The sequence below is a fragment of the Cyclobacterium sp. 10D3-21 genome (assembly GCF_055809755.1).
In genome coordinates this window covers 6,265,686-6,323,356 of sequence record NZ_CM147924.1, presented here as the reverse complement: position 1 = coordinate 6,323,356, position 57,671 = coordinate 6,265,686, and the positions used below count along the sequence as shown (strand labels likewise).

At 39.4% G+C, this 57,671-nt stretch carries 50 protein-coding genes and 1 other RNA gene (2 of these 51 cut by a window edge); 22 read left to right on the top strand and 29 right to left on the bottom strand.

Annotation, left to right across the window (positions count from 1 at the left end; all coding sequences use genetic code 11):
* The 4 genes from AC0L7T_RS24635 to AC0L7T_RS24620 form a co-directional block, all read right to left on the bottom strand.
* Window positions 1-2,055: the 5' portion of a calcium-translocating P-type ATPase, PMCA-type gene (locus AC0L7T_RS24635; protein WP_473339125.1), read on the bottom strand. The gene continues 540 nt to the left of window position 1, outside the view; the window shows 2,055 of its 2,595 coding nt (coding positions 1-2,055); its start codon is at window positions 2,053-2,055; its stop codon lies beyond the left edge, outside the window.
* 353 nt (window positions 2,056-2,408) lie between these two features.
* Window positions 2,409-3,098 (bottom strand): carbohydrate-binding family 9-like protein, encoded by a 690-nt coding sequence (locus AC0L7T_RS24630; protein ID WP_473339124.1) that lies wholly within the window; start codon window positions 3,096-3,098, stop codon window positions 2,409-2,411.
* A 151-nt stretch (window positions 3,099-3,249) separates the two neighbouring features.
* Window positions 3,250-3,741 (bottom strand): copper resistance protein NlpE N-terminal domain-containing protein, encoded by a 492-nt coding sequence (locus AC0L7T_RS24625; protein WP_473339122.1) that lies wholly within the window; start codon window positions 3,739-3,741, stop codon window positions 3,250-3,252.
* Window positions 3,742-3,747: 6 nt separating this feature from the next.
* Complete coding sequence (locus AC0L7T_RS24620) at window positions 3,748-4,701, bottom strand: NAD-dependent epimerase/dehydratase family protein (protein WP_473339120.1); 954 nt, start codon at window positions 4,699-4,701, stop codon at window positions 3,748-3,750.
* Window positions 4,702-4,843: 142 nt separating this feature from the next.
* Between AC0L7T_RS24620 and kbl the strand changes: the two genes are divergently transcribed.
* On the top strand, window positions 4,844-6,040 hold the full coding sequence (gene kbl, locus AC0L7T_RS24615) for a glycine C-acetyltransferase (protein WP_473339118.1): 1,197 nt from the start codon (window positions 4,844-4,846) through the stop codon (window positions 6,038-6,040).
* 3 nt (window positions 6,041-6,043) lie between these two features.
* Here kbl and cdaA read toward each other — a convergent pair whose 3' ends face one another.
* Together cdaA and folP are read right to left on the bottom strand one after the other, a co-directional pair.
* Window positions 6,044-6,910: a diadenylate cyclase CdaA gene (gene cdaA, locus AC0L7T_RS24610; protein ID WP_473339116.1), complete on the bottom strand. Its 867-nt coding sequence runs from the start codon at window positions 6,908-6,910 to the stop codon at window positions 6,044-6,046.
* Window positions 6,907-7,791, bottom strand: coding sequence for a dihydropteroate synthase (gene folP, locus AC0L7T_RS24605; protein WP_473339113.1), 885 nt, complete (start codon window positions 7,789-7,791; stop codon window positions 6,907-6,909). Before folP ends, cdaA begins: the two co-directional genes overlap by 4 nt.
* A gap of 14 nt (window positions 7,792-7,805) precedes the next feature.
* Between folP and AC0L7T_RS24600 the strand changes: the two genes are divergently transcribed.
* Genes AC0L7T_RS24600 through AC0L7T_RS24590 form a run of 3 tightly spaced genes read left to right on the top strand, consistent with a single transcriptional unit; the run spans window position 7,806 to window position 9,983 of the window.
* Window positions 7,806-8,354, top strand: a complete 549-nt coding sequence (locus AC0L7T_RS24600; RefSeq protein WP_473339112.1) for a DUF1599 domain-containing protein — start codon at window positions 7,806-7,808, stop codon at window positions 8,352-8,354.
* The gene (locus tag AC0L7T_RS24595; protein WP_473339111.1) at window positions 8,344-9,450 is read left to right on the top strand and encodes a BT_3928 family protein; all 1,107 of its coding nucleotides are present in this window, start codon (window positions 8,344-8,346) and stop codon (window positions 9,448-9,450) included. Before AC0L7T_RS24600 ends, AC0L7T_RS24595 begins: the two co-directional genes overlap by 11 nt.
* Complete coding sequence (locus AC0L7T_RS24590; RefSeq protein WP_473339110.1) at window positions 9,450-9,983, top strand: shikimate kinase; 534 nt, start codon at window positions 9,450-9,452, stop codon at window positions 9,981-9,983. The genes AC0L7T_RS24595 and AC0L7T_RS24590 overlap by 1 nt, the downstream gene beginning before the upstream one ends.
* Here AC0L7T_RS24590 and AC0L7T_RS24585 read toward each other — a convergent pair.
* Window positions 9,966-11,438, bottom strand: a complete 1,473-nt coding sequence (locus AC0L7T_RS24585) for an OmpP1/FadL family transporter (RefSeq protein WP_473339109.1) — start codon at window positions 11,436-11,438, stop codon at window positions 9,966-9,968. The genes AC0L7T_RS24590 and AC0L7T_RS24585 overlap by 18 nt on opposite strands.
* 282 nt (window positions 11,439-11,720) lie before the next feature.
* Window positions 11,721-13,064 (bottom strand): hypothetical protein, encoded by a 1,344-nt coding sequence (locus AC0L7T_RS24580; RefSeq protein ID WP_473339108.1) that lies wholly within the window; start codon window positions 13,062-13,064, stop codon window positions 11,721-11,723.
* A gap of 132 nt (window positions 13,065-13,196) precedes the next feature.
* On the opposite strand from AC0L7T_RS24580, the gene proS reads away from it, so the two are divergent.
* From proS to floA, 3 genes are all read left to right on the top strand, one after another.
* On the top strand, window positions 13,197-14,678 hold the full coding sequence (gene proS, locus AC0L7T_RS24575; RefSeq protein ID WP_473339107.1) for a proline--tRNA ligase: 1,482 nt from the start codon (window positions 13,197-13,199) through the stop codon (window positions 14,676-14,678).
* Between the two features lie 282 nt (window positions 14,679-14,960).
* Window positions 14,961-15,422 carry an NfeD family protein gene (locus AC0L7T_RS24570; RefSeq protein WP_473339106.1) on the top strand — a complete coding sequence of 154 codons (462 nt, stop codon included), beginning with the start codon at window positions 14,961-14,963 and terminating at the stop codon, window positions 15,420-15,422.
* A 3-nt stretch (window positions 15,423-15,425) separates the two neighbouring features.
* On the top strand, window positions 15,426-16,439 hold the full coding sequence (gene floA / locus AC0L7T_RS24565; protein WP_473339105.1) for a flotillin-like protein FloA: 1,014 nt from the start codon (window positions 15,426-15,428) through the stop codon (window positions 16,437-16,439).
* An 18-nt stretch (window positions 16,440-16,457) separates the two neighbouring features.
* On the opposite strand, the gene AC0L7T_RS24560 is transcribed toward floA, so the two are convergent.
* Both AC0L7T_RS24560 and hemA read right to left on the bottom strand, forming a co-directional pair.
* Window positions 16,458-18,041 (bottom strand): WG repeat-containing protein, encoded by a 1,584-nt coding sequence (locus AC0L7T_RS24560; RefSeq protein ID WP_473339103.1) that lies wholly within the window; start codon window positions 18,039-18,041, stop codon window positions 16,458-16,460.
* A gap of 116 nt (window positions 18,042-18,157) precedes the next feature.
* The gene (gene hemA / locus AC0L7T_RS24555) at window positions 18,158-19,435 is read right to left on the bottom strand and encodes a glutamyl-tRNA reductase (RefSeq protein WP_473339102.1); all 1,278 of its coding nucleotides are present in this window, start codon (window positions 19,433-19,435) and stop codon (window positions 18,158-18,160) included.
* A gap of 184 nt (window positions 19,436-19,619) precedes the next feature.
* Here hemA and AC0L7T_RS24550 point away from each other — a divergent pair, with 184 nt between their 5' ends.
* The 3 genes from AC0L7T_RS24550 (at window position 19,620) to AC0L7T_RS24540 (ending at window position 21,672) form a co-directional block, all read left to right on the top strand.
* Window positions 19,620-20,330: a ComEA family DNA-binding protein gene (locus tag AC0L7T_RS24550; RefSeq protein WP_473339101.1), complete on the top strand. Its 711-nt coding sequence runs from the start codon at window positions 19,620-19,622 to the stop codon at window positions 20,328-20,330.
* A gap of 55 nt (window positions 20,331-20,385) precedes the next feature.
* Window positions 20,386-20,859 (top strand): type I restriction enzyme HsdR N-terminal domain-containing protein, encoded by a 474-nt coding sequence (locus AC0L7T_RS24545; RefSeq protein ID WP_473339100.1) that lies wholly within the window; start codon window positions 20,386-20,388, stop codon window positions 20,857-20,859.
* A 99-nt stretch (window positions 20,860-20,958) separates the two neighbouring features.
* On the top strand, window positions 20,959-21,672 hold the full coding sequence (locus tag AC0L7T_RS24540; RefSeq protein WP_473339099.1) for a Crp/Fnr family transcriptional regulator: 714 nt from the start codon (window positions 20,959-20,961) through the stop codon (window positions 21,670-21,672).
* A gap of 52 nt (window positions 21,673-21,724) precedes the next feature.
* Here the strand turns inward: AC0L7T_RS24540 and AC0L7T_RS24535 are convergent, their stop codons facing one another.
* The 4 genes from AC0L7T_RS24535 to AC0L7T_RS24520 all read right to left on the bottom strand — a co-directional run bounded on the left by AC0L7T_RS24535 (window position 21,725) and on the right by AC0L7T_RS24520 (window position 25,766).
* Window positions 21,725-22,414 carry a 3-keto-disaccharide hydrolase gene (locus AC0L7T_RS24535; protein ID WP_473339098.1) on the bottom strand — a complete coding sequence of 230 codons (690 nt, stop codon included), beginning with the start codon at window positions 22,412-22,414 and terminating at the stop codon, window positions 21,725-21,727.
* Between the two features lie 97 nt (window positions 22,415-22,511).
* Window positions 22,512-23,228, bottom strand: a complete 717-nt coding sequence (locus AC0L7T_RS24530; protein ID WP_473339097.1) for a gluconate 2-dehydrogenase subunit 3 family protein — start codon at window positions 23,226-23,228, stop codon at window positions 22,512-22,514.
* A 4-nt stretch (window positions 23,229-23,232) separates the two neighbouring features.
* A complete protein-coding gene (locus tag AC0L7T_RS24525; protein WP_473339096.1) occupies window positions 23,233-24,972 on the bottom strand; it encodes a GMC oxidoreductase in 1,740 nt (579 codons plus the stop codon).
* Between the two features lie 104 nt (window positions 24,973-25,076).
* Window positions 25,077-25,766, bottom strand: a complete 690-nt coding sequence (locus AC0L7T_RS24520; protein WP_473339095.1) for an arylesterase — start codon at window positions 25,764-25,766, stop codon at window positions 25,077-25,079.
* A gap of 92 nt (window positions 25,767-25,858) precedes the next feature.
* Between AC0L7T_RS24520 and AC0L7T_RS24515 the strand changes: the two genes are divergently transcribed.
* The 4 genes from AC0L7T_RS24515 to AC0L7T_RS24500 all read left to right on the top strand — a co-directional run bounded on the left by AC0L7T_RS24515 (window position 25,859) and on the right by AC0L7T_RS24500 (window position 30,627).
* A complete protein-coding gene (locus AC0L7T_RS24515) occupies window positions 25,859-26,536 on the top strand; it encodes an ABC transporter ATP-binding protein (protein ID WP_473339093.1) in 678 nt (225 codons plus the stop codon).
* Window positions 26,529-29,048 (top strand): ABC transporter permease, encoded by a 2,520-nt coding sequence (locus AC0L7T_RS24510; RefSeq protein WP_473339092.1) that lies wholly within the window; start codon window positions 26,529-26,531, stop codon window positions 29,046-29,048. Before AC0L7T_RS24515 ends, AC0L7T_RS24510 begins: the two co-directional genes overlap by 8 nt.
* Before the next feature lie 84 nt (window positions 29,049-29,132).
* On the top strand, window positions 29,133-29,582 hold the full coding sequence (locus tag AC0L7T_RS24505; RefSeq protein WP_473339090.1) for a MarR family winged helix-turn-helix transcriptional regulator: 450 nt from the start codon (window positions 29,133-29,135) through the stop codon (window positions 29,580-29,582).
* Window positions 29,583-29,916: 334 nt separating this feature from the next.
* Window positions 29,917-30,627 (top strand): SIMPL domain-containing protein, encoded by a 711-nt coding sequence (locus tag AC0L7T_RS24500; protein ID WP_473339088.1) that lies wholly within the window; start codon window positions 29,917-29,919, stop codon window positions 30,625-30,627.
* Window positions 30,628-30,633: 6 nt separating this feature from the next.
* On the opposite strand, the gene AC0L7T_RS24495 is transcribed toward AC0L7T_RS24500, so the two are convergent.
* Complete coding sequence (locus AC0L7T_RS24495) at window positions 30,634-31,005, bottom strand: DUF7009 family protein (RefSeq protein ID WP_473339087.1); 372 nt, start codon at window positions 31,003-31,005, stop codon at window positions 30,634-30,636.
* 514 nt (window positions 31,006-31,519) lie between these two features.
* On the opposite strand from AC0L7T_RS24495, the gene AC0L7T_RS24490 reads away from it, so the two are divergent.
* The gene (locus tag AC0L7T_RS24490; protein ID WP_473339086.1) at window positions 31,520-32,203 is read left to right on the top strand and encodes a DUF2461 domain-containing protein; all 684 of its coding nucleotides are present in this window, start codon (window positions 31,520-31,522) and stop codon (window positions 32,201-32,203) included.
* Here AC0L7T_RS24490 and AC0L7T_RS24485 read toward each other — a convergent pair.
* The 3 genes from AC0L7T_RS24485 to ald all read right to left on the bottom strand — a co-directional run bounded on the left by AC0L7T_RS24485 (window position 32,200) and on the right by ald (window position 35,630).
* Window positions 32,200-33,015 carry a Cof-type HAD-IIB family hydrolase gene (locus tag AC0L7T_RS24485; protein ID WP_473339084.1) on the bottom strand — a complete coding sequence of 272 codons (816 nt, stop codon included), beginning with the start codon at window positions 33,013-33,015 and terminating at the stop codon, window positions 32,200-32,202. The two genes, AC0L7T_RS24490 and AC0L7T_RS24485, sit on opposite strands and share 4 nt — an antisense overlap.
* A gap of 30 nt (window positions 33,016-33,045) precedes the next feature.
* Window positions 33,046-34,383: an oxygen-independent coproporphyrinogen III oxidase gene (gene hemN, locus AC0L7T_RS24480; protein WP_473339083.1), complete on the bottom strand. Its 1,338-nt coding sequence runs from the start codon at window positions 34,381-34,383 to the stop codon at window positions 33,046-33,048.
* 125 nt (window positions 34,384-34,508) lie between these two features.
* Window positions 34,509-35,630, bottom strand: coding sequence for an alanine dehydrogenase (ald, locus tag AC0L7T_RS24475; protein ID WP_473339081.1), 1,122 nt, complete (start codon window positions 35,628-35,630; stop codon window positions 34,509-34,511).
* Between the two features lie 354 nt (window positions 35,631-35,984).
* On the opposite strand from ald, the gene AC0L7T_RS24470 reads away from it, so the two are divergent.
* Entirely contained in the window at window positions 35,985-38,405 is a 2,421-nt protein-coding gene (locus AC0L7T_RS24470; protein ID WP_473339080.1) for an alpha-ketoacid dehydrogenase subunit alpha/beta, read from the top strand.
* 18 nt (window positions 38,406-38,423) lie between these two features.
* Here the strand turns inward: AC0L7T_RS24470 and AC0L7T_RS24465 are convergent, their stop codons facing one another.
* Window positions 38,424-39,095, bottom strand: a complete 672-nt coding sequence (locus AC0L7T_RS24465) for a hypothetical protein (protein WP_473339079.1) — start codon at window positions 39,093-39,095, stop codon at window positions 38,424-38,426.
* Window positions 39,096-39,172: 77 nt separating this feature from the next.
* Between AC0L7T_RS24465 and AC0L7T_RS24460 the strand changes: the two genes are divergently transcribed.
* Window positions 39,173-40,168, top strand: coding sequence for a LuxE/PaaK family acyltransferase (locus AC0L7T_RS24460; protein WP_473339077.1), 996 nt, complete (start codon window positions 39,173-39,175; stop codon window positions 40,166-40,168).
* Window positions 40,169-40,351: 183 nt separating this feature from the next.
* Here the strand turns inward: AC0L7T_RS24460 and AC0L7T_RS24455 are convergent, their stop codons facing one another.
* Window positions 40,352-41,509: a sigma-54-dependent transcriptional regulator gene (locus tag AC0L7T_RS24455; protein ID WP_473339076.1), complete on the bottom strand. Its 1,158-nt coding sequence runs from the start codon at window positions 41,507-41,509 to the stop codon at window positions 40,352-40,354.
* Window positions 41,510-41,538: 29 nt separating this feature from the next.
* Window positions 41,539-41,940: RNase P RNA component class A (gene rnpB, locus AC0L7T_RS24450), an RNA gene on the bottom strand.
* 369 nt (window positions 41,941-42,309) lie between these two features.
* Here rnpB and AC0L7T_RS24445 point away from each other — a divergent pair.
* A complete protein-coding gene (locus tag AC0L7T_RS24445; RefSeq protein WP_473339075.1) occupies window positions 42,310-42,879 on the top strand; it encodes a DUF3109 family protein in 570 nt (189 codons plus the stop codon).
* 217 nt (window positions 42,880-43,096) lie between these two features.
* On the opposite strand, the gene murA is transcribed toward AC0L7T_RS24445, so the two are convergent.
* The 4 genes from murA to AC0L7T_RS24425 form a co-directional block, all read right to left on the bottom strand.
* Window positions 43,097-44,404: a UDP-N-acetylglucosamine 1-carboxyvinyltransferase gene (gene murA, locus AC0L7T_RS24440; protein ID WP_473339073.1), complete on the bottom strand. Its 1,308-nt coding sequence runs from the start codon at window positions 44,402-44,404 to the stop codon at window positions 43,097-43,099.
* Window positions 44,404-45,081, bottom strand: coding sequence for a DUF4290 domain-containing protein (locus AC0L7T_RS24435; RefSeq protein ID WP_473339072.1), 678 nt, complete (start codon window positions 45,079-45,081; stop codon window positions 44,404-44,406). Before AC0L7T_RS24435 ends, murA begins: the two co-directional genes overlap by 1 nt.
* 107 nt (window positions 45,082-45,188) lie before the next feature.
* Window positions 45,189-47,435: an ATP-dependent helicase gene (locus AC0L7T_RS24430; protein WP_473339070.1), complete on the bottom strand. Its 2,247-nt coding sequence runs from the start codon at window positions 47,433-47,435 to the stop codon at window positions 45,189-45,191.
* A 295-nt stretch (window positions 47,436-47,730) separates the two neighbouring features.
* Complete coding sequence (locus tag AC0L7T_RS24425) at window positions 47,731-48,630, bottom strand: lysophospholipid acyltransferase family protein (RefSeq protein ID WP_473339068.1); 900 nt, start codon at window positions 48,628-48,630, stop codon at window positions 47,731-47,733.
* 72 nt (window positions 48,631-48,702) lie between these two features.
* On the opposite strand from AC0L7T_RS24425, the gene AC0L7T_RS24420 reads away from it, so the two are divergent.
* From AC0L7T_RS24420 to nadD, 4 genes are read left to right on the top strand one after another with little or no spacing between them, the layout of a single operon-like run.
* On the top strand, window positions 48,703-49,293 hold the full coding sequence (locus AC0L7T_RS24420) for a sigma-70 family RNA polymerase sigma factor (RefSeq protein WP_020888676.1): 591 nt from the start codon (window positions 48,703-48,705) through the stop codon (window positions 49,291-49,293).
* 23 nt (window positions 49,294-49,316) lie between these two features.
* Window positions 49,317-49,589, top strand: coding sequence for an anti-sigma factor (locus AC0L7T_RS24415; protein ID WP_473339066.1), 273 nt, complete (start codon window positions 49,317-49,319; stop codon window positions 49,587-49,589).
* Between the two features lie 5 nt (window positions 49,590-49,594).
* Window positions 49,595-50,167, top strand: a complete 573-nt coding sequence (gene gmk / locus AC0L7T_RS24410; RefSeq protein WP_473339065.1) for a guanylate kinase — start codon at window positions 49,595-49,597, stop codon at window positions 50,165-50,167.
* Between the two features lie 5 nt (window positions 50,168-50,172).
* On the top strand, window positions 50,173-50,739 hold the full coding sequence (gene nadD / locus AC0L7T_RS24405) for a nicotinate (nicotinamide) nucleotide adenylyltransferase (protein WP_473339064.1): 567 nt from the start codon (window positions 50,173-50,175) through the stop codon (window positions 50,737-50,739).
* A gap of 72 nt (window positions 50,740-50,811) precedes the next feature.
* On the opposite strand, the gene AC0L7T_RS24400 is transcribed toward nadD, so the two are convergent.
* From AC0L7T_RS24400 to AC0L7T_RS24385, 4 genes are all read right to left on the bottom strand, one after another.
* Window positions 50,812-52,062 (bottom strand): vanadium-dependent haloperoxidase, encoded by a 1,251-nt coding sequence (locus AC0L7T_RS24400; protein ID WP_473339063.1) that lies wholly within the window; start codon window positions 52,060-52,062, stop codon window positions 50,812-50,814.
* A 145-nt stretch (window positions 52,063-52,207) separates the two neighbouring features.
* A complete protein-coding gene (locus AC0L7T_RS24395) occupies window positions 52,208-53,569 on the bottom strand; it encodes a vanadium-dependent haloperoxidase (protein WP_473339061.1) in 1,362 nt (453 codons plus the stop codon).
* An 11-nt stretch (window positions 53,570-53,580) separates the two neighbouring features.
* Complete coding sequence (locus AC0L7T_RS24390) at window positions 53,581-56,904, bottom strand: VCBS repeat-containing protein (RefSeq protein WP_473339059.1); 3,324 nt, start codon at window positions 56,902-56,904, stop codon at window positions 53,581-53,583.
* A gap of 303 nt (window positions 56,905-57,207) precedes the next feature.
* Window positions 57,208-57,671: the end of a RagB/SusD family nutrient uptake outer membrane protein gene (locus AC0L7T_RS24385; protein WP_473343400.1), read on the bottom strand. The gene runs 1,396 nt beyond the window's last position; only the last 464 of its 1,860 coding nucleotides appear in the window; the start codon falls outside the window, past its right edge; the stop codon is at window positions 57,208-57,210.

Genomic DNA, 57,671 nt, shown 5'->3' with positions numbered 1-57,671 from the left:
AATGGGCAATCCCAATAAAGGGGCTAAAAAGATGGTCCAAATCTCCCCACTATTGCCTGTCAGAATATACTTTACAAATTTTCGAATATTGTCAAATATTCTTCGTCCCTCACGAACGGCCAGAATAATGGTTGAAAAATTATCGTCTAATAAAATCATATCGGCCGCTTCCTTCGAAACATCTGTACCCGTAATGCCCATGGCAATGCCGATATCCGCACGTTTTAATGCAGGGGCATCGTTCACACCATCTCCGGTTGCTGCTACAAAATGGCCCTTATTTTGAAGGCCTTTTACAATCTTCAGTTTTTGTTCCGGAGATACACGTGCAAATACTTTGATGGATTCAAGTTTGTCTTCAAACTCCTCATCAGTAAACTTTGCAAGTTCTATACCTGTGATTACCTGGTCTGTTGGGTCCTGTAAAATCCCGGTTTCTGTAGCAATGGCTTTTGCCGTTATCGGATGATCTCCTGTAAGCATAACCACCGAAATCCCTGCTGCATGGCAATCGGCAATGGCTTTTATAGATTCGACTCGAGGAGGGTCAATCATAGCAGCAAGTCCGATAAATTGCAACTCGTTTTCAAAATTCTTTGCTGTGATTTGTTCAGGAAGTTGGTCTATTTTTTTTATGGCATAGGCCAACACGCGTTTGCCTTGTTGGGCGAAATTTTCTGTTGTAGCGTTTATTTCTCCAGTATTTGTAGGGGTGCATATACCTAGAAGGTTTTCTACTGCACCTTTCGTAACCACCAACCAGCTTTCATTCAGTGGATAAACGGTGGTCATTTTTTTTCGTTCTGAATCGAAGGGGAATTCGTATGCACGTTTAAAATCAGCTCGCCATTGTTTGTTATAATCTTTGCTATTTCGGGCATAGTCAACCAAGGCTGTTTCGGTTGGGTCACCTTTAAGCTCGTTGTTTTCATCTGTTGTAACATCATGATTAAGCTCCATCGTCAGTAGCATTAACTGTTCGGGTGTATACTCATTGATGGATTTGGCTTCCGGTGAAATCCAACAATCTTTCACCGTCATTTTATTTTGGGTGATTGTGCCAGTTTTATCCGTACAAATATAACTTACGGCACCCAATGTTTCCGCAGCGGGCAACTTTCTAATAAGCGCATTTTTGCCTACCATGCGTTTTGCTCCCAGTGCTAAGGCAATAGTAATAACAGCAGGTAGTGCTTCGGGAATGGCAGCAACAGCTACTGAAATGGCTGTCAGCAACATTTGTATAGGTTCTTCACCACGCAACCACCCAGTAACAAATAGCGCGATGCAAATGCCTATAACAGCAAAAGACAATTTCTTGGCAAAATCGGCCAATCGTTTTTGTAAGGGTGTTTTTATTTTGTCTTCTTGTAAAAGCTCCGCTATGCGACCAATTTCTGTATTCATGCCTGTGCCTACAACAATTCCTTCCCCTCGTCCTTTGGTAATTACCGTGCTTTTGTAAGCCATATTCAGGTGGTCGCCAAGCGGTAAATCTTCAGCAGCTATTTTATCGGCAGATTTTGTAACGGCATGGGACTCTCCAGTAAGTGAGGCCTCTTCAATTTTTAAGGCGTGTGTTGTTATTAACCGAAGATCAGCAGGAACAAGCATTCCGGCCTCAAGAATCACAATGTCACCTGGAACCAATTCAGTAGCGGAAACTTTGACAATTTTCCCATCTCGGCGTAATGTAGCATGCAGGGAGGACATTTTTTTTAAAGCCTCCATTGCTTTTTCAGCCCGGTATTCTTGAACAAAACCGATAATCGCATTCAGTAAAACAATGATTAAAATGACAACGGTATCTTTACTATCGCCCACAATGAAAGATATTACAGCTGCTACCAGCAAAATAAAAATCATTACATCTTTAAACTGACGAAGGAATAAGCTAAAAACGGATTTTTTCTTTTTTTGGACGAGTTCGTTTTTTCCGTATTCTTTTTGCCTTTTTACCGTTTCTGCACTATTCAAACCCTGTTTGCTTGTGTTAAGCTGTTGATAGATTTCTGAGGCGGATTGACCGTGATAATTCATCTTTAATTTATTCATTTAAGGAATTAGATTACGATACAGTTATTGGAAGGGCTTATTGGCAACGGCTTTCATCTGATTGCTAGTGGTTCCGGGTGAATTAAAATTCCCGCTGAATCAGGTTTACCTAAGTGCTCAAAATTTTAAGTTTAACGTTTCCCATGGTACATCGTATTTGTAGGTTTTACGTTTTGAAGGATCAATTTAATTTAAAAAACCGACCATTGCAACGAGTGAAAAGGCTGGTTTTAATTTCTTGGTCATCCTGTATTCTCTATCATTTGAAAAGGATTGAAATCTACTCAAATGGGATGTTATCTATCGCTTGGAATACCTTATTTTTAAAGGATAACAACTTTGGAGGAGTGATGCTACTTGTTTTGATTTGTGAATTCAGCTTTTCCAAAAGCAGATGGAATATGAAAGTCTGGTGTTGGATTTTGGGGTTTTATCCAAGAATACCAGCTAACCTCTTTGGTCTGTGGCTTTTTAAAATCTGCCCTGAAAGCCCCTAGATAAAAGGGGTTTGAAATTCCCAATTCTCTAAGTTCCGCTAAAGAAATTCTTCCTTCCACAATGTATCCGGTGGCAGTTATTTCTGTTGCTACTTTTATATTTTTAAAATCCCAGGATTCATTAAAATCTCGGTAATGGTGAGCTGAATAATCGAGAACATTGCCATTTGGGTCCATTTCTACGCAGAAATACTTTGCCAAGCTTGGGTCATTGGCAAAAAACAGTTCAACACGGTCTCCTTCTGCCACAGACAATTCTTTTTCGAAGGGTATCGTAACTAGCGTTTGGTCCCAAACCTGGAAGCTGAAATTGAAATAATTGCTAGAAATAAAAACCTTCAACTGTGTTTTATCAGTGGAATCATTTTCCCAGGGAGCGATCAATTTACCAATAATGGCAGCTTGACTCCACTCTTCGGCATCAATCACACCATCTACCAGTAGTTCTTTTTCGGAATAAGGAATGGTAAGCTTTAACGGGGTTGATTTCCCACAAGATGCTAGCAGTAATATTATTGTGAATGAAAGAATATACTGATTAAACATGTTAGTCATTTTTAAGAGTTTCTCCATATTCCCTAATGATTTTTCTCCTGTAGTCAGCACCTTATTGGGGTGTATGGGCAGGTCATTTTTATTTTCAATGACAATAGAGACGAAAACAGTTAGCTATAGCGTAATCAGAATAAATGGGGTTTTATTTATTTTGATTAGGGTTAAACATTTCTAGAGAATAATTGAGCTCGGATGAAATGGGCCTTTCTTCCTGGTCTAGCAGGGTTAATTTTCCGGTTTTGTCTTGCAAAAAGCTTTTGACAGTCGAAGAGGTATCGTCCAGAAGCCTGATGGCCATTGCCCCAGGATTGTCTTCAAGACCATAAATTACCTCATAAATCCCTGTAGTCATGTATTTGCGGTCCCCATCTTTGGTTTCAAGATAGGTTTCTGTCAATTCATAGGTGCGCTCTAATTTTTCCGGGCTATTCTCTAGTTTCAATTCGGTTTTAATTCCTACACAATCAGCACATGGAAGTACTCCTGAATAATACATCCAGGTAGTTCCCGAATTTTCAAGAACAATTTCTTTTTCAGCAGATGGTTCAGATTCCCCTTCGTATTTTTTTTCTTCGGTTGGGCTGTCACAGGCAAAAGTAATGAGTACCAATATAAGTATAAGATAGTTCTTCATAAGGGTTTAGTTTTTATCCAGCCAATTTGGGAGGTTTTTTAAGATGTCTTCAGTCATTTGTGATAAGTCGAATTTTGACTGCCAACCCCAGTCTTTTGTAGCTTGTTCATCATCAATGGAGTGAGGCCAATTTGCCGCAATCTCTTGTCGGTAATCGGGAACATAATTTATACCAAAATCTGGATAATACTTTTTCAATTCCAAATAAATTTCTTCAGGAGTAAAGCTCATTGCTGCTAGATTGTAACTGGATCTTACCGTGATGCTTTCCTTAGGAGCGTGCATTAAATCCAATGTTGCTTGGATAGCATCCGGCATGTACATCATTGGTAGTCGGGTGTCTTTTTTCAGAAAGGACTGAAAAGGCTCCCCACTTATTGCTTTATGAAAGATGTCTACCGCATAATCGGTGGTGCCTCCTCCAGGTTTGGCTTTATAGCCAATGAGCCCCGGGAATCGAATACTTCTTACGTCCACTTGATGGTGTTGGTGGTAGTAATCACACCATCTTTCACCAGCCATTTTGGAAATCCCATAGACGGTATTAGGAGTTTGCACAGCATCTTGTGCCGTATCCATTTTAGGGCTTTCTTTACCGAACACAGCTATGGATGAGGGCCAAAATATTTTATCCAGCTTTAGTTCTTTGCTTAAATCGAGTAAAATCAATAAACTATCCATGTTTAATTTCCAGGCCATAAGTGGGTTTTGTTCGGCTGTAGCTGACAAAACTGCGGCAAGGTGATAAACCTGCGTAATGTTTTCATTGAGAATGGCGTTTTTAAAACTCACCTGATCCATTACATCCAGTGGTATAAATTTGCAATTAGGAAATTTTGTAGCGGCATTCTGATTAATGTCAGAAGCAATGATAGCATCAGGTCCGTAGACCTCACAAAGCATTTGTATAAGTTCAGTTCCTAACTGTCCTGCAGATCCGGTTACGAGTATTTTATCCATTGGCTTTATTTTGATTCAAGGTGTCTTAAATGCTAATTTCAGAATTATATTACAATTATGTGTCATTAATCTTTAAAAATCGTAAGTTTAGGGTTTATTGAAACCTGTTAACTGTTTCCATTAATTAATTGATTTTAGGCTTATGTTTGGCACATTAAAAGAAAAACTTCAGAAAGAATTACATAGCCTTAAAACTGAAGGGCTTTACAAAAGTGAAAGAATTATTGAATCTCCGCAGGGGGCAAAAATTACCCTTGAGGGTGGTCGTGAAGTTTTAAACTTTTGCGCCAATAATTACCTCGGGCTTTCAAGTCATCCTAGCGTAATTGAAGCGGCTAAAGCTGCCATTGATAGCCATGGTTTTGGGATGTCGTCCGTAAGGTTCATTTGTGGTACACAGGACATACATAAAAAACTCGAAGACAAAATTACGGAATTTTTAGGTACTGAAGACACCATTCTATATGCTGCCGCTTTTGATGCAAACGGGGGAGTTTTTGAACCAATTCTTGGCGCTGAAGATGCCATTATTTCTGATGCTTTAAATCATGCTTCAATAATAGATGGGGTAAGGTTATGTAAAGCCATGCGTTTTAGGTACAAGCACAACGATATGGACGATTTGGAGGAGCAACTAAAAGCTGCCGATGAAAAAGGCGCTGTGCAAAAGTTAATTGTAACGGATGGTGCTTTTTCAATGGACGGTACAATCGCTCAATTGGATAAAATTGTCGCTCTCGCAGAAAAATACAAGGCTTTGGTGATGACAGACGAATGTCATTCTACAGGGTTTATTGGAAAATCAGGAAGGGGAGTGCATGAACTGAAAGGAGTAATGGGAAAGGTAGACATCATTACAGGAACTTTGGGTAAAGCACTTGGAGGGGCTTCGGGTGGATTTACTTCCGGACGGAAAGAAATCGTAGCAATGCTTCGTCAAAAATCGAGACCATACTTGTTCTCCAATACACTGGCACCGGCTATCACTGGAGCATCCATTGCCATATTTGACTTGCTTTCCCAAACTACTGCCCTTAGGGATAAGCTAGAAGAAAATACGATGTATTTTAGAGCTGGAATTCAAAAAGCTGGTTTTGCAATAAAAGAAGGAACGCACCCAATTGTACCGATTATGCTTTATGATGCACCTCTGGCACAAAAAATGGCAGATCAACTATTAGAGAAAGGCATTTATGTCATTGGATTTTATTATCCAGTAGTGCCTAAAGGACAAGCAAGAATTAGGGTGCAACTTTCTGCTGCACATGAAAAAGCAGATCTTGATAAAGCAATCAAAGCTTTTCAGGAAGTAGGGAAATCTCTAGGTGTAATTGATTGATCCTTAAAGTTCTGAAATTCTTTTTAATTCAGCCCTTCTTTCTGATTGATTGAGCGGTTCAAATTTATCATCTATTTCTTCGCCTGTCAGGTAATTGTTTATCAATTCTCGTACCTCCTGGAAAGAGAGGTTGTGAAGAATTTTTCCATTTTTGGCCAAAGAAACCTGGCCGGTTTCTTCTGAAACGATAAGAATTAATGAATCTGTAGCCTCTGACATACCTATGGCTGCTCTGTGACGAAGGCCAAATTGCGCTGGAACTTCACGTTCTGTTACAGGGAGGATACATCTTGCAGCTTTAACCCGACCGTTAAATATGATTACGCCACCATCATGCAGGGGGCTGTATTTATTGAAAATGGATACCAAAAGGCGCTTTGAAACCAACGCATCTATTAAATCTCCACTCTCTCCATAAAATTTGAGTTCAGAATTCCTTGAGAGTACAATCAAAGCTCCGGTACTACTACCTGAAAGGGTTTTAGAGGCTTCAATTATTGGGGTAACATTGAAGGCTTGACTTTCTCTTTTTCTCCAAAACAATAATTCCTGCCATAGATTTTCATTTGAAAAAATGGAAGACTTACCCACAATGAGGAGGAACTTCCTGATTTCTTGTTGAAATAAAATAATAGCTGCCAACACACCTACTCCCATAAACTGTCCTAAGATTATTGTTAGGAGCTCCATTTGAGCAGCACTTACAACCAAATAAATTAAATATATGGAGAGAAAACCTAAAAATATCTTAATGGCCACACTACCTCGCATCAACTTATATACCTGATAAATGAGCACACTAACCAGTGTAATATCTATAAGGTTTACCAGAGAGATGTCCAGAAAGCCTATTTTAAAGAGTAAATTCAAGTGTAGATTTGTTTATATAATTTTAAAGTTTCATTTGCTTCTTTAACATCATGTACCCTTAAAAGGTTTGCTCCGTTAATGAGGGCAGCCATATGTAAGGCTGTGGTTCCATTTAACGCTTCTTCAGGGCTGGTTCTCAATAATTTATAAATCATGGATTTACGAGAAACCCCTATTAGCACTGGCAATTTTGATGATTTAAAATAGGATAAATTTTTAATAAGTTCGTAATTCTGTTCCAATGTCTTGGAAAATCCCAATCCAATATCAAGTATTACATCTTTTATGCCAGCTTTATAACATTTATTAACTTTTTCGGAAAAAAAATATTGAATTTCTTTTTCGATATCGATATAATCAGAAAAATTTTGCATCGTTTGAGGGCTTCCTTTCATGTGCATACATATATAAGGAACACCCAAACTACCTACTGTATCAAACATTTCGGAATCCAGACTACCACCCGAAATGTCATTAACTACGTCAGCACCTGCTAATACAGCTTCTTTGGCAACTTTAGATCTAAAAGTGTCAATAGAAACCAAGTTGTCAGGAAACCTATCTTTTATACTCTTAATAACGTGAATTACTCTTTTAAGTTCCTCTTTTTCTGATACAGGTGCCGCACCAGGTCTGGAACTATAGCCTCCAATGTCCAAAATATGAGCACCATCTTCAATCATGGTAGTTGCCTTGGCTAAAACGTCCTGCTTTTGGCCCGTGGTTCTGCTCTTATTGTAAAAGGAATCTGGGGTGCTATTTATGATACCCATTATCCATGGCTCACCCAAAGCAAATAGCTTTCCTTTGATTTGAAGTGTTATTTTTGAGGGAAATAAAGTATCTTCGAACTTATTAATTGAATGTGAATTTTCTAACATAAAACACCCTTGCTTTGGAAACGCAAACCGCAAGCGAATATAACGAAGTTATTGGCCTTTGTAAAGAACTTTTTAAGAAGAAGACCCAAGATTATGGTACTGCATGGAGGATTTTGAGGCTGCCTTCACTGACCGATCAGATTTTTATCAAGGCCCAAAGAATAAGGTCCATCCAGGAAAAGGGAGTACAGAAGGTGGATGACCCTATAAAGGATGAATTTATTGGTATAATTAATTATTGCCTTATCGCATTAATGCAAAATGATTTGATGGAAGATTCCAGAATGGAATTGACTTTTGAAGAATTAGAACCCATATATGATAAATGGGTAATGGATACCAAAGATTTGCTGGCCAATAAAAATCATGATTATGGTGAAGCCTGGAGAGGGATGCGTATTTCTTCGATTACAGACATTATTCTGATGAAATTATATAGGGTAAAGCAGATCGAGGACAATCAAGGGCAAACGCTAGTGTCCGAAGGAGTAGTCGCCAACTATCAGGATATGCTTAATTATGCTGTCTTTTGTATGATAAAATTGAATCAAAATGATCATTAAAACATTAGTTATTATTTCGCGTATTCTCGTTGGAGGGCTCTTTATTTTTTCAGGGTTAATCAAGGTGAACGATCCCGTTGGCACCTCCATAAAAATGCAAGAATATTTTGATGTCTTTGCCACAGACATTACCCCAATATTCGAACCATTGAAAGCGATATCCTTACCAATAGCCGTATTCCTGGTGGTGATGGAAGTTGCTTTAGGTGTCATGCTTCTGGTTGGCTGGCGATTAAAGCGTGCAATTTTTCTTTTACTGGCAATGATATTGTTTTTTACTTTCCTTACTTTTTATTCTGCTTATTTCAATAAGGTAACGGATTGTGGGTGTTTTGGTGACGCTATAAAGCTAACTCCTTGGGAGTCATTTTATAAAGACATTGTCTTATTGGTGCTAATCGTATTTATGCTGGTATTCAAGGAATACCTACCAAGTAACTATTCCCGTTTTGGCAAATGGGTGACGATGGGTACTTTCGTTATCTCACTGACAATGGCCATTTATGCCATTAGAAATCTCCCATTTATTGATTTTAGGGCCTTTAAAGAAGGTGTTAATATCAATCAAGCCATGCAGCCAACGGCAGAGTTAAAATATTCTTACCTTATGGAAAAAGAGGGTGAAAAGGTTTCTTTTGATCAATACCCTTCAGATGAGAGTTACACCTTTTTGGAGATGACATTAAAGAATCCTGAAGTACTCCCAAAAATTTCAGATTTTGCTGTTTGGAGTGATGCGGGGGATCACACTGATGAAATTCTTCAAGGTAAAAAATTATTGATTTTATCCAGTAATATTGATAAAATAGCATTGTCCGTGGGGGAACTTGATAGGATTAGTGCTTTAATCAATTCCTTCCAAGGGACTGGGGTGAAAGTGTTTTTAGTAGCAGCTTCATCTGAGGAAGAAATGAAAAACTACCTTCAGGAAAAAGGCCTACATATTGGTTATTATATGGCAGATGCCACTGTAGTAAAGACCATAATCAGGTCCAATCCAGGTCTGGTATTTTTGGAAGAAGGGACCATACTCAAAAAGTTTCATTTTCGAAATACACCATCTGCTGAAATAGCTATAAACATATTTTCTAAATAATGGAATCAAAGAAAATTGTACTTGTAGGCATGCCAGGTAGTGGTAAATCTACTTTGGGAAAGGCACTGGCCTTGAAGTTAAATTGGCCTTTTTATGATCTAGATGATTTAATAGAAGCTGCAGCGGGTAAAGTCATAGCTGAAATTTTCTCAACACATGGTGAGGGGTATTTTAGAAATTTGGAGTCAACAGTTTTAAAGGACGTGCTTAATAGAGGAGAGGCATTTGTATTAGCAACCGGGGGAGGAGCTCCTTGCTACAATGACAATATGGATCTGATCAATAAAAAAGGTGTCTCAGTGTACCTGGATGTCCCTTTGAATTGCATCCTTCAGCGGTTAACCCATACGGAAGTGTCCATAAGGCCTTTGTTCTCAAGTTTGGATACGCCTCAAATAATTCTAAAGCTTAAAAACATGCATTCTCAAAGGAGTGTGTTTTATGAAATGGCCAAAATAAAACTCAGGGGAGAAGACAGTTCCCCTGAGTTATTAATAGCCAAATGGTTGCCTTTACTAAAAACTAAACCCTAAAGTTAGCAATCCTGTAGTTCTATTGTTTTCTATAGTGGCCAATTCAGCACCGGGAAATGAAGAATAGAAACTGTTAAACTTACTATTTACAATACCTAAGTCTACACTAAAGGTCGATAATTTTACACCGATACCTCCTGAAAGTTGATTGGTACTTCGGTCAAGGTTTCCAGGGTTTGCAATTGGGTCGCCAAAATAGGCATAGCCAGCCCTTGCCCTAAACATTTTTACCCTCAATTCTCCACCTACACTATAATTTATGGTTTGCCCATATAGACTGCTGATTTCAGCATTGTCTTCTCCTGTATTGAATACATTGGACCTAAGGTTGGCAGAGCTGTAATCCAGAAAATTGGCATCAGCAGTAATAAATCCATTTTTTCCGAAGAAATAAGTTATTCCTGTTCCAATACGCATTGGGGTTCGCAAACTATAACTGCTTACGAAAAGATCGGTTTGCGCATCGGATTCAGAAATATTACCTTCTGAAGGGTCCTGGTATGGGGGGAAGAAATTGGCAAATATATCGGCATCATAGTCCTCATTAAACTGCGTCCAGGTGGGGGATTTAAAATTTAACCCTACATTTAATTGGTCCACAGGTTTGTAAATTATTCCAAGCCCAACATTGATACCAGATCCATCCAAAGTTAGATTTTCTTGTAATGAGCTAAAAAGAGAAGTCTGGTTATTGTCATCTAGAAATTCCTCGTTATAAGTTTTTGTAGACCTATAGGTAATGGAATTGATTCCAAGGGATGCACCGATAAATAATTTATTTTTATAATTGCCGCCATAGGAAAATCCAATTTGAGACATGCTGCCTTCATTTTGTACTTTTTCGGTTTTTTCTAAAGCTAGCGTGGCATTGGGAGAATAATCATATCCTCCTCCATTTACAGGGTTGATAAGAAAAGCATCGTAAAACAATCCATCAGTTCCACCAGGAACACCTTGATTGTTATAAACATCAACATAATAATCTAAAATAGACCCTTGGTCAAGTTGGTTTGAGAAATAGCCAAAATCGTTGTTATAGGTAGCTTGTCGATTGATACTGATACCAAAGGAGCCTCCCCGCCAATCACCAACTTCCAGTGGTGCTTTGGCTCTGCTAATAACTACACCAAGGTTTGGTATAGAGAAGTTTGTGGTATTAAAATTTTCTGTTTGTCCTAATAAGGTTGTGGATGCATTCCAATCACTGTACCCTGCAGTAAAGCTAAATTCTGAATTTTGATAAAACCCCAAACCTGCGGGATTGTTGTGTATATTACTTAAATCGCCTCCAAGTGAATTGCCAGTTCCTCCAAGTGAACTAATTCTAGCGGTACCAGTAGAACCAAATTGGCTAAACCTGAGTGCATCTTCCACGTACCCGCTTTGCGCTTTGACATCGCTTAAATTAAATGCAAGCAAAGCAGATAAAGATAAAAACAATTTAAATCCTTTCATGTCAATTCTATTAAATCCTTTTTTTTGTTTTAATCCTAAGGTGATTTGATATAAGGTTTTCTATTCCCTTTATCATTTCTTAGGCTTTGAAATAATGAAGCAATACTATCCGAAACGGATATCTCGTAATTAGGTTAAGGTAAAACGTTACTTCAAGGGTAGGTATTTAAGTAAATAAAGTCAATAAGGGGATACCACTTGCATCCGAAGTTGAGGATTAAAGCGTAAAAAATCATTGTTTGACAATGGGGTGATCAATATAGGATAGAAAAAAAGAGGGAATTAATTCCCTCTTCTACTTCCGCTACTGCTACTTCCTGTACTTCTTGAAGAAGATCCACTGCTACTCCTACTTGGAGCGCTATAGGTGGATGAAGACCTGGAAGGAGCTGAATAGGAACTGCTTCTACTTGGTGAAGTAGAGCGTTGATAAGTTGGTGTAGTTGTTCTTGTACTCCTACTTCTATTGTAAGAGGGAGAAGAACTTCTACTATTTGAACTAGGTGCTGAATATTGAGACCTGCTATTCGTAGAATTGATGCTTCTAGACCTGCTATTTGAAGGTGCAGAAGATCTGTATGTGCTGCTATTGCTTGAGTTTCCGTAACTACTCCTTGTTGAGGTGTTTCCAGACCTGTTCATCGCAGGAGAATTAATATTCCTTCTGGATGGCGTAGCAGATGCTGAGTTGTAATAATCATTTTGTGATCTGCTGAAGGAGTTGCTAGTCGCAGAAGATCTATTTCTAGAAACTGCACTTGAATTATTAGACAAAGCATCTCTTCTCGCAGTAGCCCTGGAGGAGGTAGGGTTCGCAATACTTCTGCTTCTGCTAGATGTATTTGAATTTGCTAAAGAGGAAGACCTATAAGACCTTGCTCCTTGAACAATTTGACGTCGGTTCCCTTCTGATCCACTTGGAAGAACAATTACAGTTGGGTAAAAACCTCTTCCATAACCATACATTGCACCAAATCCTGATCTGTAACCGTAACCCATGTAAGGGTCATAGAAACCCATTCTGCTTCCATAATAATAAGGATTTCCAAATCCAAAGCCCATTCCAAGCCCAAGAGATAAATTAAATCCTGGTCTGAAACCAAAGGGGCTATAAAATGGATCATAAAAACCCATTCCACCAAAATAAGGGTTGTACATGCTACCCATCATAGATGACATGCCAAATCCCATCATTGGACTCATGAAGAAATTGTTATTTGTTACTGATCCATTTCCATTAGAACCTGTGTAATTGTCGTAGGCGTTAATGTTTGGCTCACCAGTCGCTAAGTTTGTACCGCTTTGAGAGTCATCGAAATATACCGTAGACTCTTCTCCAGCTGGAACAGCTGATTGTTGGTATTTAGCAATGTATTCCGGATTTACATTTTTAGCAGAAAAATTTTCTACTTCTCCGTCTATATTGCGGATCTGTTCAATTTCCTTAAAATTTTCCGGATTGTTATTTTTCACAGCAAATTCAGTCGCTATTCTTGAATCTGAAGCCATAAAGTACAAGTTGTCGACTTCTCCACCCATATTGCTGGCTTGGTAGCTGGTGCTACAGGCAGCAAGGCCTAAAATCGCAAATGCGCTTAATGTCCGAATTGAATTGAAATTAATCATATAGATATTTAGTTTATTCCTCACCTACTATATACGACAATATAGCAACAAGGTTATCATTTTTTAATTTATATTTGTCACAAATCAAGAATCTAAGATAAAGAGTTTTTTTATTACAACAAAGAAATAATAATGAGTAAAGGATTACCCAAGCGTAGTGAGGATTATTCCCTGTGGTACAATGAATTGGTTAAACGAGCTGACCTAGCTGAAAATAGTGCCGTCAGAGGGTGTATGGTGATTAAACCATACGGATTTAGTATATGGGAAAAAATGCAGGCTGAGCTAGATCGGAAGTTTAAAAAAACTGGCCATAGCAATGCTTATTTTCCATTATTCATCCCAAAATCGTTTTTATCCAAAGAAGCAAGCCACGTGGAAGGCTTTGCCAAGGAATGTGCAGTCGTAACGCATTATCGACTGAAAACAGATCCTTCAGGCAAAGGAGTGATTGTAGATCCAGAGGCAAAATTGGAGGAAGAGTTGATCGTTAGACCTACCTCAGAGACGGTTATATGGAGTACTTACAAAAACTGGATTCAATCTTACCGTGATTTGCCTTTACTTATTAACCAATGGGCCAATGTGGTGCGTTGGGAAATGCGAACAAGGCTTTTTCTTAGGACAGCAGAATTTTTATGGCAAGAAGGCCATACTGCTCATGCCACCAAAAAAGAAGCTGAGGCAGAAACGATACAAATGTTAAACGTTTATGCGGATTTTGCTGAAAAATTCATGGCGATGCCTGTGATTAAAGGAGTGAAAACCGAAAGCGAGAAATTTGCAGGTGCAGCGTCTACTTATTGTATAGAAGCCATGATGCAGGATGGAAAAGCCTTGCAAGCAGGTACTTCTCATTTCCTGGGACAGAATTTCGCCAAGGCTTTTGATGTTAAGTTTGCCACAAAAGAAGGAGGTTTAGAGCATGTATGGGGTACAAGCTGGGGTGTAAGTACCCGATTGATGGGGGCCTTGATAATGGCACATTCTGACGATAAAGGCTTAGTTTTGCCTCCAAAATTAGCACCAATCCAGGTGGTGATAGTACCAATCTTTAAAAGTGAAGAAGAACTCGAAGAAATTAGAGTTAAGGCGCTGGAAATAGTTGATCAATTGGATGATATAGGTATTTCTGTGAAATTTGATGACAGAGACACCTATAAGCCAGGATGGAAATTTGCTGAATATGAATTGAAAGGGGTACCGTTGAGACTTGGTATTGGGCCCAGAGACCTTAAAAATAAAACAGTAGAATTAGCCCGTAGAGATGATTTCTCCAAAACCGTTATCAATTTTGAAACAGAAGATTTAATTACAATAATTAAAAATACGCTGGACAATATTCAGGATAGCATTTATCAAAAGGCCAAATCCTTTACTGATGAAAAAACAACTACCGTTGAAACGTGGGAAGAATTTGTGGATGTTTTGGATAACAAAGGTGGATTTGTAGCCGCCCATTGGGACGGTACTGCTGAAACTGAGGAAAAAATAAAGGAAAAGACTAAGGCTACTATTCGATGTATTCCCCTTGATCAGGTAGCAGAGGACGGTCAGTGCATTGTTACAGGAAAACCTTCTACAGGAAGAGTGCTATTCGCTAGAGCTTATTGATTTCTAAACCTCTGGATTAGATATACCTACAGGTTTCCAATTGAGAAAAAGCATGAATTGTTATTATAGTATTTCAATTCCAACACAATAATAGTGTACATTACGAGTCTAAAATTGAGTAGGTTTTAGTTGAGTGTTGGGTGAACCTGCGAAATTTCTCAGATTTTAAACAATAGAAAGCCAAATGATTCATTTCATTTGGCTTTCTATTGTTATGAATTCTTGTAATTTTACAGAAAGCTTGCCCATTGTATACAGGGTGACTTTCACAATGCAAATTTTATGGACTGGTTAATATTAATAAGTTTAATCGTTTTTGGTGCACTTTTGGTAATGCTGGAAGTTATTTTTGTCCCAGGGACGACGGTTGTTGGGATTTTGGGGCTAATTTTTACAGCATTGGGTATTTATCATGCTTTTCAAAATTTCACCCCATTAGTAGCTTATGGCGCATTGGCAGCTACTGCAATAATTAATTTTGGGATGATCGTTTATGGCTTTAAATCGGGGGTGTGGGATCGTTTTGCGCTCAAGGATACCTCCGCTGGAAGTGCCTATGAAGACCGTTTGCTTGGGCTTGAAGTGGGTCAGGTTGGGGAAACGATCTCTGATTTTAAGCCCTATGGAAAAATAATTATAGCAGATAAAATTTATGAGGCAAAGTCTCAGGGAGGGTTTATACCCTCAAAAACAAGCATCACCATTTCAAAAATTGAAAACAATAAAATCATCATTAAACCCTAAATTATGGATATTTCTAATTCGGCATTAGTACTGGTCGCTGCTTTTGGCGGTCTAATTTTATTATTTGTATTTCTCTATTTCGTTCCGGTAAATCTCTGGATTACTGCCATATTTTCAAATGTGAAAGTTGGACTATTGGAACTGGTGGGTATGCGTATTCGAAAAGTGCCACCAGGGGTGATTGTCAATTCACTCATCACAGCTACCAAAGCAGGACTCAATTTGACTACAAATGATCTAGAGACGCACTTTCTGGCAGGAGGTAATGTGCCCAATGTGATCAGGGCATTGATATCAGCAGACAAGGCGAATATATCACTATCCTTCAAGCAAGCAACGGCCATAGACCTTGCGGGAAGAGATGTATTTGAGGCGGTACAAATTTCTGTTAACCCAAAAGTGATTAACACACCAAACGTGGCTGCTGTTGCCGCAGACGGCATCCAGCTTATTGCTAAAGCAAGAGTAACTGTCCGAGCAAACATCGCTCAACTGGTAGGTGGAGCAGGAGAAGAAACAATATTGGCAAGGGTTGGTGAAGGAATTGTAACTTCTATAGGTTCTGCGAAGAATCATAAAAGTGTGCTTGAAAACCCTGATAAAATTTCAAAACTTGTTTTGGAAAGAGGCCTCGATTCTGGTACTGCATTTGAAATATTATCGATTGATATTGCAGACATCGATGTTGGATCAAATATTGGTGCAAAACTCCAAATAGATCAGGCTACTGCAGATTTAAAAGTAGCTGAAGCAAGAGCTGAGGAAAGAAGAGCCATGGCCGTAGCACTGGAACAAGAAATGAAAGCTAAAAATGTAGAGATGAAAGCCAAAGTAACCGAAGCTGAGTCCGAGGTACCAAAAGCTATCGCTGAAGCCTTTAGATCCGGTAATCTTGGGATAATGGATTATTACAAAATGGAAAATGTAAAATCTGATACCAGTATGCGGGATTCAATAGCCAAATCTGATGAAAATAAATCGTCAGACAGGTCAAGAGGAAACGATAAAAATAAATAACAAAATAAGAAAGGGGCGTTAAGCCCCTTTCTTATTTCTCATTCTTTTTTTCATTTCTTTTTTACTCAATACTTCAGGGACAACTTCTGTTTTACTTTTTGCCAAAATCTTATCGTTTTTATTGTCAAACAGAATGGCGTTGTAGTAAATGGGCAATTCGAAATCTCCATTTTCTTTTATAACCCCGTATTTATCGTCTTTCCTTATTAATATTTTATCTTTTGCTTCTCTTCTGATTTCCTCGTAAACAGGGTTGCTTATAATGGTGCCATCTGGTTTTGCAAGTCCAAAGAGCCCCTCATCCTCCAACAAGTAATATCCATCCATCATTCTGCTGACTCTTTTACAAGGTGTTTCCAGCAATGATTCGCCAGTTTTATTGATCAAGTTGTAAGTGCCGTCAACTTCAACGATAGCTACGCCCTTAATGAATGGGCCTACCGAGTTATAGGTATAGGGAACAACCAACTGCTGCTGATGGTTAATATAACCCCATTTGGTGCCTGTTTTCACACTTGCCATTCCTTCAGAAAAAACTTTTACCTGATCAAATTTGGGAGCTATAAGCGTGTCCCCACTGGAATTGATAAACCCAAAGCCATCTCCGATTTTCGCTCCATAAGCGCCTTCATTCCCCGGTAAAATTCCGGTAGCAGTTTTAGTTGGCCTTACTTCCCAGTCGCCTTCTTTGTTAAGCAATCCGGTAGTACCATCTCTGAAGTGAACATTGAAATAATCTCCTGATTTTCTAACAGAATCCATTCCCACAATATCCAACAGGATACCGTCATTTTTCATAATCCGCCTTAACTTTCCATGGATGTATTCTAGCATCACATCATGTTCGATGCTGATTCGGTGAAAGCTATTGTACCTGATGTCAGCAGTTGTAGACAAGGCATTGATCAAAAGGTATTCGTCGCTGTTTTTGGCGTAAAAATAACTGTCTTCTAAATGGCTTAATTCATCAATTACTGGTTTGAGAATGTATTTGCCTTCCATATTTATTAGCCCAATGCCGGAGGCCTCTTTGGCAACAATCACATTGTCTGTGGGGTCTGTCAATGAGGCATACTTGTGCTCAGGCGTTTCTGATAGTGGCAAAGTAAAGCTCCCATCGCTATCTTGTGCAATTACCTGTCCATTTCTGGCGATTCTGGCGGAAACAAAATTCCCAATAGAAGAAGTAGTTCTTTTTCCCCGATCGTAAACGAAGTATTCCTCCCCTTTTCTGGCAAGTAATAGGGTATAGTAAGATGCTATTTCATCGTAAATGGCTGGCAAAACCTGCTCCCCATACTCATGTAATGCGCCAAATTTATCATTGTTCTTAATTATGATCCAGGGCTCAAGAAATTGGTAGAGGGAAGCGTCCTCTATAATTGTAAAGGGCTCATATTTGGAATCCAAAAAAGAAAGGTCATTGTTCCAAACATTGATTCTAAGGCTGTTTCCAAGCAAGAAAATTTCACCTTTTGAAAGCTTTTTTTCCAAGTGAAAATTGCTGTCAAATACTTCCCAGGTTTGAGTAGATCCTGTCCTTGCAATCATAACAATCAATAGCAAGGTTATAAAAAATTTGAATAAGGGTATTTTGTGCATTTTAGCGTGTTTTGGGGGTGAAAGTAAAAAAGAAATTACAGCTTTCCGAATAAATCAATAAGGCTATTCTAATTGGCCCATTAAAAAATTGTAATCTGTCAGGAGATGGAATTTAGCTAATGATCTGTTTTCTTGACTTCTTCCTTTTCTAAATCAAAAAGGTCATTGATAATACCGATCATTTCTTCAGCTTGATCACGTTTACAGGCAGCCCTTAATTGTACCACTGGCACTTTAAGGATTTTTTGCATCATGCTTTTAGTCATCTTGTCGATGATGTCGTATTGCTGACTATCGGCATTTTTAAGGTACCTTTCAAGCTCTTCCTTGCGGATTTGCTCAAGGCTGTTTTTTAGCTTATTGATGGTAGGGGACACCATCATTTCTTTTTTCCAGTCGTAAAATTCTTTAATGTTTTCTACGATAATGTTTTCAACATGAGGAATAGCTGCTTTCCTTTTACTTAAGGTTTCACTAGCCTTACTTCGGATATTGTCCACATTATAGAGCAATACTCCTGGAAGGTCCTCCACTGCAGTATCTATGCTTCTAGGGACAGAAAGATCTACCAGTAATTTATAACTTTTAATATTGAAACTGCTGATCAATTGTTTGCTGATCAATGGCTCAACCATTGCTACGGAGGAAATGATTACATCTGCCTCTTTCATCGCTTCAAAACAATTTTCGAAGGGAATTGCTTCGAAATTGTATTCAGTTGCCAATTCCAAAGCCTTAGAATAGGTTCTGTTGGCAATCTTAACTTTGGCGTCTTTCAGGTAAACCAGGTTTTTGGCTACATCCTCACCAATTTCTCCAAGACCTACTAGTAGTACCCTTGGCTGGTGGGTGTTTGAGGTAAGTTCTTCAATTAACTCTACTGCAGCATAAGATACTGATGCTGCCCCGTCCCTAAAGGCCGTTTCCTGAACCACTTTCTTATTGGTGAAGAATATGGTATGCATTAGACGGTGTAGGAAAGGTCCAGCCATGTCCATGTCCACAGCAGTCTGATAAGCTCTTTTTACCTGATTGGAAATTTGCATGTCACCAATTACCTGAGCTTCCAGTCCCATCGCCACTCTGAAAAGATGGGATATGGCGGTTTTGTCATCATGGAAAATGTCAAAATATTCCAGATAAGAGATGGTGTCCACCAAACCCTTTTCTAGTCCAACAAGTTTGATGATTTCTGTGGAAAGGTCCAGCTCATGGCTGTAATAAATCTCTGTTCGGTTGCAGGTAGAAAGAATTAGGGTGTCCGTAAGACTGAAAAACTCTCTCAATTTACCCAAAAGTGAGCGTACCGCACCATCGTCCAAAGATACCAACTCCCGGATTGCTACAGGGGCATTCTTAAATGATAGACTTAAAGCTTTAAACTTTGACTGCATGATAACCAACTTTCAGCTACAAATTTATTATAGAATTGGGACGAAATGAATTAATTCAGCAAAGGGAGTTTAATTTATAATGCTTCTAAATAAATTCGGCCTCAGCTTCATCCTAATACAATAAGGCGAATTTTTGGAATAACATTCCATTATTCTTAATTTAACTATGCAATAGGGAAAAACTATGTTAGATAAATGGTTTTATGTATTGAAATCTTATTTGGGTTTTACCCGACGGGAAATGCGTGGCTTCGTCTTTGTGATCCCTGTTTTAACGTTGCTTTATGCCGCTCCCTATTTCATTGAAAGGTATAACCGTTCTGCTGCCCAAGCTTCTTACCTTGCCTATATTGCCGAGAACAAAGCTTTTTTTTCTCAGGAAGCTTCGTCCACAAAATCTTCTCAGGAAAAAAAATCAAAATCATCACAGGGAAGTACGGGAAATGAAAAGACAAGTACTTCTACCCCGAAGCTTAAAAGACCGACTAAACCCAGCTTAAATAAAATTTCTTTTGCTGAAACCACTGCCGTGGAATTACAAATGGTACAAGGTGTAGGGCCTGTTTTGTCTGCTCGCATTGATGAATACAGAAACAATTTGGGTGGGTTTTATACCCCTGAACAACTCTTGGAGGTATATGGGGTAGATGCTGAACTGGCAGAGAAAATATATGCTGTATTCTCCTTCGAACCCAAAATAGACCATCAACTAAATATCAATCTGGCAGATTTTAAAGCGTTAATCAATCATCCTTATATTGACTATGGAGCGGCTAAAGTTATTTTGGCTTATCGAAAACAACATGGCGCTTACAATTCAGCGGAAGAATTGTTAAATATTAAAATTTTCAATCAGGATTGGGTCGATAGAATTACGCCTTATTTGACCTTTTGATTTTTATTCTTGGCATAAGTTTTTGCCGTCTGATTTTTTGTTGGAAATTTACCCAATGAAGGATCTGGTACAATATTTGGCCGAGATAGAGCTGAATTTACCTGCATTTCCCATGGATATTGAAAAGGGAGATCAAGGTAAATATTATGTTTTTGATCCAATCAGGAAAAAAAAGCTGCTTTTAACGCCTGAAGAATGGGTGAGGCAACATATTACCCACTACCTCGTCAAACATCTGAATTACCCCGGAAGTTTAATCTCCTTGGAAAAAGGACTGAAGTACAATGCCTTGCAAAAGCGCTTTGATATATTGGTGTTGGACAGGTCTGGGGAAGCTTTTTTTTTGATTGAGTGCAAAGCACCGGATGTTAACCTAAACCAAAAAACGGTAGAGCAGGTCTGTTTATACAATAACAAATTCAATGCACCCTTTATATGCATAAGCAATGGTCGTATGCATTTCTGTCTCCAAAGAGACCCGAAAACAGGTAAATATTCACAAATTAGTTATTTCCCCAGGTTTGAATAACTATCAGTATATTACGATCTTGAATTTTTGAAATAAAAGTGACGATAGTCATGTAATTTGCTAAATTTGCTTAGTCATGTACTTAAATGGGGGCGTAAAATGATGAATAAAGATAAAAGTACACCTTGCGAAATGTGCTTGAGTAGGAAACTTTCCTTATTCTCAGGACTTGGAGACGAGCATTTATGCAATGTTTCTGCGGGGAAAAATTTCATTTCACATAAAAAAGGTCAAATCCTTTATTATGAAAACACCAAGCCATTAGGTGTTTTCTGCGTCAACAGTGGTGTGGTTAAGATTTTTAAAACTGCCTCTAATGGTAAGGATCAGATCATTCGACTTGCCCAAAAAGGTCATTTGGTTGGCTACTCATCATTGATAGGGGAGGAATCCTATACGACCACTGCTACCATAGTGGAAGATGCAGGGGTTTGCTTTGTGCCTAAAGAAGTGTTTTTGAAAGTGATGACTGAGGACAGTACTTTTCATCAGCGGCTTACTCAGGCACTTTGTCATGACATGGGGATAATGGAAAGCCAATTGACAGATGCCACTCAGAAATCAATTAGAGAACGACTGGCTTTGACCTTGCTACAATTGGGGGATAGTTACGGTGTTGACGGTGGAGACAGGCAGCGGCTTGATATAGCACTGACACGTGAGGAAATTGCTGGACTAGTTGGTACTGCCACAGAAACAGTCATTAGGTTATTGTCCGAATTTAAAAAGGACAAGCTTATAGACCTGCAGGGAAAGAAAATTATTTTATTGAATCGAAAAGGGCTTGCCAGGCTTTCTGATTTCTACGGGTAGCCTATAAAAGGGTTATTAAAAGCCCATTGCTGGGCTTTTTGAGGGCTTGAAACTATTCAGAAAGTTCTGTTATTGGTTCGAGGATTAGTTTTCTAAATTCCACTTTTGCTCCTTCAGCCTGAACGGCTATTTGTCCCTTCGATGCTGTACAATTGTATCCTTCGTTTACAAAGTCTCCATTTACCCACACCTTGACCCTGTCATTCAAACATTCTATCACCATTGTATTCCATAATCCGGGGGTGTTTTCCGAACCGTCAGTAAGGTTTAGTATCCTTCTTTTTTTACCTTCTGTTACGCCCCATTCTTCTTTTGGACCTCTTCTTTCGACCATATTGTCCACTTCAATATTTTCAACAATGCACCAAAAATCCCCAGCATTTTCATGATACATTTGCACCTCAATAGATTTGGGGAACATTTTATAAAGTGACCTTGGAGTGGAAGCATGTACTAAGATGCCGCAATTGCCAGTGGCTTCGGGGAATCGGTATTCAGTAGTAATCCTGTAATTTTCATATTCATCATCAGAAATAAGGTGGCCTTGCGGGTTTCCCATACTTATAAGTAATCCATCTTTGACAATAAAGGATGGACTTGCATTAGGATTGGTGTCGTGTTCAGGGACATCCACATGCCAACCGGACAAATCCTTACCATTAAAAATAGGCAATTGTTGTGCCATAGAAGGACTTACTATAAGTGCAAAGACCAATGAAGTCAGAAAAAAAAGCGTTTTCATATTGTAGTGGTATTATTGGTTATTCTGAATTGAAAAGCAAACAGGGGAACACCTTATAAGACGCTCCCCTGTTAATATTGATAAAATTCGGACAAGCTTATCCGATCAGGTTGCCATTGTCATCCCATTGGGCAATGGTCCCCCTTGTACTTACATCAAGATATACGTCTTTGTATTTTGGGTCGTTTTCCAAACCATGTTTGGCCAATACTTCTTCAGGTACACCGTCCCAGGCATTTGGTTTGTTACCTACATATCCCAGGTCTTTAAATCCTTCTTCGCTAGTAAAAAAGCCAGTTGCAGTTAGGTTTCTTAGGTTGTTGAAAAACTTCACACCACTCTGGTTTTCAGGCTTGGCAGTATCAGGATAAGCGATAAGGTCTATGATTTGTATGCGTTGATCTTCAGATAATTCTACAAATTTGTTTCCAAACATCTCATCTGATTTATGATCCAGCCATAAAAGGCCTCCTCTCAGCGGTGTTTGATAGCTAGGAATGTCTTTCACCATGAACTCGATAAAGTCAGGTACACCAGCGCCAGTAGCGCTTCCTGAAGTATCATCTGCAGGTATGATCATGTCTACAAGAATGTCTAATTTCTTCCGCTCATCTTCTGTGAAAAAAGTGGAGGATTTTAAACTTTCATTATGAATGATTTCTTCAGGTGTACGGCCATAGCTTCCAAACTCACCAATTTTCGGATTGTGTGGAATTTCTACAGTTTCAGCGGTTTCCGGCCCGCATCCTGTAAACAGTATACCTGAGGCCAGGGAACCGGTAAATAAAAGTTTTAGGTTTTCTCTTCTGTTCATCGCTTTAGATATTTTTCTTGTTCAGTTGATCAATAATATATTCGGAAGTTCTCCAGGAGTTGGCCAAAATTGTCCAGGTAGGGTTTTTATCAGCCTGTGAGACAAAAGCACCACCATCTACAACAAATAAATTTTTGCAATCGTGTGCTTGAGAATATTTGTTTAATACGGATGTTTTAGGATCATTGCCCATACGGGTGGTTCCCACCTCGTGAATAATTCTTCCAGGTTTGTGAAGTCCAAATTGTTTGTCAGCACCAGGTTTACTGCCGAGCATTACTGCTCCCATGCTGGTTAAAATTTCTTCAAAGGTTTCATGCATGTGTTTGGCCTGGTTCAGTTCCTGGTCACTCCATGTATAATGAAATTTCAAAACTGGAATACCGTATTTGTCTACTACCTGATCATCAATTTCACAATAATTTTCATATCGTGGAATGCTTTCACCACGGCCTGACATGCCTACAGTACTTCCATAAAATCTTCGGATATCTTTTTTGAGTCCTTCACCATAGCCACCATTTACACCAGGATTTCCAAACTCGTCTTTCACATGTTGTCTCATGGTGTCCATGCCTCCTCCAAAACCATAGGAAGGCATTCCCATTCCACCCCAATACTCAATATGATAGCCTCTGGCAAAATCCAGGTTTTTTTCATTTAGCCACCAAGGGGTATATACATGCATTCCGCCAACGCCATCCTCGTTGTATCTTTCCCTGTCCATCATGTCTGGTAAGATACCCATTCTGTCTGCACCAGTAGAGTCATGTAAATAATGTCCTACATGTCCAGAACTATTGCCCAATCCATCAGGATGGTTCTTGGATTTGGAATTCAACATGATTCGTGCTGATTCGCACGCAGATGCGCCCAATACTACTACCCTTGCAGATAGTTTGTATTCCTGCATGTCTAGCTTACTGATATAGGTGACACCAGTAGCTTCACCTTTTTCGTTGGTCATAACCGTTCTTACCATGGCCATGGTAAAAAGATCTACCTGACCTTTCTTCATGGCAGGTTTTACCAAGCAAGTACCAGCAGAGAAGTCAGCATAAACCTGACAGCCTCTGTTACATTGACTACAAAAGAAGCAAGTTCCCCGGTCATTGTTTACAGGTCTTGTAAGAATTGAAAGTCTAGATGGAATAACAGGAATATTGACTTTATCCGCACCTTTTTTTATGAATAATTCATGCAATCGTGGCTTTGGTGGAGGGAGAAAATTACCATCAGGTTCATTGTTGATCCCTTCCTTGGAGCCAAATACTCCAATTAATTTATCCACTTTGTCGTAATAAGGCGCCATGTCCTCATAGCTAATAGGCCAGTTTTCACCAAGGCCATCAAAATCTTTACGCTTGAAATCCAAGGGGCCAAATCTTAAAGAGATTCTACCCCAGTGATTGGTTCTTCCACCAAGCATTCTGGACCTAAACCAGTCAAATTCACTGCCTTCAGCACGTGTGTAGGGTTCTCCTTCTATGTCCCATCCGCCGATGGCTGCATCAAAATCACCAAATGGACGTACTGTACCAGCACCTCTTCTTGGGGATTCCCAAGGTGGTCTCAATTGGGTTCTGTGGTCCTCTAATGCCGGGTCAAAATCAGCGCCAGCCTCTACTACTGCAACCTTTAATCCAGCTTCTGCCAAAATTTTGGATGCCATTCCACCACCTGCTCCAGATCCTACAATGATTACATCGTAAACATCTCCAGCAGTCTGTATTTGAATACTCATTCTTTGTTTTTATTAATTACTCGGAAAAATTAAGATAATTTTCTGATAATAAAAAGAAACATTTTTAAAGAACAATACCTCCATTGCCAAAAAGAGGCTATTAATTATAGTAACGGTCTTAAATGTTTCCAAACTGTTCGGGCAACAATTTGTTGCCCATCACTTGTTGGATGGATGCCATCCGGCAAGTTTAATTCAGGATTGCCGGCAACTCCTTCCAAAAGAAAAGGGATAATAGCCACACCTTGTTTTTCAGCTACCTCGGCATACATCTCTCTGAATTCTTCGGAATATTCCAGTCCCATATTGGGCGGAATCTGCATTCCTGCCAACAAAATCTTAGTGCTCGGGAATTTTTTTGATACGGCAGCAATAATGGCATTGAGGTTCTTTTTGGTCTCTTCAAGAGGAATACCCCTTAATCCATCGTTTCCGCCTAATTCAAGAACAAAGACTTCGGGCTGTTCTTCAAGAAACCAATCCAGCCTACTGAGTCCACTTGCAGTGGTTTCACCACTTAAACCACCATTAATTACTCGATAGTTTAATTCAAGGCTGTCTATTTTATACTGAATTAAGGAAGGAAAAGAAGCCTCTTCATCCAATCCATAACCAGCGGTAAGGCTGTTTCCATAAAACAGGATGTACTTTTTTTTGGTCTTTTCTTTAGTTTTAGTTGTTTCTTGTGTAACCTTTTTCGCTGTTTCCTGTTTTTGATTACAGGAAACAGTTAAAGATGAAATTACTGCAAGTAGAAGAATGGCAGTGAATGCTGTTTTTATTAATCTTAACATTTGAAATATTTTTACAGTCAATTATCAAAAATACTAAACTTAATCCACTATTGTTTTTGTTCAATAGGGATAAGTTTTTTTCTTTGAAAGATATGAACATACTAAGCGTTGAAAATCTGACCAAAACCTACCGAAGCGGAAACAGGGAACTAACTGTTTTAGATCAGGTTAGTTTTGAGGTCGAACAGGGTAAAACCCTTTCTATTGTAGGTCCCTCAGGTAGTGGGAAAACCACTCTTTTAGGCCTGTGCGCCGGATTGGATGTAGCCAGTTCAGGAAGTGTACTAATCGATGGGAAGCCCTTAGAAAACATGAATGAAGACCAAAGGGCTGGCATGAGAAATCAGTTTGTAGGTTTTATTTTTCAAAATTTTCAACTATTACAGACATTAACAGCGCTGGAAAATGTTATGGTTCCATTGGAGCTAAAGAAGCGAAAAGATGCCAAAGAAAAGGCCAAAGAGCTTTTAGAAAATGTAGGCTTGGGCGACAGGCTCACCCATTATCCCAATCAACTTTCTGGTGGAGAGCAACAACGTGTTTCCATTGCCCGGGCTTTTGCGAATGAACCAAAAATTCTATTTGCAGATGAGCCAACAGGGAACCTGGATACTGAAACGGGTGAATTGATAGAGAATCTTATTTTTAATCTGAATGAGCAGCATGGGACTACTCTGATTTTAGTTACACATGATCTGGAACTGGCAGCCAGAACCCACCATTCATTGCATATCAAAGGCGGAAAAATACAGGAGGCTATCAATGGTTGATTGGGGTTGGTCTTTTGTAATGGCTAAAAGAGAGTTTAGAAAAACAGGAGTAAAATTGATCTTGTTTGTTTCTGCTATTGTTACCGGTATTGCAGCTTTGGTTGCCGTCACCTCTTTTGGGGATAATTTAAGTAAGGATATTGACAACCAAGCAAAGGAATTACTAGGAGCAGACCTGCTGTTGAAAAAAAACCAGGACATCTCGTTTCCTGAAATAGAAAAAATCGCCAGTGAACACTCTTTGGAAATCAACTTTGCTTCCATGGTGTACTTCCCTAAAGTAGGAGATAGCAGGTTGACTCAGGTAAGGGCTTTGGAAGGGGAATATCCCTATTACGGAACCCTTGAGACCTTGCCCCAAGAAGCCGAAAGGGGATTTAGATCAGGGGGAAAGAAGGCTTTAGTAGAAAAGACCTTGATGGCACAGTTTGGTGCTGTTGTGGGAGACAGTATAAAAGTGGGGAAGGTAATGCTTGAGATTGTTGGGGCCTTGCAAAAAGTCCCGGGACAAACGGGTATTACGGCCACTGTTGCCCCTGCGGTTTATATCCCTATGGATCAACTTGAAGCTTCAGGATTGGTGCAGTATGGCAGCCGGGTCAATTACAATCATTATTTTTTATTTCCTGAGGCCTTTGATTTACAAGCCCTAATTGATGAAAAGAAAGATGTTTGGGATGAAGATAGAGTGAATTTTGATACGGTTCAATCCCAAAAGGAGTCCACAGGAAGATCTTTTGAAAACCTCTCGAATTTCTTGACCCTTGTAGCTTTTATTGCTGTTTTATTAGGATGTGTAGGGGTGGGAAGTGCCGTGAATGTATTTGTGAAGGAGAAGCTTCCATCAGTTGCCGTTTTAAGGTGTCTGGGAGTGAAAGCCCTGGATATAATCGTGGTTTATCTGGTGCAAATTTTCTTCATGGGATTGGTTGGTTCTGTCATTGGTGCCATAGCTGGTGCTTTGCTTCAGTTTTTATTGCCTTTGGTCTTTAGTGACTTTCTACCGGTAGAGGTCACCGTTCAATTGGCTTGGGGAGCCATTGCTGTGGGGATAGTTACTGGTGTAATGATCTCCATTCTGTTTGCTTTGATTCCGCTTCTGAAGATTCGAAAGGTTTCTCCAATGATGACCTTACGGCCGGATGATCAGTCTGGCGGATTTGGCAATGACCCTGCAAGGATATTTGTCCTATTCGCAATTATTGTTTTTATTCTGCTCTTTAGCTTTTTCCTGTTGGGGAAATGGGACCAAACGCTTTGGTTCACGGGCTTTGTGGTTTTATCATTTGGTGCTTTGTGGCTCTTGGCAATGGGAGTGATGAAAGCCATTCGAACCTTTCTCCCAATATCCTTAAACTATCCGGTAAGGCAGGCGCTGTCAAATTTATATCGCCCCAATAACCAAACGGTTTCCCTTTTAGCAACAATAGGATTGGGGACAGCCATGATTGGCACCTTGTTTTTTATTCAAGATCAATTGCTGGATGAGGTTCGATTTGCAGACAAGGAAGACCAGCCAAATATGTTGTTTTTTGACATTCAGACCAATCAGGTGGACAGCATGATAACAGTGCTTGAATCCGAAGGGCTTCCAATCTTACAACATGTGCCTATCATTACTATGGGCGTTTCTGAGGTCAATGGACTTTCGAAAATGGACAATGAAGAACTTGAGGACGAGGAGAGGAGATCAGGGTCTTTTTACAACAGAGAATTCAGAGTTACCTATAGGGATAGCTTGATAAATACGGAAGAATTGGTGGATGGAGCACTTAAACCTTATAATGGGGAATCAGACAGTATTTTTGTTTCCATGGAGGAAGGTTATGCGGAGCGAAACCATATTAAAATTGGAGACGAAATAGTTTTTAATGTTCAAGGAAGACCTTTGACCACCTATGTTGGAAGTATAAGAAAGGTTAACTTCAGAAGGGTTTCCACAAATTTTCTTGTGGTTTTTCCTGACAAAGTTTTGGACAATGCACCGAAATTCCATGTGCTAATCACCAAAACAAAAGATGACCTTGCCTCTGCAAACATCCAAAATATGATTGTCCGACAGTTTCCAAATGTATCTGTCGTGAATTTAAGTATGATTGTAGAAACCCTTGAGGATCTTTTGGGTAAGATTGGATTTGTTATTCAATTTATGGCATTCTTCAGTATTTTAACTGGCATATTGGTGCTGATCAGTTCCTTACTCATTAGTAAATTTCAGAGAGTTAGAGAAAACATCCTTTTAAGGACAATAGGTGCTGAAAGAAAAGTATTAATAAAGATCAATATTTTGGAATACCTCTTTCTTGGTAGTTTGGCTGCTGGTGGAGGGTTAGTTTTATCTGTTCTGGCCTCTTTCCTACTCAGTTATTTTGTTTTTGAAATTGCTTTCAGTTTGGCTTGGCAGCCTTTATTTCTTGTATTTGGTCTGATTACAGGGCTTACCGTGTTTTTAGGTTGGATAAATAGCTTGAACATACTCAAAGCAAATACAATGGATATTTTGAGGTCATAGCAATTCCATACATGGGAATCAAAAATTGATGAAGGAACCTTTTGGATATAATCAATGTATCTACATTAGATACAAGTTGAACAAATGAAAATTGAAGAGGAAATAAAACAAACTCCATTCAAAGATGGTTATACAAAAGCATTTGTAAATTTACTATTTACTCAAAGTTATTTGGTTACCCGCCAGAGTAAGATTTTTAAGCCCCATGATTTATCGCCTGAGCAATACAATGTGCTCAGGATTTTACGTGGACAATTCCCCAATCCCACCACGGTTTCATCCATTCAGGAAAGAATGCTTAACAAAATGAGCAATGCATCCAGGTTGGTGGAAAAGTTAAAGCAAAAGGGGATGGTGAAACGCTCGGCATGTCCAAAAGACAGGCGACAGGTAGACATAGTGATCACGAAAAAAGGGCTGTCACTTTTAGAATTGCTGGATGCTGAGGTTAAAAATTTCAATGTTGATACCATTCACCTGGATGAAAAAGAAGTAGATCAGCTCAATGCTCTATTGGATAAATTGAGAGGTTAAAACCTCAATTGTCTGTAACCACTCTATTTTCTATTTGGATGTTTAATCTTTTCAAAATCGGTTGTTTTTTTGCTTTCCCGAGTTACCCTTGCCTAAGTTTCTTAAATGCTTTATTTGTACGTGATAACCACTTGTTCCCCTGAAGATAGATCAGGAAGGGCTTAAAAGGCTTGTGGTTGGATGACAGAATCTTTCAAGTTAGCTTCATTGCGTTACATTTTTCCATGTCTTCGAATCTGGGTTTAAAACCAAGATTTAATAATTGGCCTGTGATTTGTTAAAGGTTTGTCTGAATTGATACGATTAAATTATTATTATAAAAGAAGAAAGGGATATGAAAAAGTTGCTCGCAATAGTATGCTTGTTTATTGGGATTCAGATGATCTCCATGGCACAGGATACCTCAAAAATTTCGGTAGATGGTAAAAGTGAAATTAAGGTTTTACCTGATGAAGCATTGATTCGGGTTTCACTTACCATGAAAGCAATGAAAACAGCTGATGCAACAGAAGGGCTTAATAAAAAAGCAGCAGAAGTAACCAAGGCGCTCAAGAAGAGCGGCGTAAAAAATTATGAACTAAAGGCGGACAATTATTTTGTCAATGTAAACAGGATATATACAAAAGGCACTTCCAAAGACAGTGGTTATGTGGCCAGCCAAACCTTAAGAGTATTGGTGAAAGGTAATACTGGAGAAGACTTGGTGAAAGTCATTGAAGCCTTGCACAATAATGTCGACATGGGCTTCCAGTTTGAGTTTCAATTGTCTGACCATAAAAAGAAAGAATACGAAGCGGAATTGTTGCAGCTGGCGATAAAGGATGCCAAAAACAAAGCAGAATTAATAGCAAATTCGCTTGATTTGGGGAAAATAACTGTCTATCAGGTGATTTATGGCGATGTTACTGGTTCTTATCAACCAAAAATGTATAGGTCTGAATCGATGAGAATAAGCGCAGACAATCAGCGAACACCACCTACCATCGAACCGGATGAGCAAACTTTAAGTGATCAGGTAAAAGTGATTTTTACCTTCGATAAATAATTTAAACTAGGCCTGGGGATTGGGGAAATTGTCTTTTTCATCTTCCTCTTGCCTCTTGTGAAGACATTGGAAATCTTTTTCAATTAACAGCTGAAGAGTAGCTCCACCTTCTATAGGGATGGTTTCGGATATCCCTACTTGATCAGTGTTGGCCCAATTGTTTATTTTTGATACAGGTAGGTTAATGCGCAATTTCTCCCCTACAAAACTTACGGTCAGGACATCCCCTTTATCCAGGATTTCCAAGGCATAAACGAAAGATGGATAAGGAGCTGGGAATTTCAGTTCTTCTCGTATCCCTATTCCATTGGCCAGTTGATTGACTTCTGTCTGTGAAAGCCTAAGCCGGAGAGCGTTATTATGGATGCGTATTTTCATGATTTGGATAAAATTTTAGCCCGAAATATGCAATTGAAATAGTGTAGTAAAGTTAGGTGAATTTAACCCGAATAAGGCAATTTTTTGGTGAAGGATATGAAAATCGTCAGTTTAAGCTTCCTTTTATTCTTTAGGAACCTGAACTCGATTATAGAAAATTAGGATTTGTTGGTGGTTATGCCTTCCAAAGCAAATGGGTAATTACCTGCTAAAGCAAACCATCTTACAATTAACCCAAATCTCATTTTTAGCCACTCCCCTTTAAAAAGGGGGATTTAGCTGATCTGCTTTTTCTACACCTTTTTCAAGGAGTGAACTGCATGACCAAATAGACCTAATTTTTCAGGCAAGAATATAGATCGAACTCAGGTTGGGAGGTATGCTTTATCCTTTTTTAATAACCGATAGAAAAGGACTTTTGATGATAAGTTTGGCCTTTAAATTTTTTGATTTTGTCGAAAGTATACCCAATTTACCAAAAGTAAATCTTCCTTCAATTTAGCACCTATCTTCCATGCCAAAAAAAGACCTTTTAAATTTTCTTACTGAACTGTCTCTCAATAATTCCAAAGAGTGGATGGATGAAAACCGCAGCTGGTATGAACAAGAGAAAGCCTTGTTTCTTGAAAGTGTCACTATGATATTGGCGCAATTAAGTAAATGGGAACCGGGATTTTCAGAATTGCGCCCTAAGGATTGTGTCTTCAGGCAAAATAGGGACATCCGATTTAGTGCCAATAAAGCGCCCTACAAAAGCAATATGGCGGCTTACTTTTCAGTCGGTGGTAAAAAATCAGAAGGGCCTGGGTATTATGTACATGTTCAACCTGGAGGATCCTTTGTAGGAGGAGGGATATGGATGCCACAAGCGCCTATATTAAAGAAAATCAGGCAGGAAATAGACTATTCTGGTGAGGAATTGAAAAAATTGCTTTTGTCTCCTGAAATAAAAGGGAATTTCGGCGAGATGCAAGGCGCAAAACTTAAAACCTCTCCAAAAGGTTTTGAGAAAGACCATCCATACATTCAGTATTTAAGGTACAAAAGCTTTATCCTTTCTCATCCGCTCTCGGATGAGGAAATACGATCCGGAGCTTATGTTGCCAATTCTTTGGAAGCTTTTTCACAAATGATACCCTTTCAAGCCTTTCTCCATAGGGCAATTTCTACTACTGATGAAGACGATATTAGGCTCTAAAGCAGCAGCTTTTCAATGGTTTTAGCGACGCCGTCTTCGATATTTGTAGCAGTAATTTCCTTTGCTACAGCTTTTACTTCTTCCCTGGCATTGGCTACAGCCACCCCGTAACCCACTTCCTGTATTAGGGAGATGTCGTTGTAATTGTCGCCAAAGGCGAGCGCTTCACTCATTGGGATGTGGGATTCAGCCAAAACCTGTCTGAGGGCAGAGGCTTTCGAGATTGACTTAGGGGCAATTTCAATATAGGTGTCTTTGGACCGGTAAAGGTGCAAGGAAGCGCCTTGCGTTTCGATCAGTTTGTCATAGAGCCATTGGATTTCTTCAGCATTTCCCATACACATCACTTTATGTGCGCCGCTACTATTTTCTTCCCAGTTCCCAATTACTGCATGATGATTGTCTAAAGTTGCCTGTACTTTTGTAACCATTTCTTCTTTTATGGTCCATTTGTCTCTGGTAGGGGCATACCATTTGTCTCCTGAATACAAGCTCACATGTACCTTGGTCTGTCCGGTTAGGTTGAATATTTCACGGCAGGTTGCTGTAGATATATAAGTTGAATCGACTTGCTGGTAATCCTTGTTTTTAGAACGAATCACAAATCCCCCATTGTAACAAATCAGCGGATTGTCAATTCGCTTAAACTCTTCCAATAAATGAGCCATGGCACTGGGCATCCTGGAAGAGGCTAAAATGATGGGGAAATCTGCCGGTAAAGCAGCAAATACATCCAGGGTTTTAGCTGATATTTGTCTATTTTTATCTAAAAGAGTACCGTCGATATCGGTGCAAATGGCGCTAATTTTCATTTTTAAAAAGGTTTGCCCGAAGATAATCAATCAAATGGCTTTACTAAAGACAGCGCTTGATTTTTCTGAATTTTGAATGTTTGGGTCGAAGGCCATACAAATATTTCTTACAAATGGTTTGCCCTCTTCAGTAATGTTTATTTCATCCTTTTCAAAAGAGATTAAACCTTCAATAAAAAACTCGATAAGAGCATCGGGGATTTTATCAGAGGCTTTCCAGGGAGCTTTGTGGTTACAAATCAAATTCATTATAAAAGATTTGGTACTCAAATCTGTTTCGCTTTGAGCATGCCCTTTAATTATGGGGAATTCACCGCTTTCTATTTTCTCCAAATAAGCAGCGATAGTTTTTTCGTTTTGGCTATAGGCATAGTAGGCATCACTTATGGCACTGCATCCCAAGCCAAGTAGGATTTTGGAAGGTGATGTGGTGTACCCCATAAAGTTTCGGTGTAAGGTATGGTTTGATTTGGCTTTCAATAATGGATCTCCTTCTAGCGCAAAGTGATCCATTCCAATTTCTTCATAGCCCATTTCTTTGAGCCAGATTTTCCCTTGTTCATAGAGCATTCTTTTTTCACTTTCATTGGGCAGGTGCTTTTCAAAGGATTTTTGAGAAGGAAATACTGAAGGAAGGTGTGCATAACTATAAAATGCTATTCGGTCAGGAAGTAATTCTTTGGTTTTTTCAAAAGTGTCCTTTAAAGTTTCTAGGGTTTGGTAGGGGAGTCCATAGATCAGGTCAAAGTTTATAGAGCTGTACCCGGATTTTCTACTTTCTTCGGTCACATATTTTACTCTCTCAAAGGGTTGAATTCGGTGAATGGCCAGTTGAACTTTACTGTCAAAGTCTTGAATGCCATAACTGACCCGGTCAAAACCAAATCTTGCCAATGTTCGCAAGTGCTCCTTTGTCGTATTGTTTGGATGCCCTTCAAAACTGAACTCAAAATCATCCATTTTGGTGGAGGTTTGGGTAATATGCTTTATCAACGCATAAAGGGCGGAGGGAGAAAAGAAGGTAGGCGTTCCCCCACCCAGATGTATCCCCGCTAATTTTGGTTTTTCACCCAGTAACTTTGCATACATGTCCCATTCTTTCATTAATGCGGAAATATAGGGCAGTTCAACCTTGTGATTTTTAGTAATCCGTTTATTGCATCCACAATAAGTACACAAGCTTTCACAGTAAGGAAGGTGAATGTACAAACTTATGCCCTCTTCAGGGCCAAATTTTTGGTAGGCGCTAGTAAAGGATTTTGTCCAGTTTGCAGGGTTGACTGTATTGTTCCAATGGGGCACCGTTGGGTAAGAAGTATATCTTGGAGCAGGAACATTGTATTTTTGTATCAGGGAAGGTTTTGTCATGACCACAATAAATTGATTTGTGGTACAAATTTCCCGATACTTAACGCAATAAAGGATGATGACAATGAGCAATTAAACTGATATGGATCATGTTTTTTACCTGAAGCGAATTAAAAAGCCATATGCTAATGGTGGGTCAAATAATAACTGACAGGTACATGCGGGAGGTTGAAGGTTTCTGCTACGGCCTGATACACGATGTCTCCCTTAATGATATTGAAACCAAAACATAGTTCAGGGAATCTGTCACAAGCATTTTTCCAGCCTTTTTGGGCCAGCTCCAAAGCATAGGGTAGCGTTGCGTTGGTAAGGGCTAGAGTGGAGGTGTATGGAACTGCGCCTGGCATATTGGCTACACAATAGTGTAAAACACCATCAATGGTGTAAGTAGGGTTTTCGTGGGTCGTAGGTTTGCAGGTTTCAATGCAGCCTCCCTGGTCTACCGCCACATCCACTAGAACAGTCCCCGGAAGCATATCCTTAAGCATGTCTCTGGTGATCAAGTGTGGCGCTTTAGCACCTGTTACCAATACAGCGCCAATGATCAGGTCGGCAGTCTGGATGAGGTTTCTAATGTTGAATTCATTTGACATCATTGTTTTGACATTCTTGGGCATTACAGTGGATAAATAGCGCATTCTGGATAGAGAGACGTCCAAAATAATCACATCCGCTCCAAGTCCTGCTGCCATCCATGCTGCTTGAGTCCCTACAATGCCCCCACCTAATATTATCACCTTGGCTGGAAGTGTTCCCGGTACTCCTCCCAATAAAATACCTCTGCCTCCAAGTGGTTTTTCCAGGTAATTGGCACCTTTTTGTACAGACATTCTACCAGCCACTTCTGACATAGGAATTAATAATGGAAGGGTTTTGTCTTCTTTTTCTACCGTTTCGTAAGCCAGGCAGATTGCCTTACTTTTGATCATGGCCTGAGTTAGGGGCTTATTGGATGCAAAATGAAAATAGGTAAAGAGCAAGTGGTTTTCCTGAATAAGTGGGTATTCTGATTCGATAGGTTCTTTTACTTTCATTATCATTTCGCCCTTACTGTAAGTTTCCTCCAGCGAGGTCAATAGGGTGGCGCCAGCCTTTCGATAGGTATCATCAGAGAACCCGCTACCCAGACCTGCTGACTCCTGTATATACACCTGATGACCATTCTTGGTGAATTCTTGGGCGCCTGCTGGCGTTAGGGCCACCCTGTTTTCATTGTTTTTAATTTCCTTTGGAACAGCAATGCGCATGTTAGTAGCTTTAGGGTTAACGAATTAATCAAATATAATCAGTACATGCTCGCAAGGAAAACGATTCGTTAAAAAAAAAATAATTTTTATCATTTACTTTTTTATTATATCCATTAATCGCTAATTTCCTTGAAATGAGGATTATGTAAATAATATTTAGTCGGTTTGCTGATGATTCAGAAAGTTTTCATACTTAATTCGAAATATTATTCTTTGTTTACCGTTTAATTTATACAGTAACGGAATAATATTGTTTTATATTCATTTTAGCTCCTGTAATAAATTGGGATAACTCCAAAAAATGTGTATTTTTGAAATCCTTGGATTTTCAAATGATGAAAAATGGTATAATTAATGAATACTGAATATTTACCTACACTTACGAAAGAAAGCGTAAACCCTTTTGCTGTACAAAGTGTCTTGAATGACTACAAATTGGTCATGATAAGCAGGCATGCGTCCTTGACAGTACGAAAAGAGGTGTTTATGGGTAAAGCAAAATTTGGGATTTATGGGGATGGCAAGGAGCTGGCACAAGTTGCCTTGGCCAGGTTTTTTCAGCTGGGTGATTTCAGGTCTGGATACTATCGGGACCAAACATTGCTTTTTGCAATGGAGGAACTTAGCCTTCAGGAATATTTTGCCCAACTGTATGCACATACAGACATTCAGGTAGAGCCTGCGAGCGGAGGACGATTGATGAACGGGCATTTTTCCACAAGGTCTTTAAATGAGGATGGTACTTGGAAAAACCTCATGAAAATTAAGAATTCAACGGCTGATGTTTCTCCAACAGCAGCTCAAATGCCCAAATTGCTGGGCATTGCTTATGCCTCTAAGCTTTATAAAGCAAATCCTGCGCTGCACCACATGACCGATTTCTCCAATAAAGGAAGGGAAGTGGCATGGGGTACGATAGGAAATGCATCAACGGCAGAAGGAATGTTTTTTGAAACCTTTAATGCTGGAGGTGTTTTACAAGTGCCCATGGTGATTTCTGTTTGGGACGATGATTATGGCATTTCTGTAACCAATGATTTACAAGTAACAAAAGCAAGTATTTCAGCAGCTTTAGAGGGATTCAAAAGAGATAATCAACATAAAGGATATGAGATTTTAGTCGTAAAAGGCTGGGATTATGAAGGCTTGGTTAATACCTACAGTAGGGCTAATAAAGTGGCTAGGGAACAGCATGTGCCTGTATTGGTGCATGTTATAGAGATGACCCAACCTCAAGGGCATTCCACATCAGGCTCTCATGAAAGGTACAAAAGTAAAGATAGACTTGCTTGGGAAGCTGAATATGACTGTGTCGTTAAGTTCAAAGAATATATTTTAGACAATAAAATTGCCTCTGAGGAGGAATTGGAACAAATAGATGCCGAAGCAAAGCAACTTGTCAAAGAAAGCAAAGACAAAGCGTGGAAAGCTTTTACAGCTACGATCAAAAAGGAATTAGAAGAGGCCGTAGTCTTGTTGAATGAATTGGCAGAAAATAGCAAAGGGAATGAGGAGCTTGTTCATATGGCTTATGAGCTTAAGCAAACGCTAAACCCTGTCCGGATGGATGTTATCAGTACAGTCCGAAAAGCCTTGTTATTGGTTAGAGAAGAGCCAGTGGAGGTTAAAGTAAGGCTTCAGAACTGGTATAAAAGTCAGTTGAATTTAAATGAGGAAAGGTATTCAAGTCATCAATACAGTGAATCCGAATTTAGGGTTGAAGCAATTCCCCCTGTGGAAGTCACGTATGGGGATGAGCCCGCTTCGTTGGATGGACGTGAAATTCTGAAGGCTTGTTTCGATGCTATTCTCACAAGAGACCCGAGGGTTTTTGTGATTGGTGAAGATGTTGGCTTGATTGGAGATGTAAACCAGGCCTTTGCTGGTTTGCAAGCCAAGCATGGCGAATTGCGCGTGACAGATACGGGCATACGTGAAGTGACCATCATAGGACAAGGAATAGGTGCTGCATTGAGAGGGTTGAGACCAATTACCGAAATTCAGTACCTTGATTATCTTATCTATGCGTTAATGACGCTATCGGATGATTTGGCTTGCCTTCATTATAGAACCAAAGGTGGTCAAAAAGCCCCATTGATTATTCGTACGAGAGGACATCGACTTGAAGGCGTCTGGCATTCAGGTTCACCCATTGGTATGATTTTAAGTAGTCTTAGAGGTATTTTATTGTGTGTACCAAGAGACATGACCCAAGCAGCGGGAATGTACAACACGCTATTGGAATCAGATCAACCCGCCATCGTAATTGAAACACTGAATGGGTACAGGCTTAAAGAAAAAATGCCTTCCAATATTGGTGAGTTTAAAGTAGCGCTAGGCAAGGCTGAAATATTACAAGAAGGAAACGATATTACTGTTGTGACCTATGGTTCCATGTGTAGGATTGTAATGGAGGCTGCAAAACAACTATATAAAATAGGGATTTATGTTGAGGTAATAGATGTGCAGACTTTGATGCCTTTTGATCTTGAACAGGTAATTTTGAATTCCATAAAGAAAACCAACCGCGTAATTTTTGCAGATGAAGACGTTCCTGGAGGGGCATCCGCATTTATGATGCAGCAAGTTCTGGAAATGCAAAATGCATATTATTATCTCGATTCTCAACCAATGACACTTTCTGCCAAGGAACATCGACCTGCCTATTCATCTGATGGAGATTATTTCTCCAAACCGAGTGCGGATGATGTAGTTGAGAAAGTATATGGTGTCATGCATGAAGCCGACCCTCAAAAGTATCCTTCAATATATTAATTACCAATAATTTCTAAATCAGCGTTCGATCTGTGATAAGGTGAAATCAGGAGTGGTTACAACATTGCTTTCATTTAATGCCCTGTCCTTGATCTTCAACTCTAATTTTATGGTGTCGTTTCGGAAAATGCTATTCCAGCCCAAAGACAACATAGAGTACCTGATCTTTCCTTCAATCGCTCGCAATTGTTCGTTTTCAAGCATTCGCGGAAAACGCCCATTAAAAGTGGTGAAATAAGGAGGGTCTGACCAATTGAACTCAGTATAATTCCCGCCCCTTTTGATGAAGAATTTTATCAAAATATTGTAATAATCCTCATTTTCAGACACCCATAAGGTATCTTTGATTTCCTGATTGTTGATTAATGGAAAAATAACCCAATCCCTGTTATTGAAATCCGGAGCATTTTCAGGTCGTTCACTATAAGTGATAAATTGACCAGCTTCATCGGTGAAATAATTAAGCTCGTTAAAAGGAGGGAATATATCTGTGGCATTTAATCCCAAATCTCCTTCGGCATCACGAAAGTCTAAAGTGACAATTAATGAATCTGAACCTGGAGTTTGGATAAATTCCAGATTATTAAAATCAATTTGAGGTACCGTTGGGAAATTATCCGGTGGGGAAATGCATCCAACCCAAACTGAAAGTATGAGCAGGGTAATGATCGTGTGATTTTTTAACTTCATAGGTAATCCGTAATTTTACACTTCCGCCTCTGTGAATGTAAAAATGATCAAATTTTGGGTTTTACCATAAAATAACGATGAATTCTTTTAAAAGTTTTTGTGAAAAAATAAAATCAGGAAAAATCCAGGATTTTGATGCCATGGCTTTAGATTCATTTATCTATCAGTCTTCCCACAATAAGATTTACCAGAGGTATCTTGAAATAAGGGGGATACAACCAAAATACATTACGGAGGTACAGGAAATCCCTTTTCTCCCTATAGCAATGTTCAAAACGTCTAAGGTTATCTCCGGGCCTGAAAAATTATATGATTTCTGGTATTCCAGTAGTGGCACTACAGGGCAGGAAAACAGCAGGCACTATGTCTGGTCCAAAGCCTTTTATTTGGAGCATTGTGTTAACAATTTTGAAGCGGTCTATGGCCCCTTGGAAGATTTTCATGTGTTGGCATTGCTGCCTTCTTATTTGGAACGGGAAGGGAGCTCTCTTGTAGACATGGCTGCACATTTTATTGAAAAGAGTAAATCCGATCAATCAGGGTTTTATTTGTATGAACATGCGGCTTTGTTGGATAAAATGAAAAGCCTTAAAAATGATGGGAGAAAAACTTTATTACTTGGTGTGACTTTTGCATTGTTAGATTTGGCAGAAATCACCAATGGACACACCGATTTTGGAGAAGTGATCGTTATGGAGACCGGTGGTATGAAAGGAAGGAGAAAGGAAATGATTAGGGAGGAAGTTCACGAGGTGCTCCAGGCTGCATTTAGAGTGGAGCACATTCATTCAGAATATGGAATGACTGAACTTATGTCACAGGCATATTCCTCCGGGGATGGTAAATTTTGGTGCTCTCCGTTTATGAAAGTGCTTATACGCGATATTTATGATCCTTTTGCCTATACCTCTGGCAGCACAGGTGCTATAAATGTTATAGATTTGGCCAATTTTCACTCTTGTTCCTTTATTGAAACTGAAGATCTGGGCTTACAAAATCAGGATGGAAGCTTTACCGTTTTGGGAAGAATGGATAACAGTGAAACCAGAGGTTGCAATTTAATGATCAATTAATTTTGTATTTATTTAGTATTTACACATATTTGACTTAAATAATTTGATTTTATGAAAACTTTAATGACAATTTTGGTGGCTTGTGCGATTTTGGTATTGTCTTCATGTGCTTCTAGCAAACCCTGTCCTGCCTATGCAAAAACAGGTAGCGTAGAAGCAAACGGGTAAGCACAAAGCAGTTATTCAATAATCTGCATACTTTTTAATGTCTTCGGTAGAGATGCTTTTACCACCGAGTATAACCAATCTTTCGATCACATTTCTGAGTTCTCGGATATTTCCTGTCCAGGGAAATTCCTGTAACTTTTGAATGGCTGCTTTTTCTATTTCTTTTTTTGCAGTGCCATATTCTCCGGCAATGTCCCCTAAGAATTTGTCTACTAGCAATGGTATGTCTTCTCTTCTATCTTTTAGAGGTGGCACCTGGATAAGTATGACACTTATTCTATGGTAAAGATCTTCCCTGAAATTACCATCTGCAATTTCTTTCTTAAGGTTTTTATTGGTGGCTGCCAATACCCGTACATCTACTTTAATGTCTTTGTCTCCTCCTACACGTGTGATTTTATGTTCTTGCAATGCTCTAAGCACTTTGGCCTGAGCTGAAAGACTCATGTCACCTATCTCATCCAGAAAAAGTGTTCCGCCATTTGCCTGCTCAAACTTCCCTTGTCTTTGTTTTACTGCTGATGTAAAAGAGCCTTTTTCATGACCAAACAATTCGCTTTCTATTAACTCAGCTGGTATGGCGGCACAATTGACAGCGATAAAGGGGGATTTTTCGCGATTGCTTTTTTGATGAATCCAATGCGAAACCAATTCTTTCCCAGTCCCATTAGGGCCTGTTATGAGCACCCTGGCATCTGTTGGGGCTACTTTTTCTATTGTTTCTTTTACTATAGAGAGGGCTTTGGACTCACCGACCATGTCTAGCTTTTTAGAAAGCTTTTTCTTTAGCACTTTAGTTTCCTGAACAAGATCCTTTTTGTCCAAGGCATTCCTCACTGTCAGCAACAAGCGATTCAGGTCAGGAGGTTTAGGAATAAAATCAAAGGCACCTTTTTTGGTAGCTTCAACAGCTGTTTCAATGGAACCATGAGCCGAAATCATAATGAACTGAGGTTGCTTGCTTAGCTCACTGGCTTTGGAAAGAACTTCCATTCCATCCATTTTTGGCATTTTGATATCGCAAAGAACCAGGTCAAAATCCTCATTTTTTATCATTTCGAGACCTTTTTCACCATCCTGGGCTTCAAAGATTTCATATTTTTCATACTCAAGAATTTCTTTAAGCGTAGACCTGATGACTTTTTCATCATCTATTATCAAAATTTTCGGCATTTCTAAAGCGATCCGTTATTTAGTAAAATTAAAAGTGCAGGCCTATAAGCCGGGTTCTGTATCTTTTTTCAAAGTGTCTGTCATTTATCTAGCCTTTTCTTCACAGAAAAGGTCCAACGACCTACCCACTCCGGTTATCTTAATAGATTTGGACGAGCAGCCCAGTGACCGGAGCCTATTTGGTCTTTCAACCCATAAGGTTTGCCTTGCAATACCGGTCACCCGATACCCGGTGGGCTCTTACCCCACCATTTCACCCTTACCCCAGCTGGACGAACCGGCTGTGGCGGTTTATTTTCTGTTGTACTGTCTGTTATTCTGGTATTTCTACCAAAACACCTTCCCGTTAGGAAGTATGGTGCTCTATGTTGCCCGGACTTTCCTCTTTCCTTAGTGAAATCACCAAGAACAGCGACAAACCAGCCTGCACTTCACAAAAATAAATTAAATAAAGCCATTATTCACAATGATATCGGTTTTTATTAATGGTTTGCGCTTTTGATATCCGTAAAATCTATTTTCCTCTTCAGATTTATTGTTTATATTTCTAGATAAAATATAAACAATAACCTACCCAAAGCTATGAAAGATTTATTTAAAGGATTAATCGCCGGATATGGTGCCTACAAATTAGGTGGCGGATGCTTTAGTACTGTCCTGATTTTTATCTTGATTTGGTTTCTTTTAGGCCAATGTAGTTAAAGGGTTATTCTGATCAAATATTCCACCTAATTGTTCCATAGGTTAGTATTTACTTTTAACCTATTCAGGAAAAGGATACCTTTGTAAAAAATGAGTATATGATTTTAGTTGGAAATGCAGTAATCAGCGATGATATAAAGGAGCAATTTTTTGTTTGCGACTTAGGAAAATGCAAAGGTGCTTGCTGCGTAGAAGGGGATGCCGGTGCACCGCTTACAGAAGATGAAATAGAAATCCTGGATAAAGATTATCCTTCCATTGCCCCTTTTCTTACAGAAGAAGGTAGAGAAGCAATTGCTGATAAGGGGACTTGGGTAATCGACCAGGAAAATGAGAAGGGCACAAGCACCATCGGAGAAAATGGGGCTTGTGCCTTCGCTACTAAAGACGATAGAGGGATTTTGAAGTGTGGGATAGAGGATGCTTACAACAATGGCAAAACAGCCTTTAAAAAGCCTATCAGCTGCCATCTGTACCCCATTAGGATTACCAAGTATGATGAGTATGAGGCCTTGAATTATGACAGATGGGAGATCTGTGACGCGGCCTGCACCTTGGGGAACACTCTTGGTGTGCCCTTGTACCGGTTTTTGAAAGATGCACTGGTGAGGAAATTTGGTGAGGAATGGTATGCAGAATTACTGGAAGAAATAGGAGTGGAGGAGTAAATGCCTCCTGTTTTTCATTATAAGAGCAAGATTTTTTAGAAACCTACCATTGAAGTATTGCCAACTTATTGGCTGGCGAATGATACTTTGGTATTGCTTTGCCTTTCTAAAAATGTGATTTTATCACTTACTAGAAAGGGTTATTGTTCAGCAAAATTGGAAATTACAACCATGAACCAGTGTCAATTGCACCAGTCATGATTGTAAGTTCAATATTTTAATTAAACCTTACGATATCTGCTCCAAGGGCATTTAGGCGTTGGTCTATATATTGGTAGCCCCTGTCAATTTGTTCTACATTGTCTATAATCGATACTCCTTCAGCAGACATGGCAGCAATCAGGAGCGATACTCCTGCCCGTATATCGGGAGAAGTCATCCGGATACCCTTTAGCGGGTACTTCCTGTCCAGGCCGATTACCGTGGCTCTGTGAGGGTCGCATAAGATGATTTGGGCACCCATGTCTATCAATTTATCTACAAAAAACAATCGACTTTCGAACATTTTCTGATGAACCAATACAGTCCCCTTGGCTTGAGTAGCCACAACCAATACTATACTTAGCAAATCAGGTGTAAAACCTGGCCAGATTGCATCTGAGACAGTCAATATAGATCCGTCAATAAAGGTTTCAATCTCGAAATGTTTTCTTGCAGGTATGAAAATATCATCTCCTTTAATTTCAAGCGCAATGCCTAACCTTCTAAAAGTATCGGGAATAATCCCAAGTTTGTCTACTTGAGCATTTTTGATGGTGATTTCGGATTGGGTCATGGCTGCTAAGCCAATAAAGGAGCCAATTTCTATCATGTCAGGAAGAAGCCTATGCGTAGTGCCTTTGAGGCTTTTTACACCTTCAATTTCTAAAAGGTTCGAACCAATGCCAGAAATTTTGCCGCCCATGCTATTGATCATTAGGCAAAGTTGCTGTATATAGGGTTCGCAAGCTGCATTGTAGATGGTAGTCTTTCCTTCAGCCATTGCAGCAGCCATGATGATATTTGCAGTACCTGTTACAGACGCTTCATCAAGTAACATGTAGGCTCCTTGCAATTTGCTGGCATCAATTTTATACAACCCTTTTTTAGCGTCATAATGAAACTTAGCACCAAGATTTTGGAACCCCGTAAAATGAGTGTCCATTCTTCTCCTACCAATTTTATCTCCTCCTGGTTTGGATATTCTGCCTTTCCCAAATCTTGAAAGCAAGGGTCCCAAAAGCATTACAGATCCCCTCAAGCTGGAGGCTTTTTCGAGATACTCTTCTGTTTCCAGGTAAGAAAGTTTGATGTTTTTGGCTGTAAAGGAATAACTTTCCGGACCAAGTTTCTTCACGATTACCCCCATGTCAGAGAGCAATTCTATTAATTTATTGACATCCCTTATATTGGGGAGGTTATTAATGATGACTTCCTCAGGTGTGAGTAATACGGCACAGAGGATTTGTAAGGCTTCATTTTTTGCGCCTTGAGGAGTGATTTCACCTTTCAGTTTTGTCCCTCCGTTTACCCGGAATGATGCCATTAATTTCTTCTTTTTTTGCTATTAGAATTGCTATTTCTTCTTTTTCCTCCAGTATAATTCCTTCTTCCACCGTTGTTATTATTGCTTGCAGGGGTAGTAGGAACATTGCTTTTGAAATCTCTACGCATGCTGGTCTCAAAAAGACCATTTTCCCTGACCTTTTCAAGGTCGATGTGGAGTTTTCCCTTGGAGAGGGTCTTGATGTCATCTAATATAATGGCATCATCAAAGTTTTCCCTGTTCCATGTAGAGTGAAAGCTTCTCATTAGCTGCCCAATATAGATCAGGGCAACTTCTTGCTCTTCATCATCTTCAATCTCTATGGCTTTTTCAATGAGTTTTTCAATGTTTCTGCCATAATGCTTGAATCGAACTTCTCCCTTTGGATAGCCTATCGGCAGGGGCTTTTTACCTAAAAGCTCCTTTTCAGGCATAGGGAAAGGTGCATCGACTTCTAATGAGAAATCAGACATAATGTACATGTCATCCCAAAGCTTTTGATCACTTTCGGTTTTTAATAATGGATTGAGTTGTTTCATCAATTCCACTAGGGCATATGCATACTCTGTTCTTTTATCTTGCTCTGGAACAGTCTTTACATAATCCACTAATTTTTGGATGTTTTTTCCGTATTCTTTCAAAATAACTTTGTTTTTAGGCTTTTCATTATTTACCATGACACCTGCATTTAAGTTTCCTGAACTCTTCTCAAAATACTAATGTCAATATAATAAAAAATATGCATTAGTAAGTTCCTGGCACTTCTGGTGTCTATGGATATTCTCTATTCCACTATGCGAAGCTTTGCAAAGCTAAGTAATAATGTTTTATCTCCAAAATGCTCGAAATGAATATGTGCTTTTCTGTTGGTTCCTTCAGTTTCAATGGCATGTACTTTTCCAAAACCAAACTTAGGATGTTCCACCTTCATGCCTTCTTTCAAGGCGTTCGTATTGGAAGGTTTAAAGTTAGGCCCCGGATCATGTAATTTTGTGGTGGTGCTTCTCATGGCAGGTTTTTTCTTTAAACCTACAAAGCCCTGTTTGCCCTCGCTCTCTCTGAATGAACTAGAAAGTTTTGTGCTTATTTTTTTGTTAACCTTTATAAATGTCGGGTCAATTTCTTCCAAAAACCTGCTGGGCTCACAATTTAACAATCTTCCATAACGGTACCTGGTGAGCGCATAGCTGAAGTACAACTTCTCCATGGCCCTGGTAGCAGCGACATAAAACAAACGCCTTTCTTCTTCCAGGTCTTCCCTACTTTGCATCATCATCTGCGAGGGAAAAAGATCTTCCTCCATCCCTACCACAAAAACATACCTGAACTCCAACCCTTTGGAGGAGTGAATGGTCATCATGGTAACGGTATCCTGGTTGTTTTTGTTCTGGTCTTCATCTGTAAGTAAGGCGATTTCCTGAAGAAATGCCCCTAAGGACTTGTCTTCATTCTCATCATTATCCACATACTCTTTTATGGCATTGAGCAACTCCTGAACGTTTTCGTACCTATTGAGCCCCTCGATTGTTTTGTCTTCATACAAATCCCGCAACAATCCTGATTGTTTGGCGATAGAGGTAGCCGCTTCAAAAGCATCCTTTCTTTCTATCTCCATTTTAAAACTGTTGATTGTGGTGCAAAAATCGGAAACAGCATTAGCACCTCTTCCAGACAAGAAGCTTTTGCTATTAGTGAGCACTTTCCACAACGAAATGTCATGCTCATAGGCCCCGACCAGAAGCTTCTCAACACTTGTATTCCCGATCCCCCTTTTAGGGTAATTGATGATCCTTTTGAAAGCTTCCTCATCTTCCTGATTGACGGTGTACCTGAAATAAGCCATGAGATCCTTGATCTCTTTCCTTTGGTAAAAGGAAAGCCCACCAATGATCCTATAGGCAATCCCTGATTTTCTTAGGGCTTCCTCCATGGATCTGGATTGGGAATTGGTTCGGTACAATATAGCAAAGTCACTGTTGCTTAATTGCTTGTTGTTCTTTTCTTCAAAAATTGTCGCCGCAACCATTCTGCCTTCTTCATTGTCTGAAGTAGCCTTCATCAATTCGATCAGGTCTCCGGAGTCATTTTGAGTCCAAACATTTTTTTGAAGTTGAGACTTATTCTTGGCAATGATGGAATTGGCTGTTTCTACGATGTTTTTTGTGGAACGGTAGTTCTGTTCCAATTTCACCACAAAAAGATCAGGGTAGTCCTTTTCAAAATTGAGGATATTTTGGATGTCAGCCCCTCTAAAAGCATAAATACTCTGGGCATCGTCTCCCACTACGCAGATATTCTGGTGAACAGCTGCTAGTTTTTTAGTGATAAGGTATTGTGAAAGATTGGTGTCCTGAAACTCATCCACCATTACATATTTGAATCGTTGCTGGTATTTGTACAAAACATCAGGGTGGTCACGGAACAAAACATTGGTATTGAAAAGCAAGTCGTCAAAATCCATTGCAGAAGACCTGAATAACCTGTTCTGATAGGTTTTATAGATTTCTCCCATTTTTGGTTTCATCGCGGCTTCATCGTCAGCTGCGATGTAGGGATCCTTAAGGTAAGCTTCCCATCCGATCAGTCTGTTTTTAGCGCCAGAGATTCTTGAAAGTACCGTATTGGCTTTATAGACTTTATCGTCCAGCTTCATTTCTCTTACGATGGATCGGATAAGCGATTTGCTGTCGTCACTGTCATAAATGGTGAAATTACTAGGGTAACCTAATTTTGATGCTTCCACTCTTAGAATTTTGGCAAATACAGAGTGAAAGGTCCCCATCCATGTATTTCTCGCTTCCAGCCCAATAAGTTTTTCAATTCGCTGCTTCATTTCACTGGCAGCCTTATTGGTAAAAGTAAGGGAGAGAATCTGAAATGCGTCTACCTTTTTTTGGCGAATTAAATGCGCAATCCTAAAGGTAAGTACTCTGGTTTTTCCTGACCCTGCTCCTGCAATAATCATAACTGGACCATCTGTTTTTTCTACAGCTTCCAATTGAGGAGGGTTGAGGGTGGCTAAATAATCCATATAATATTCAATTTACTGTATTCAGGGAGGCAATTCTAGCAGGCTCAAAGTTATCAATTCTTTTCCAGCTTATCCGCTGATACATCTATAATGTCTGTATTTTTAAAAACCGTGAATATAAGTTAATAAATTTTGGTCTTTATCTCGAGTTATTTCTCTTATATCAAGAGATAGATTGTTATTCTGTGAAAGTATTATAACATTCTAATTCAAAGGACACAAAAACAAAGCTAGATTGGATGAATTAAGCATAAAAGTTGTCAGGAATAAAATTAAAGCAATTGCTGAAAGGAGGTTAATCTTTATTGTTAGGCTTTTTCAGCTTCCATCTGTTGTGAGACCAAAGGTAGAGAGAGGGGCAATCTCTAATGTTTTTTTCTAACATTGTTATAAATTTGTCAGTAATGGAATGAGCTAAATCGTCTGAATAAGGAGGCTGAGCGATTATTTGGTACTCAAAGACATAATGGCCTCTCTTTGGTTTGCTTGTATGCGCATAGATAACCTTGGTATTGAATTTCTTGGCCAATTTTTCACCTCCTTCAAAAAAAGCGGTCTCCCGATTCATAAATGATGCCCAATACCTGATGTCTGAAAGGTTTGGTCTTTGGTCTGCAGCTAAGACGATGAGTCGTGGCTGGTTTCTGTTTCTTAAGAAGGTTCGCTGAAAGGATTTTCTTTCCGTAAGTATGGCTCCAAACCTGCAACGGATGGACTTCATTAGCTTTTCAAAAAACGGCTGACTTAATTTTGTGTAGATGGTTTCGCATTTACTAGAAACTTGTGATGAAGCAGCAACCAAATGACCTTCCCAGTTAAAGAAATGGCCACACATTCCAATTACTATTTCTCCTTTATCCACATTATCAAAAACCAAATTTGAATTTTTAGTAATGAATCTGCGATGTAATTCCATTTCACTCATCGTCAATAGCTTTATGGTTTCTGCCATTGAATCAGTGAAATTCCGGTAGAATTTTCGAGCAATGGCCCGAACCTCATCATCATTTTTCTCTGGGAAAGCATACTTGATATTATTAAGGACTATTTTTTTTCTATAGCCCAAGACATAGTAGGCCAATAGATAAAAAAGGTCCGAAAAAATAAACAATACTTCCAGTGGTAGTTTGGAAAACAGCCGAAATAAGAGCATATTACTTTCTTCGAGATTTAATAAGAATTTATCTTGGGTCAAAAGAATGAAATTATAGCGACTTTCTTGAGGAAAATTAGTTATAAATAAACCCAATTAGTAATTTTATGGTCTATGTCCGAAGTACAAAGAAAAAAATATTCTGATAAAGATAAAAATAACATTTTTGATCATGAATTCATGCCTCATATAGACTCTATGTACAATTTTGCGTACAGATTGACTTTTGATGAGGATGATGCCAAGGATTTGGTACAGGATACCTACCTTAAGGCATACAGGTTTATTAATTCTTTTGAGAAAGGAACGAATGCCAAAGCCTGGTTATTCAGGATATTGAAAAATAGTTTTATCAATGAATATCGGAAGAAAAGTAAGCAACCCGCCAAGGTAGATTATCAGGAAGTGGAAACTTATTATAACTCTGATAATGTTGACTATAGTATGACCTCCGATCTGAGAGTAGATGCGGTCAAGGATATGTTGGGAGATGAGATCTCAAATGCACTTAATAGTCTTGCTGTTGATTTTAGAACAGTGATTATTCTCTGTGATTTGGAAGGGTTTACCTATGAAGAGATGGCAAAGATTTTAGACATCCCTATTGGAACTGTTAGGTCAAGACTTCATCGAGCAAGGAACCTTTTGAAGGATAAACTTCGTTCCTATGCTGAAAATATGGGTTATGATACTGAGGAAGAATAAAAATAGCATCGAAAACACTTAAAATGGACAAGAATCTAAACACATCCAGCGAAAGAAAGCAAAACTGTAGCGATGAGAACAAATGCTTTGAACTTTTAGAAAGCATTTTGGATGGGGAGGGAACGGTTGATTCAAAGGAGATGCTTAACGAAAAGTTAGCAAAATGTCAGCCATGTTTTGAGCATTACCACTTGGAAAAAGTCATAAAAGAGATTTTGCAAAATAAATGTACCAAGCATATGGTACCCTCTGAATTGGCAGCCTCTATCAGGCAAAAAATTCAGGAATTAAAATAAGGTTTATGTCTCAGGGAAAAGTGATAATTTTTTCAGCCCCTTCCGGATCTGGTAAAACGACTATAGTCAAACATCTTTTAAAACATGAACCACTTCTTGGTTTCTCCATTTCTGCGTGTACCAGAGACAAGAGAGGCAGAGAAGAGGAGAATGGCAAAGATTATTATTTTTTGTCACCTGAAGAATTTCGTGAAAAGATCAATCAGGATGCCTTTATCGAATGGGAAGAAGTATATGCAGGCAACTTTTATGGCACCTTAAAAGAAGAAATTGAAAGGATTTGGGCTCAGGGAAGGCATGTGATTTTTGACGTAGATGTAAAAGGAGGAATCAATCTCAAAAATTATTTCGGAGACAAAGCGCTCTCTATTTTTGTGAAAGTCCCTTCCATGGAGGATTTGGCTCAAAGGTTGCGTGACAGAGGCACAGAGTCTGAAGAAAGTCTTTCCAGGAGGATTTATAAAGCCAAATTTGAAATGGGTTTTGAAAAACAATTCGATGTTGTCCTTGTCAATGAAGACCTGGATCGCTCTTTCAAAGAAGCTGAAAAATTGGTAGAGGATTTTATAAATAAATAGCTGTTTTGAAAGTAGGGTTGTACTTTGGGTCGTTTAACCCAATCCACATTGGTCATTTGATTATTGCTGATACGATGCAGGATCAAACAGATCTGGATGAGGTCTGGTTTATCGTCTCTCCTCAAAATCCGTTAAAATCAAGCAAATCGTTGTTACATGAGTTTGATAGGCTGAAAATGGTTGAACTTGCCACAGCTGATCATTACAAATTCAAGGTTAAGGATGTGGAATTTCACATGCCCAGGCCGAGCTATACTATCGACACGCTCACCTATCTTTCAGAACAATACCCTTCACATGATTTTTCGCTTATACTAGGTGGGGATAACCTGAATCATTTTCACAAGTGGAAAAACAGTGAGGCTTTATTGAATCAATACGAAATTTACGTCTATCCCAGACCAGGAAAAAACAAAGACTTAAAGCATAAAAACATCCATTTTGTGGAGGCACCTTTACTGGATATCTCTGCAACTTTTATCCGTAAAACAATAAGCAAGGGTGGCTCGGTTAAATATTTGTTACCTCCTGATGTATTGGACTATATACGTGATAAAAAATTCTTTATCTAGCAAAATAAATCAAGACCATAGTGCTCCAATTTCATAATGAAAGAGGGGAACTATGGTCTTTTTCAATTGTAATTATTCTTTTCGAGTCTTTATTTTTTGATTGATCAATTTGGCTATTTCCTTTCCTTGTTCAACGCCGTTATCAATTGCCGGAAGGTAATGGATACCTCCAAAAAAGCGGCTAATGGCGGCTTCAGTTGAAGCGATACGGAAAGAATCAAATTCCCTGACACCCAATCCATATTTAACTTCTGTAGAATCGACGAAATGAAAGGGTTCACCGAGTAATTTTGTCAAAGCCTCAGCAGCTGCAGTAGATACTACGCTGTGGCCACTCGTATACTCAGGAAAAGGTGGCGTTTGTAATATGGGCAACCAGTTTTCATCCATGTAGATGTTGATATAGGTTTCTGGCCTTATCAATGCACTGCGGTATTTTTCATCCCAGCAGGAAATGAAGCCGTCAAATAGGTAGATAGAGGTAGTGGCTAAGGTTTCGGCGGTAGCTTTCCAATCCAGCCCTTTGTTTTTTGCCGCAATGCCGGCAATGCCCATCCAGTGGCCCCCAGGAGTAATTTTCTTTTCAGCAAACATCACATGCCCTTTAACATTCATTTTATAAGGGTTGCAATCCCAAAAGAAAGCGATTTCTTCCTGGTCTGCCTGCATATTATTCCCTGCATCCATAACAGCTTTGGCATCCTGGTAAAAAGTGCTTTCTGGTAGGGTATCAAATGGAGGAGGAGGTACAGGGGCAAACTGACTGGCTGAGTCGAGGAAAAAGGGTCTTATCTTATTCCAGTGGGGCTCTATGCTTTCAATATAAGCTGGAGGAGTAGGCTTCCAGGAGCCTAAGTCATTTTTGACAGTATATTTACCGAAGGACCGGCTTTGATGGTAATTGTCTTCTGAAGCATAAGCTAAAATTTCATCCGCTACTGCTTCCCCCAAGGCCAGGGATGCTTGGAATTCTTCTTCAGGCATTCCTGCATTTTTAATTTCCTCAAATAAAGCTTCTCTATCATCTATCAGAAATTGTTCAGTAAATATTAACTGTATGGCCACTTTATAATAAGCTGCAAGACTTGCCATTTGAAAATTGGCCTTGCCATAATCAGATGAATTTATGGAAAGAGCACTGGATTCATTCAATTGTCCCATCAGGGAATGAAATTCATCAGGAGAGGCAAGTACTGCTATCTCATAAGCAGCTATAGAAGGGTAAGCATAAATTCTACTCGCAACAGGCGGAGAAAATATGTCGTGAACCATGGTTTCTGTCAGTTTTTCATTGGCCGCTATCAGGTAATATTTTTCAGCCAAAAGCTTTTTATAAGTATCATTTTTACTACATGAACTCAATAAAAAAAGAGACCAAAACCAAGCCCTAGGAGGCAGGTTTTTAAAAAAGGTTTTGTATTTAATGGTGCCATAATTGTATGAATATAAAAGTGATTTTATTACTTATTTATAAATTATCCGAATTTCCTATGTGTTTTTCATAGGCGTTAATGACCCAATTTCCAACTTCTTTGCCTTGGTCCTGGCCCCTGGTGATGGCGTCCATATAATGTATGCCACCATATAATCTGGAAATGCTTGCCTCTTCCGATGCATGCATAAAAGAGGTGTAACTTCTACTGCCCAAACCATATTGTTCTTCTACGGTATCGGTATACTTGTAATTGTCACCAAAAAAATGAGTGAGAATGACTGCTGAAGTGGTTGAGATGGTTGAGTGTCCGCTAAGATATTCAGGAAAGGGTGGTGTTTGAAGCATGGGTTGATAATTGGAGTCTATGTATTTACGGATGGCTGTTTCAGGTCTAATTCTGTCGCTTCTGTATTTTTCGTCCCAACAGCTTATAAATCCATCCATTAAGCCCATGGCCACCAATGAGTTGATTTTTAAAGTTTCATTAAAATCCAAATTGGATTGCTGACAGGCAATAGCGGTGATGCCCATCCAGTGCCCCCCAGGGGAAATCTGTTTGATTCCAACCATCAGGTGCCCCGTTTCCTCCAAAGCAAATGGATTACAATCCCAAAAGCCAGCAATTTCACGCTGTTCTTTGTTCATTTCCAGAGTGTAAACTTCCTGCATCAAAGTGTAAAATTCCGAGTTAGGGTCTGAAGAAAAGGTCACCGGAGGTAAAGGTTTGAAATGGTCAGCAGATTTTAAAGTAAATGGCCTGACCGTATTGAAATAGGGTTCAACTGGTGCAAAGTATCCTGGGGGAGTAGGATACCAATTCCCTTCTCCTTCCGAAGGTTGGTACCTGGGGTAATTGCTTATGTCCCGGTATTTGTCCTTCTGCGCATAGTCTAAGATTTGTTCACTTATTTTTTTCGCATATTGCTCTGCAGCGGAAATTTCATCTTCTGAATAGCCCCATGCTTTACAGGAATCAGAGAAGGATTGTCTCAATGACTCCAATTCAGATCCGGAAGGTTGCATGGCTGCTGCTGTTTGAAGCATGGCAAATAGGGCACTTATTTCAATGGATGGGCTATCATTTTCAGGGATTGATACTGGGGGAAATTCATTTAAAAATCCAGCAAATGATGGGTAATCCTGATTTTTACTGGCAATGGTTTCATAACCAGTAAGACAAGCATATCCATAGAATCTTGCCGCTAAGGGTGGATTGGTGATGTCGTGAACCATTAGCTCTGTCATTTTTTCAGTGACCCACCCTATGCTTTTTGCGGGGATTTCCTGTTTTTTTTGTGGTGCCTGACAGGAACTCACCCATAATATTGTGGTAAGGACAAATACAAAAGCACCGATCTCACATGACTTTAATAAAGGTCTATTCAAGATATTCATTGGATTCTTTTTCAATTCTGTATCGGTTGGTAAACTTTTAGTGTTTTTTGGCTGATGCCAAACAGAAGTAAATCATCGATCGCCAAAATACTGCGGACATCCCCTTTAATATCCAAACCTGACATTCGTTGTGGCAGGTAATCAAAACCACCTTTGCCATCGCCTAATAATACCAGTCCATGATTGGCATCATATTTACCAAAACGAAGGCGGGCATTGGAAATGTTCCCTGTTAGAATCAAGTCCACAAATTCGTCATTGTTTATATCCAGACTCTCGATGGCAAATACAGGCGCTATTTGCGCTTCCGAAGGTAGTTTAGTTTTTTGGAATCCTTCTTTTTTGTTTATAAAAAGGCTTGTTTCTAATAAGGTTGCCTTAAAATATCCGGCATTTTTCAATTCCTCTTTACTAAAAATATTTTCTAATCCAGCTTCAGCATACATTTCGTAATCTGTAAACCGGGTGCGCATACTAGAGATTTGATCCAGAAGCTCGTCTCTGGTAAGGAAAGGGTAGGATGTCCCCTGTAGGTAAAAACTCAAAATGGGGTCTACGGCTCCATTGTTGTCGAAATCTTTGTAATGCATCTCCGCAGGTTCGTCGGAACTAACTTTCACCTGGTTGTTCAAGCCTTGGTTGCCAACAATAATATCTGGCCTGCCGTCTGCATTCACATCAGAGATGTGAAGGGTATTCCACCAGCCACCATATTCCTGTTCGAAATAAGCTGAACTTGCATTGTGGAGGTTTTGCCCATCATTTTCAAATACGGTGAGGGGTAGCCATTCTCCGATTACAATCAATGCTGCATTGCCATTTCCATTCAAATCTACCCATTCCGCATCGGTAATCAGGCCAAGACTACTAAGGTCCTTGCACCATTGCTCCGTCTTATCCTGGAAAAGCCCTTCACCATTATTTATAAGGAGATAACTTTTCGGGATTTCAGGGTAACGGCCTGGAATCACCCTGCTTCCAACAAATAGATCAGGAAAGCCATCTTTGTTGATGTCATTAACTGCCACTGCTCCGGTACTGGTAAGCATGGCCGGAAGAAAATTTTCTTCTCGGGTAAAATTCCCCTTTCCATCGTTAAAGTACAATCTGTCTTGTAGCCGCTCGTCTGTAGGAAGGAATTCACCGTAACCACCGCTTGCCACATACAAGTCAATGCTTCCATCGCCATTAAAATCTTGCCATACCGCATCGGTATCCTGATGGTCACGGTCTTTTTCAAAAGCAGACATTTTCTTTTCCTTGAAAACACCTTTTGGCTGTTGCATCCATAAACTTCCGGATTCGCCGGTTTCTCCTCCGATATAGATATCCTCCAAACCATCCTCATTGATGTCCGCTTTTACCATTACAGGGCCGCTAAATGAAATTGGATTTACCATCAGCGGCTGCCTTTTAAAATCATTCGTGGATTTTGAGATGGGTTTGTATTCAATTGGTGAAGGGATTTCGGCTAACAAAGTCAATGTCTTATTCTGATCAAACATTTTGTCATTCGCATTGTGCTGAGCAAGGGTGAGGGTCTGGTTTCCCTTAATATCATATTGGCGCTCCAATTCCCCACCTGGCCAAAGGATTTCCAGAGAGTCTATTTGTGTAGCCTTTCCTAATCCGAAATGCAGGACAGGAGACACCGAAGATTGGTAGCCTCTCACAGGCATTTGTGCCTGCTGCTGCAAGTTCCCACTTGAATAAATACGTATTCTTGCACCTATCCCAAAGCTATTTTGATTGGCACCCTGCAAGTTTACCTTTAAGTAATTTTTACTCGCAAGACTATCAGCGTTGTTTCTATAAATAAAAGCAGGTTGATTGATGTTATTGGTAATGAGGTCCAGGTCTCCATCGTTGTCCAGGTCAGCATAAGCTGCACCATTGGTGTTTACTTTTTGATCCAAGCCCCAGGTTTCCATCTTTTGCTCAAACTGCCAGCCATTAAGGTTTTTATAGATATAGTTACTCAGGTTTGAAGAGGGTATTTGGTGAACCAATTCCAGAATATTCTCCCTTCTAAGTCCATTTTTATTGTTTTTTAAATAATCAGCCATGTATTTAAGGAAATCCTGATTGGTGTAATCCCGGGCATAGCCATTGCTGACAAATAAATCTTTTAATCCATCATTGTCAAAATCCGCAAATAACGCAGACCAGCTCCAGTCTGTATTTGAAACGCCTGCCATTTGTCCAATTTCACTAAAATCTCCATTCCCATTGTTGAGGTGCAGCATGTTGCGCATGTATTGGTGATGAAAACCCATTTTTAGACCGAACTCAAACTTCTCATAGTTGTCTGGAGCCATTAAAAGCTTTTGTCTTTTATTGTCTTCAGGTAGCATGTCCAAAGTGAAAATGTCCGCAAGTCCATCATTGTTTATGTCTGCAATGTCATTCCCCATTGAAAAGTGAGAAATATGCCCCAAAGCATTGTCAATGTTATTGGTAAAAGTCCCATCACCATTATTGAGGTATAAATAGTCAGGCACCGTGTAGTCATTGCTGATGTATATGTCTTGCCAGCCATCCCCATTGATGTCTGCAATTCCGGTTCCAAGGCCATAGGATAAAGCCACCTTTAAAATCCCGGCTTCTTCTGTCACTTCTGTAAAAGTTTCACCATCATTCCTGAAAAGTTGAGGTCCGGCGGGATCTGTGTTTTTCAAAATTTCGCTAGTATTGGCTTCATCCAATATGGGCAGCGATTTTGGGTTATGATTGAGTACAAAAAGATCCAGATCACCATCATTGTCATAGTCAAAAAAACTGGCTTGGGTACTGGTGGACTCACTGTCCACGCCATAATGACCAGCCATTTCTTTAAAAGTTGGGAGGTTATTCTCCGTGTTTCCCTGGTTGATAAAGAGTTGGTTTTTTCTTTTTTCAGGAGGTAAACTTCCTGAGTAGCAAACATAAATGTCCAGAAGACCATCCCCATTTACATCCGCCATTGCAGTTCCTGTTTTCCAGGGAGCAGCCCTGGTGGCCACACCTGCCTGAGCCGTGATGTCCTCAAATTGCATGTTCCCTTTGTTGAGGTAGAGCCGATTTTCAACCATATTGCCTGAAAAATACAGGTCCTCTAAACCATCTCCATTAAGGTCTCCAACAGCTACTCCTCCGCCATTATAAAAATATTCATACATGAGTATGTTAGTGTTCAATCCCTCAGTAAGCGTATTTTCAAACATTACCCCAGATTCCTGTGGGGTTAAAAGCGTAAATTGCTTTAATTCATTCGTTTCAATCGATTCCTTTTGACAACCAATCAAAATCAATAGAAGGAGGGAAAACTGTATTTTTTTGCGTAGAATATTGGACATATGGATGATTATATGGAGAGGCAAATATAATGAGATTTGATTGTTTCTCCTTATAATGGCCGAGCTTATCTGATAGATAAAGAATTAACACCTTAGGTTTAAACACCCGTTTTTTTAGTTGATTGGACTTTTAAGGCCAGTGTTAATCACGAAAAGGAAGTATTTGAATCGTATGTATAATTTGTATTGGTTTCATTCCAAAATAGAAAGTAGGTAAAGTATTTAGGGTGAGTTGTTGGTTTAATGGAATCAAAAAAAGAGCGATCAATTGATCGCTCTTTTATATTGTCTACAGAAATTAGGTTAATCGTCGTAACCTGGGTTCTGAAGTAGTTCTCTATTTCGCTGCATTTCATCAAAGTTAATTGGCATAAAATACATTTTGTCCAGCCATAGGCGGTTTTCCTTACCAGGATCAATGTTGATCACTTCATAGGAGTAATCGTAGTTTTCAGTATTGTAACTGTAAATTGTCACGTCCTTTCCTGCTTTTAGCGTTCCCACGATATTGATGCCATTGGCCTGTCTTCCAAAAGTATCTGGAGCAATCATCCAACGTCTGGCATCATAGTACCGCTGTTCTTCATTGACCATTTCTTTGCGTTTTTCATTGATAAGGACTTCCATTAATTCCTCACCTGACGCTGTCACAGCTGGCAGACCGGCCCTAAACCTGATTTTATTTAACCATGTTCTTGCTTCCTCATCATTGCCTAAGCCAATATTCGCTTCAGCATAATTAAAGACAACTTCGGTAAACCGAATAT

Bases quoted from the DNA above. Each gene is read 5' to 3' on its own strand.
- AC0L7T_RS24630 (WP_473339124.1), bottom strand. From the start codon at position 3,098: ATGTTTAATCAGTATATTCTTTCATTCACAATAATATTACTGCTAGCA.
- AC0L7T_RS24625 (WP_473339122.1), bottom strand. From the start codon at position 3,741: ATGAAGAACTATCTTATACTTATATTGGTACTCATTACTTTTGCCTGT.
- AC0L7T_RS24620 (WP_473339120.1), bottom strand. From the start codon at position 4,701: ATGGATAAAATACTCGTAACCGGATCTGCAGGACAGTTAGGAACTGAA.
- kbl (WP_473339118.1), top strand. From the start codon at position 4,844: ATGTTTGGCACATTAAAAGAAAAACTTCAGAAAGAATTACATAGCCTT.
- folP (WP_473339113.1), bottom strand. From the start codon at position 7,791: ATGTTAGAAAATTCACATTCAATTAATAAGTTCGAAGATACTTTATTT.
- AC0L7T_RS24595 (WP_473339111.1), top strand. From the start codon at position 8,344: ATGATCATTAAAACATTAGTTATTATTTCGCGTATTCTCGTTGGAGGG.
- AC0L7T_RS24590 (WP_473339110.1), top strand. From the start codon at position 9,450: ATGGAATCAAAGAAAATTGTACTTGTAGGCATGCCAGGTAGTGGTAAA.
- AC0L7T_RS24585 (WP_473339109.1), bottom strand. From the start codon at position 11,438: ATGAAAGGATTTAAATTGTTTTTATCTTTATCTGCTTTGCTTGCATTT.
- AC0L7T_RS24580 (WP_473339108.1), bottom strand. From the start codon at position 13,064: ATGATTAATTTCAATTCAATTCGGACATTAAGCGCATTTGCGATTTTA.
- proS (WP_473339107.1), top strand. From the start codon at position 13,197: ATGAGTAAAGGATTACCCAAGCGTAGTGAGGATTATTCCCTGTGGTAC.
- AC0L7T_RS24570 (WP_473339106.1), top strand. From the start codon at position 14,961: ATGGACTGGTTAATATTAATAAGTTTAATCGTTTTTGGTGCACTTTTG.
- floA (WP_473339105.1), top strand. From the start codon at position 15,426: ATGGATATTTCTAATTCGGCATTAGTACTGGTCGCTGCTTTTGGCGGT.
- AC0L7T_RS24560 (WP_473339103.1), bottom strand. From the start codon at position 18,041: ATGCACAAAATACCCTTATTCAAATTTTTTATAACCTTGCTATTGATT.
- hemA (WP_473339102.1), bottom strand. From the start codon at position 19,435: ATGCAGTCAAAGTTTAAAGCTTTAAGTCTATCATTTAAGAATGCCCCT.
- AC0L7T_RS24550 (WP_473339101.1), top strand. From the start codon at position 19,620: ATGTTAGATAAATGGTTTTATGTATTGAAATCTTATTTGGGTTTTACC.
- AC0L7T_RS24545 (WP_473339100.1), top strand. From the start codon at position 20,386: ATGAAGGATCTGGTACAATATTTGGCCGAGATAGAGCTGAATTTACCT.
- AC0L7T_RS24540 (WP_473339099.1), top strand. From the start codon at position 20,959: ATGATGAATAAAGATAAAAGTACACCTTGCGAAATGTGCTTGAGTAGG.
- AC0L7T_RS24535 (WP_473339098.1), bottom strand. From the start codon at position 22,414: ATGAAAACGCTTTTTTTTCTGACTTCATTGGTCTTTGCACTTATAGTA.
- AC0L7T_RS24530 (WP_473339097.1), bottom strand. From the start codon at position 23,228: ATGAACAGAAGAGAAAACCTAAAACTTTTATTTACCGGTTCCCTGGCC.
- AC0L7T_RS24525 (WP_473339096.1), bottom strand. From the start codon at position 24,972: ATGAGTATTCAAATACAGACTGCTGGAGATGTTTACGATGTAATCATT.
- AC0L7T_RS24520 (WP_473339095.1), bottom strand. From the start codon at position 25,766: ATGTTAAGATTAATAAAAACAGCATTCACTGCCATTCTTCTACTTGCA.
- AC0L7T_RS24515 (WP_473339093.1), top strand. From the start codon at position 25,859: ATGAACATACTAAGCGTTGAAAATCTGACCAAAACCTACCGAAGCGGA.
- AC0L7T_RS24510 (WP_473339092.1), top strand. From the start codon at position 26,529: ATGGTTGATTGGGGTTGGTCTTTTGTAATGGCTAAAAGAGAGTTTAGA.
- AC0L7T_RS24505 (WP_473339090.1), top strand. From the start codon at position 29,133: ATGAAAATTGAAGAGGAAATAAAACAAACTCCATTCAAAGATGGTTAT.
- AC0L7T_RS24500 (WP_473339088.1), top strand. From the start codon at position 29,917: ATGAAAAAGTTGCTCGCAATAGTATGCTTGTTTATTGGGATTCAGATG.
- AC0L7T_RS24495 (WP_473339087.1), bottom strand. From the start codon at position 31,005: ATGAAAATACGCATCCATAATAACGCTCTCCGGCTTAGGCTTTCACAG.
- AC0L7T_RS24490 (WP_473339086.1), top strand. From the start codon at position 31,520: ATGCCAAAAAAAGACCTTTTAAATTTTCTTACTGAACTGTCTCTCAAT.
- AC0L7T_RS24485 (WP_473339084.1), bottom strand. From the start codon at position 33,015: ATGAAAATTAGCGCCATTTGCACCGATATCGACGGTACTCTTTTAGAT.
- hemN (WP_473339083.1), bottom strand. From the start codon at position 34,383: ATGACAAAACCTTCCCTGATACAAAAATACAATGTTCCTGCTCCAAGA.
- ald (WP_473339081.1), bottom strand. From the start codon at position 35,630: ATGCGCATTGCTGTTCCAAAGGAAATTAAAAACAATGAAAACAGGGTG.
- AC0L7T_RS24470 (WP_473339080.1), top strand. From the start codon at position 35,985: ATGAATACTGAATATTTACCTACACTTACGAAAGAAAGCGTAAACCCT.
- AC0L7T_RS24465 (WP_473339079.1), bottom strand. From the start codon at position 39,095: ATGAAGTTAAAAAATCACACGATCATTACCCTGCTCATACTTTCAGTT.
- AC0L7T_RS24460 (WP_473339077.1), top strand. From the start codon at position 39,173: ATGAATTCTTTTAAAAGTTTTTGTGAAAAAATAAAATCAGGAAAAATC.
- AC0L7T_RS24455 (WP_473339076.1), bottom strand. From the start codon at position 41,509: ATGCCGAAAATTTTGATAATAGATGATGAAAAAGTCATCAGGTCTACG.
- AC0L7T_RS24445 (WP_473339075.1), top strand. From the start codon at position 42,310: ATGATTTTAGTTGGAAATGCAGTAATCAGCGATGATATAAAGGAGCAA.
- murA (WP_473339073.1), bottom strand. From the start codon at position 44,404: ATGGCATCATTCCGGGTAAACGGAGGGACAAAACTGAAAGGTGAAATC.
- AC0L7T_RS24435 (WP_473339072.1), bottom strand. From the start codon at position 45,081: ATGGTAAATAATGAAAAGCCTAAAAACAAAGTTATTTTGAAAGAATAC.
- AC0L7T_RS24430 (WP_473339070.1), bottom strand. From the start codon at position 47,435: ATGGATTATTTAGCCACCCTCAACCCTCCTCAATTGGAAGCTGTAGAA.
- AC0L7T_RS24420 (WP_020888676.1), top strand. From the start codon at position 48,703: ATGTCCGAAGTACAAAGAAAAAAATATTCTGATAAAGATAAAAATAAC.
- AC0L7T_RS24415 (WP_473339066.1), top strand. From the start codon at position 49,317: ATGGACAAGAATCTAAACACATCCAGCGAAAGAAAGCAAAACTGTAGC.
- gmk (WP_473339065.1), top strand. From the start codon at position 49,595: ATGTCTCAGGGAAAAGTGATAATTTTTTCAGCCCCTTCCGGATCTGGT.
- AC0L7T_RS24395 (WP_473339061.1), bottom strand. From the start codon at position 53,569: ATGAATATCTTGAATAGACCTTTATTAAAGTCATGTGAGATCGGTGCT.
- AC0L7T_RS24390 (WP_473339059.1), bottom strand. From the start codon at position 56,904: ATGTCCAATATTCTACGCAAAAAAATACAGTTTTCCCTCCTTCTATTG.